Below are 57,671 nucleotides of genomic sequence, written 5' to 3' on the forward strand. Positions count from 1 at the left end.
GGTCGTGCCCGTTCGACGCATCAGTGGAAGGACACCACAGCCCAGGAGGAACCTGACATGACCGCCACGACCGTCACCGCCGCCACTGCTTCTACCGCGACCCGCAAGTTCGCCGTCGGCCGCTACGCCACGATCGTGACCCGCGTGCTCACCGGCCTGCTGTTCGCCACGACCGGCCTGAACGGGTTCCTGATGTTCATGCCCGCACCGGATCCGAGCACGATGGCGCCGGCCGGGGTGGCGTTCAGCGGAGCGCTCTACGCCACCGGCTACATGCTGCAACTCGCGTCCGGAGTGCAGCTGCTGTCCGGAATCCTGTTGCTGGCAGGGCGTTTCGTTCCGCTGGCGCTCGCGATGCTCGCCCCGATGGTCGTGAACATCTTCCTGTTCCACGTGTTCCTGGAGCCGTCCGGCCTCGGCATGGCGCTGTTCGTCGTCGCCGCCGAGCTCGGCCTGGCGTGGGCGTACCGCGACAAGTTCCGCGGCATGCTGCAGTACCGCTAAGTCCCCCAAGCGAAATCCCCCGCGGGCCACGTGCCCGCGGGGGATTTTTCTTTGCCCAGACTGGATTTCCTGCTCTGCGATGTCGAAACGCGGCGGTCTGGTTCGACGTATCTGTAGAGGCCGGAAACGTTGGAAGGGAACGGAAATGTCCACCACCCGCTGCGCCACCGTCATCACACGAGTGCTGGTTCGCAGCAGGTTCGCGCCCGCCGTTCTGACCCTGCTGAACGTCCTGCTGGACACCAGCCACGTCGTCACCGCGCTGCTGCTGGCGCTGGCCGAGATCGCCGTCTCGGTCGGCTACCGCGCCACGAACGCCGCCAGCAGCGCCTGCACCTCGTACACGTCGACTCCCTTGCCGAACTGCTTGGAGATCGGCACGTCGTGCGACGACACCCAGATCTTGAGCTCCGCGTCCAGGTCGAAGTGACCGGCGGTCTCCACGGAGAACTGCGTGATCGCCTTGTACGGCACCGAGTGGTACTCGACCTTCTTGCCCGTCATGCCCTGCTTGTCGACCAGGATCAGCCGCCGGTCGGTGAACAGGAACGAGTCGCGCACCAGCTGGTACGCCGCGTGCAGCTGTTCCCCCTGCGCCAGCAGCCTCCCGAACTCCTTCGCAGCCGCGCGAGGGTCGAGCTTCGACGCGTTCCCCATCATCCCGCTGAGAAGTCCCATGTCTCCACGTTTACCAGGCTTGCGGAAACTTTGGCCGCTCCTTGTCCGTCTCTTGTCCGGGCGCTTCCCCTCCTAACCCGAAAGTGGATGTCAACAGCCACTCGATCGGGGATGAGGATGACGATGCGCAAGCAGCTTGTTGGGGTCACCGCACTGGCCGCGACCGCCCTGCTGGTGACCGGATGTGCCAGCAACGCCGCTGAGGCGCCGAAGTCGGACGTCATGCCGACGACGGACCAGATCAAGGCGCTGTTCGCCGACTGGAACAACGCCCTCGCGACGGGTGACCCCCAGAAGGTGGCCGACCGCTACGCTCCGAACGCGGTCCTGCTGCCGACGGTGTCGAACCAGGTCCGGTCGACCAGGGCCGAGATCGTCGACTACTTCGAGCACTTCCTGCAGAACAAGCCGAGCGGCACGATCCTCGACTCGCACGTCGCCGTGCTCGACCCGAAGGACGCGATCGACGCCGGCACCTACCGGTTCGCGCTCACCAAGGACGGCAAAGCGACCACTGTGGACGCCCGCTACACGTTCGTCTACGAGAAGATCGACGGGAAGTGGCTCATCGTGAACCACCACTCGTCGGCGATGCCGGAGCAAGTCTGACCCGCACGCACAACCCGCCACCGGAAGCGGCTTCGAGGGTGACCGACCCGCCGTCGTCGGTGACGAGCTGCTTCACGATCGCGAGGCCGAGCCCGGACCCTCCCTTGCCGGTCAGCCCCTGACCGCGCCAGAACCGGTCGAACGCCCGCGCTCGATCCGCGTCCGCCAGTCCAGGCCCTGCGTCGATCACCTCGACCAGGCCCGGCCGGGTGGTGCGGACGAGGATCGTGCCGCCGTCCGGGGACACCTCCAGCGCGTTGGACAGCACGTTGTCCAGCACCTGCTCGAGGTGCCCCGGCGTGGCGAGCACGCGGATGTCGAACCCTTCGCTGACCAGCGAGATCGAGCGTTCGTCTGCCGCCGCGCGCCACGCCGTGAACCGTTCGGCGACGACGTCCAGCACCTGCACGGGTTCGGGGTGCGCGACGTTCGCCTCGGCCCGTGCCAGCGCGAGCAAACCGTTGACCAGCCTCGACATCCGCACGACCTCGGCCGTCGCCATCTCGACGTCTTCGCGCACGTGCGGGTCGTCGACGCCGTCCGCCACGTTGTCGAGCGACAGCCGCAGCGCGGTCAGGGGAGTCCTGAGCTGGTGCGAGGCGTCGCCGATGAACGCGCGCTGCGACCCGACGAGCGTGCCGATGGTTTCCGTGGCGGTGTTGAGCGTCCGGGCCAGCGTGCGGGTCTCGGGCGGCCCGGTCTCCTCGGCCCGTGCGGTCAGGTCGCCGTCACGGAGCTTCGCCGCCATGCCGTTGAGCTCCCGGAGCGGCCTCGTGACCCGGCGCGCCAGCCACAGTCCGAGGAACGCCGCCACGATCAGCACACCCACCGCGAGCAGGGCGCGGAAACCCCAGATCTGCCACAGCCTCTGCGTGATCGGATCGTCCGGATAGGACAGCCGGATCGCGCCCACGACCGTGCCGTCCGGTTTCTTGGCCTGAACGGTGAGCTTCAACCCCTCGGAATCCCAGTCCACGTTGTCGGGTTCCGGTCCGAGCACGTCGATGTTGCCGGGCGTCTGCCGCTCGTAGGCGTCGATCAGAGCGCTCAACGATCGCGAGTCGCCCGAGGCCAGCAGCAGCGCCGCGGTCTCGGCCTCCCGGCGCGCGGTGTTCTCCGCGTCCCCGTACAGCTGGTTGTTCAACGTGAACGCGACCGGCACGGTGAACGCCGCGATCGCCACCGCGACCAGCAGCACGTAGCTCCAGACGAGTTGGCGGATCACGTGAGCACCAACCGGAATCCCACACCGCGCACGGTCTCCAGCGACGCCGCGTCACCGAGCTTGCGCCGCAGCACCCCCACGTGCACGTCCAACGTCTTGGTGGGGCCGAACCAGTTCTCGTCCCACACCGCCTCCATGATCTGCTCGCGGGTGAACACCGCGCCCGGCTCCTCGGCGAGGAACACCAGCAGGTCGAACTCCTTCGGCGTGAGCTCCAGCTCCGCGCCGTCGAGGTGCACCCTGCGCCCGCGCCGGTCGATCCGCACCCGCCCGTGCTGCTCGGGCTCCTTCAACGCGGGCTGGGACCGCCGCAGCACCGCACGCATACGGGCCACGACCTCCCGCACCCCGAACGGTTTGGTCACGTAGTCGTCGGCGCCGATCTCCAGCCCGACCACCCGGTCGACCTCGTCGGACCGCGCGCTGATCACGATGATGGGCACGTCCCCGCGCGCCCGCAGCTCGCGGCACACGTCGAGGCCGTCCATGTCCGGCAGCCCCAGATCGACCAGGACGAGCGCGAACTCCTCGGCCGTCGCCAGCGCCTCGGCGCCGGTCAGCACCCACCGCACCTCGAAGCCGTAGCGGGACAGCCCGCGTGTGAGCGATTCCGCGATCGGCTCGTCGTCCTCCACCAGCAGCACCCGCATGGGCGCTGATCATTCCACTGAACGAGCCAGGGCGTTCCTCAACCGGATGCCGCTCCACCCGAGGGACGTCTCCGTCACCGCGTCCCAGAACGGCCAGAGGTTCGGCAGCACCCGCAGCGAGATTCCGGCTTCCTCGTGCAGCGCGAACAGATCACCCACGCGTTCCGGGGGACCGAGCGGGACCACCGGCTCGACCGCGACGTGCGCGTTGTCCCCCAACTGCCCGAACACGTCCGCGGGCAGCCGGTACGCGTACAACGAGACCGTCCGCATCCGTTCCAGCCACCCGTACTCGACCGCGTGCACCCGCCCACCGCAGCCGGGCCCGATGATCCGCTCGCGATCCTCGGCCGAGCTGTCGGAGGTCACCCACGCCATCGCCCGCGGGCACTGGCGCGGAAACCAGTAGTCGGGGGACCGGGCGAAGCCGACCGCCCACACGTACTTCTCCAGCGGCACGAACCGCGTGATCGACGGATCTTCGGAAAAGTGCAGTACCTGACCGGGTTCGGGCCGCATGTGGTCATACTGGCCCGCATGCGGAGGCTGACGCTCGCGGTTCTGCTGGTCCTCACCGGCTGTTCGCCGTCCACGAACGACGGCGCGGCGTTCACCGCCGTCGACCTCACGGCGACGCCGGAAGCCCTGGCCACGCACGGCGACAGGCTGATCATCGGCACCCGCCCGTCCGACCACCCGGAACTCGTCACCCGCACCAAAGACGGCACCCTGACCAACTCACGCCTCACCCCGGCGACCCCGTACGGCAAGGAAGCCCACTGGTACGGGATCGTCTCCGACGGCACCACGATCACAGGTGTCGGCGGCGAACGCGGCGGCGCGCACGGCAACGTCCGGTGGAGCGCGTGGACCGGCGACACCAGCCAGATCGTCGAGAAACCGCAGGCGTTCAGCACGTTCGGCGGCTACGGCGCCGGCGAGCTGATCGGTCCCGCCCGCACGGCCCAGGGCCCGCTGATCATCGGCACCTGGCAGAGCGACAAGGCCGGACTCGACCTCGCGATGTGGACCTACGCGGCCGACACGTGGAGCCGGCAACCGTCCGCCGGCACGGTCCTGGAGAGCTCGCAGGACCTCCTGCGGTTCCCGCTCGCCGTGACGCAGAACGGCGACAACGTCCTGGTCGTCGGCTGGCAGACCGGCAAGGGTCAGGTGAGCGCCGCGGTCTGGCAGTTCGACGGGAAGACCTGGACCACCGCGACCCTCCCGGACGGCGACGCCGCGCTGGCCGCCCGGTGCTGGGAAGGCACCTGCCACGTCGTCGGCCGCAGCAAGGGCAAGCTCGCCTGGTGGAGCGGCCCGGACTGGAAGAAGCTGACCACACCGGACATCCCGGTCGGCGACGACCAGATCCTCGCCGCACCCGTTCCCGTCAACGGCGTCCCGACGCTGTTCATCGACCACAACGGCGTGAAGCTCGTGTCCGAAAAGGACGAACGCCCCGCCGGCGGCCCGACAGGCGCCGTCACGGCCGCGGAACGAGTGGGCGACCAGGTGTTCGTGATCGCGGGCGGAAGGCTCTGGCGCCTCACCTAGACAGCAAGGCCCGCAACGTCTCCAGCCCGTCCAGCACGGCTTTCCGCTCGGCGGGCGAGGCCGCGTCCAAAGCGCGCGTCAGCCGTCCGTACGGACCCTCGGAGATCTCCCGCGTGTAGCCCTGCACCGGTTCGGTCACCTGCACCCGCGTGAACCGGCGGTCGTTCACGTCGACCTCCCGCGTCACGAGTCCGCGTGCCTGCAGCCGGTCCACGATCCCCGACGTCGTGGAGTGCGACAGGCTCAACCGCCGCGCCAGCTCGGTCACCGTCGCGGATCCCTCGGTCACCAGCGACCTGATCAGCTCGATCTGCGGCGCCGTCAGTCCGCTGCGCGCCTGGTCACCGGTCGGTTCGATCGACGTCGTCAGGAGCTCCTGCCGCAACGCGCGCAAGTGCGCCATGACGGCTTCCGCGTCCCGGAAAGCGGTGTTGTCGACCATGGCCGGAGTGTACGTTGGACACGACGCGTCGTATGCGACGGATCTAGGGGGACGTAAAGATGATCAAGAAAGTGACCACGCCGGCGGGCGACCCTGCCTGGCTGGTGACCGACTACGACCAGGTCAAGACGTTGCTCGCGGACCGCAGGCTCGGCCGCGGCCACCCGGACCCCGACAACGCCCCGAAGTTCACCGACTCCGTGCTGCTCGGCAAACCGCACCAGGCGACGGCGGAGGAGGAGAACGAGCGCCACACCTGGATGCGCAGGATGCTCGCGCCGTCGTTCTCCGCCAGGAACATGGAACTGCTGCGCCCGCGGGTCCGGCGCCTCGCCGACGACCTGCTCGACGACCTCGTGCGGCAGCCCCAGCCGGCCGACTTCCACGAAGCGGTGTCGTTCCAGCTGCCCGTACTCGTGATCTGCGAACTGCTCGGCGTCCCGTACGAGGACCGGGAAACGTTCCGCCGCTGGTCAGAGGCAATGAGCACGCTCGGCGACCGCCGGAAATCCGAAGAAGGTTTCACGAACCTCTGGACCTACATGGGTGAACTCGTCGAACGGAAGAAGAAGGAACCGGGCGACGACGTCATCACCCGTCTCATCGAAGGGACACCACCCGGACAGGAAGAAGTGATTGCGCAGCTCAGCGCGGGTTTGCTGTTCGCGGGACATGAGACAACGGTCGCGGTCATCGACCGCGGCGTGATGTTGCTGAGCATCAACCCCGACCAATGGGACGCACTCAGCAAAAACCCCAACGACATCCCGAACGCCGTAGAAGAAATCCTGAGGCACCGCTCGCCCGCGTCTCAACGTCCGGAAGACTCCGGCATGCCCCGCTACGCCATGGCCGACATCGAGATCGACGGCGTCCGCATCCCGTCCGGCGACCTGGTCCTGCTCGGCATCGACCAGGCCAACCACGACGAGATCCGGTTCCCGCAGCCGCACGCGTTCACGTCGCGCGAGGCCAACCCGCACCTCACGTTCGGTCACGGCCCGCGGTTCTGCATCGGCGCACCCCTCGCCAGGGTCGAGCTGACGGAGGTCTTCGGCGCCCTCGTAACGCGATTCGAGACGTTCGGCCTAGCGGTCGACGTGGCGCAGCTCACCCTCCGGACGGAGCAGCTCGTGGGCGGGGTGGCGCAGCTCCCGGTGCGCTGGACGGACGCCTGACCTGGTCCGCATCGGTAAAGTAACCGTGCACGTCTGAGGCGCTCCCCAGCGTGATGGCCCGTTTCTGATCACATTGCGCTGCTTGTCCCACATCTTCCGGTCATTGCATTCACCCGTATGCGGCATGTCCATCCGTGCCGAGACAGAACTTCACGGGGAATTACAGCGATCCGGACGCACAATGGTCACGCTTGGACACACAATCGCCGAGAGTCAACTGTTGATGGCGCAGATCGGCCGTCCATTCCGCCACGCATGGGTGACTATGGCCCGGTCAGTGGGCCCTCGCCTAATGGTGGGGGTGGGCGGCGGTCCGCCAGATCGGCGGTTAATCTCTTGCAACTCGTCCACTGCAATCCAGTGCGCCGACGTCGCAACCACCGGGGAGAGGACTGAACACGGGTGGCCGGATTTCTGTTGCGGCGGTTGGTCAACTACGTGGTGCTCGCCCTAGTGGCGACGTTCCTCGCGTTCACGTTGGCCTCCGCCACCTTTGACCCGATCGGGGTGCTGCAACAACGCAACCCGCCGCCACCGGCAGCGTCGATCGAGCAGAAGAAACGAGACCTGCACCTCGACCAGCCGATCCCGCAGCGGTTCGTGACCTGGATGAGCGGTGTGGTCCAGGGCGACTTCGGTCAGACGATCGTCGACCGCCCGATCACCGACGAGCTGGGCCGGCGCATCGGCGTGAGCCTGCGGCTGTTCCTGCTCGGCATCACGCTCGGCATCGCGTTCGGCGTGCTGATCGGCGTGATCAGCGCGATCAGGCAGTACAAGTTCAGCGACTACTTCGCGACCCTGTTCTCCTTCATATTGCTGTCGACGCCGGTGTTCGTGCTGGGCACGCTGCTCAAGATGGGTGCCCAGGGCATCAACGACTCGATCGGCTCCAACGTGCTGATCTTCGTCGGCGAGGAGACCCCCGGCTTCCAGGGCAACTGGTTCGAGCACCTCGGCGACCGGCTGCAGCACCTGATCGTGCCGACGCTCGCGATCGCGCTCGGCCAGATCGCCTACTACAGCCGCTACCAGCGCTCGTCGATGCTCGACGTGCTCGGCAGCGACTTCCTGCGCACCGCCCAGGCCAAGGGTCTGACCCGGCGCAAGGCGTTGATGAAGCACGGCCTGCGCACCGCGCTGATCCCGATGGCGACGCTGTTCGCGTTCGGTTTCGGCCTGCTGGTCGTCGGCGGCACGTTCACCGAGCGGATCTTCGGCTGGTTCGGCATGGGTGACTGGCTGGTCACCGGCATCTCGGCGCAGGACACGAACATCACGGCCACGGTGACGCTGTTCGTCGCGGTGTGCGTGCTGTTCTCCGGCTGGCTCGCCGACGTGCTGTACGCCGCGCTCGACCCCCGAATCCGTGTGAACTAGGCAAGGTGACGACGACGTGACCGTGATCCTCAACGAGGGCGACTCCGCGGGAACCGCCGGCGCCGCCTCGGGCAGCCCCGTCGACGCGGCGCCCGAACCGGGCAAGGCGATGACGCGCGGCCGGTTGGTGTTCATCCGCTTCATGCGCAACAAGCTGGCGCTGGTCGGCCTGGGCATCATCGTGGCGATGTACCTGCTGGCGTTCCTCGGCCCGCTGCTGACGAGCTGGTCCTACGAGGACCGCGACTACGCGGCGTTCCTGCAGCCGCCCTACGCCGACCACATCTTCGGCACCGACAAGATCGGCACGGACATGTTCGCGCTCACCATGCGCGGACTGCAGAAGTCGCTGATCATCGGTCTGCTCGTGGCGCTGATCTCGACCACCGTGGCCGCGATCGTGGGTGCGACCGCCGGCTACTTCCTCGGTGTCGCCGACAAGGCGCTCATGTGGGTGGTCGACCTGCTGCTCGTGTTGCCGTCCTTCCTGATCATCGCCATCCTCAGCCCGTGGTTCCGGGGCAAGTCGTGGTGGCTGCTGGTGCTGATGCTGGCGGCGTTCCAGTGGATGATCACCGCGCGCATCGTGCGCGGTATGACGCTGACGCTGAAAGAACGCGAGTTCGTGAAGGCGGCCAAGTTCATGGGCCAGCCGGCGCGGACGATCATCGCCAAGCACATCGTGCCCAACATGGCGTCGCTGCTGATCATCGACGCCACCATCAACGTCGGTTCCGCCGTGCTCGCCGAGACGGGCCTGAGCTACTTCGGGTTCGGCGTCCAGTCGCCCGACGTCTCGCTCGGCACGCTGATCGGTGGCAACGCCGAGTCCGCGACCACCTTCCCGTGGCTGTTCCTGTTCCCGGCGGGCTTCCTCGTCGTGTTCGTGCTGGCGGTGAACTGGGTCGGCGACGGTCTGCGTGACGCGCTCGACCCCACCTCCACGCGCGTGCGCCGCAAGGAGAAGAAGGACACCAAGGAGAAGGCCGCCTGATGACCACCTCGGAGCTCCAGTTCGACACGCCGACCGATCGTGTCGTCGAGGGACCGGTTCTGCAGGTCGAAGACCTCCACGTGTCCTTCCCCAGCGAGGCCGGCCGCGTGCAGGCCGTGCGCGGGCTGACCTACGAGGTCTCGCCCGGCGAGGTGCTCGGCATCGTCGGCGAGTCCGGCTCTGGCAAGTCCGTGTCGTCGCTCGCGGTCATGGGCCTGCTGCCCGACTCGGCGCGCATCACCGGTTCCATCAAGTTCCAGGGCCGCGAGCTCATCGGCCGCACCGACACGGACCTGTCGAAGATCCGCGGCCGGCGCATCTCGATGGTGTTCCAGGACCCGCTGTCCGCGTTGACGCCCGTCTACACCGTCGGCGACCAGATCGCCGAGGCGATCCTGGTGCACCGCGGCGGCGCGGTGTCCAAGTCGGCGGCGAACAAGCGCGCGGTCGAGCTGCTCGACCTCGTCGGCATCCCGAACGCCGCCGAGCGCGCCAAGGCGTTCCCGCACGAGTTCTCCGGCGGCATGCGGCAGCGCGCGGTGATCGCGATGGCGATCGCCAACGACCCGGACCTGATCATCGCCGACGAGCCGACCACCGCGCTCGACGTGACGGTGCAGGCCCAGGTGCTGCAGCTGCTCGAGACCGCGCAGGAGGTCACCGGCGCGGGCATCGTGATCATCACCCACGACCTCGGCGTCGTCGCCGGGTTCGCGGACCGGCTGATGGTCATGTACGCGGGCAGGGCCGTCGAGACCGGCAAGGTCGACGAGATCTACCAGCAGCCGCGCATGCCGTACACGCTCGGCCTGCTCGGCTCGATCCCGCGGCTCGACGTCAGCGAGAAGCAGGCGCTCGTGCCGATCAAGGGCAACCCGCCGTCGCTCACGGACCTTCCCCCGGGATGTCCGTTCGCGCCGCGCTGCCCGATGGTCGTCGACGCCTGCCACACCGCAGAGCCGCCGCTGATCGAGGTGGACGGTTCCGCCGAGCACCACGCGGCGTGCATCCGCACCGGTGAGATCGCCGCGTCCGACGCCGAGGGTGCCGAGGCCGCTGTCGAGATCTTCGGCGCCGAGGTCGCCGAGGACGCGGAGATCGCGAAGATCCCGCGCGAGCAGCGCGAGACCGTGCTGGAGCTCGACAAGCTGGTCAAGGAGTACGCGGTCAACAAGGGCGTGGTGTTCAAGCGCCGCGTCGGCACCGTGCACGCCGTGGACGGCATCTCGTTCGACATCCGCGAGGGCGAGACCTTGGGTCTCGTCGGCGAGTCGGGCTGCGGCAAGACCACGACGCTGATGGAGATCCTCGGTCTCGAGAAGCCCATGGGCGGCGAGATCTCCGTGCTCGGCACCAACGTGTCGTCGCTGAACAACAAGCGCCGCTTCGAGATCCGCCGTGACATGTCGGTCGTGTTCCAGGACCCGATGGCGTCGCTGGACCCGCGCCTGACGATCAACGACGTGATCGCCGAGCCGATGCAGGTGCACGGCTACAGCAAGGACGAGATCAACCGGCGGGTGCCGGAGCTGATCCGTCTCGTCGGCCTGCGTCCCGAGCAGCTGTCGCGCTACCCCGGTGAGTTCTCCGGCGGTCAGCGGCAGCGCATCGGCATCGCCCGCGCGTTGGCGTTGGAACCGAAGCTCGTCGTGCTCGACGAGCCGGTGTCCGCTTTGGACGTCTCCATCCAGGCGGGTGTCATCAACCTGCTGGAGGAGCTGAAGTCCAAGCTCGGACTGGCCTACCTGTTCGTGGCCCACGACCTGTCCGTCGTGCGGCACATCGCGGACCGGGTGGCCGTCATGTACCTCGGGAAGATCATCGAGATCGGCGAGGTGGACGCGGTGTTCGAGGCACCTCGCCACCCGTACACGCAGGCACTGCTGTCGGCGATCCCGATTCCCGACCCCGTCAAGGAACGCCAGCGGGAGAGGATCATCCTCACCGGCGACCTGCCGAGCCCGGCGAACCCGCCGTCCGGCTGCCGTTTCCGCACGCGGTGCTTCCTGCACGCGCAGCTGCCTCCCGAGAAGCAGCGGCAGTGCATCGAAGTCGAACCGCTCCGCGAAGTCCAGGCCGACGACCACGAGGCCGCCTGCCACTTCGCTCAGATCCGTCAGGTCCTCTGATGCATCCGTCGCCTCAGACGACCTGCGAGCACGAAGGAACAGTGTCCCCGGCAACTGGTGTCCGGGCACGAGGGAGGTTCACGACAGTGAGTCGACGTACCAAGGTGGGAGTGACCGCGCTGGTCGCGGTCGCCCTCACGCTTACCGCGTGTGGGGGGCCCAGCAAGACCGACTCCGGGCTCAAGGGGTCGGAAGGCACGGTCGGTCAGGCGGACATCAACCCGCAGGACGCGTCCAAGGTCAAGGACGGCGGCGAGTTCCGCTGGCCGGTCGACCAGCTGCCGGACAACTGGAACTACTACCAGCTCGACGGCACCAACGCCGACGGCCGCAAGATGATCGACGCCATTCTGCCGAACCTGTACACGCAGAAGGCCGACTCGACCATCGAGGTCAACAAGGACTACCTGGAGGACGCGAAGCTCGCGTCCACCGACCCGCAGGTCCTCGAGTTCAAGATCAACCCGAAGGCCAAGTGGTCTGACGGTGCCGCGCTGTCGTGGGAAGACTTCGACGGCATGTTCAAGGCGCTCAACGGCACCAACAAGGACTTCTCGGTCGCCGGCACCACGGGCTACGAGGACATCGAGAAGGTCGAGAAGGGCGCGACCGCCCAGGACGTCAAGGTGACGTTCAAGAAGAAGTTCGCCGAGTGGAAGGGCCTGTTCTCGCCCCTCTACCCGAAGGTCGCCTACGCCTCCGCCGAGGAGTTCAACAAGGGCTGGGCCGACAAGCCGAAGGTGACCGCCGGTCCGTTCAAGATCGGCACGATCGACCTCACCGGCAAGCTCGTCACCGTCGTCCGCGACGACGCGTGGTGGGGCCAGAAGCCGAAGCTCGAGAAGATCACGTTCCGTCAGGTCGACCGCCCCGCGCTCGCGGACGCGCTCGCCAACGGCCAGATCGACTACTTCGACATCGGCTCCAGCATCGACAACTTCACCCGCGCGAAGTCGATGCAGGGCGTCACGATCCGTCAGGCGATCACGCCGGACTACTCGCACATCACCTTCAACGGTGCGGACTCCTCGATCCTCAAGGACCCGAAGCTCCGCGTCGCGCTGATCCGCGGCATCGACACCAAGGTCATCACGCGGGCGCTGCTCGGCCAGATGCTCAAGGGCGACGCGCAGATCACCGGTAACCACTTCTTCCTGCTCGGCACGAAGGAGTACAAGGACAACTCGTCCGTCGCGTCGTTCGACAAGGAAGCCGCGAAGAAGGCGCTCGACGACCTGGGCTGGAAGCTCGAGGGTGAGACGCGCAAGAAGGACGGCAAGGAGCTCGTCGTCCGCTACGTCATCCCGACGCCGAACCCCGTGTCCGACCAGATCGCGAAGCTCGTGCAGTCGCAGCTGAAGGACATCGGCGCCAAGGTCGACATCCAGGCCGTCCCGTCGACGGACTTCTTCAAGCAGTACGTCAACGTCGGCAACTTCGACATGACCGGCTTCCGCTGGCTGGCCTCGGCCACGCCGATCTCGGACGGCAAGGGCATCTACTACCTCGACCCGGCCAGCACCAACCAGAACTACGGCCGCATCGGCTCGGACGAGGTCAACAAGCTGCTCGACCAGGCGAACGGCGAGCTCGACGACACGAAGCGCGCCGAGCTCACCAACGAGGCCGACAAGAAGATCTGGGAGCTCGGCCACCAGCTGCCGCTCTACCAGCTCCCCGGCGCGGTCGCGATCAAGAGCAACGTCGCCAACATGGGTGCCGTCGCGTACGCGAACCGTCCGTACGACTACATCCACATGGGCTTCACCGAGTGATGTAGGTAGTTTTGCGAACGGCCCGGCGGGTCTCCTGCCGGGCCGTTCTTTTTCTGTTTGGAGCTTGCTGTGCTGCGTTCCCGGGTTCGTGCGCTGCGCCATGGTGTTCTCGCCACGGCGATCGTGCTGGTCGTCTGCTTCGTGGTCGCGCTGTTGTCGTGGCTGTCGTATTCCTCTGACCGCGATCTGTTGTCCTCCATGACCTCGCGGTCGCTCGGCGACGTCGTGTCCTATTCGGACGGTGCGGTCGAGGTGCGGTGGCCATCGGGGTCGGCGCGTGTCCCGTACGAGAACGGCGACCGGGTCGTGGGGAAGCAGGCGCAGGTGGCCTTCGATCCCGCTGACCCGTCGCGTGCGGTGATTCCGGGCGCGGATCTGTTGCTGGAGACCGATCGTGCGCTGGGTGGCGTGACGTTCGCCGCCGCGGTGGCGTTGCTGGTCGTTTTCGCTGGTGCCGTGCGGTTGTTGCTGGCTGTCCGGTCGTCTCGGGCCGCCGCCGAGACGGTGTCGGTGCGGCGGATCCGGTTGCAGTCCGGGCTGATGGTGCGGTCGTGGCTGGAGATCGACGGGCCGGTCGAGCGGTGGCTGCCGGTCTACTACGATCCCGCGCTCGTGACCTTGCCGTCGCCTGTCGACGTTTCCTTGCGCGGTGGACGTGTTGCCGTGGTCGACGGCGTGACCCTGTATCCGTCGGGTCGTGCTGTCGTGAAGCATCCGCGTGGTCGCCGGGTCGACAACCCCGCTCGGCCTGATCCGGAGACGCGGGCGCCACGGGGGTTGCTGGTCCAGTTGAGGGTGGACGCGGTGTTCCTGGTGCCCGCGCCGATCGTCGGCCTGTTCTGGGCTTACGTGGACGGCAGCGGGTTCACGGGCTGGATCACGGCGACGGTGGTCGCGGGTGCTCTGGGGCTGTGGTGGGGAGCGTTCCGGGGGTCCGACCCGTCGTGACCGGCGTGTTCCTCGCCTACTTCTCGCGTTCGCGTTGATTCTTGCGGCGTTTGCCCTCGTGCATCGCGACGACGCGGGCGACCGGGATGGTGTGACCCTCGGCGATCAGGTCTTCCGGTAGCTGCTGAGGTGCCGGCATCAGTTCGGTCCACGGGTCGCCGTCGAACCTGGTCCTGACGGTGAAGTCGGCCGGGGTGATGTTCTTCAGCTCGGTCCACGGCACGGGGAACGAGATCGGCAGGCCTTCGCGCAGACGGGGGCTGTAGGCGGCGACGACCGTGGCGCCCCACGCGCGGGTCGAGTCCAGGAACACCTTTCCGCCGCGTTCGGCGCGGATGTAAGCGGTGGTGGCGATCTCGGGGCCCAGCTTCTCGGCTCGCGCCGCCACGGCTCGCGTGGCCGCGGCGACGTCGTCGGGGTCGTGGTGGGTGAGTGGCACGAAGATGTGCACGCCCTTGGCGCCGCTGGTCTTGATCGCGCCTTCCAGTCCTGCTTGAGACAGCGCTTCCTGGATGAGGAACGCCGACTCGACCACGACGTCGAAACCGGAGCCCTCCGGCGGGTCGATGTCGAGCACCATGTGGGTCTGGTGGTCACCGAGGAAGAGCGGGACGTGGTACTCGACCGCGCGCTGGTTCGCGAACCACATCAGCGTCAGCTTGTCGTCGCACAACGCGTACTTGATCTGCCGGTGCGACGTCTCCGCCCACATCTCGACGGTCTTCACGAAGCTCGGCGTGTACTTGGGGACGTTCTTCTGCATGAACGGGTCCTGGCCGCGCAGGATCCGCCACACCGACAGCGGCCTGCCTCGGAGGACCGGGACGAACCTGTCGGCAACGAAGTCCAGGTACTCCACCAGGTCGCCCTTGACCGTGCCGCCGAACAGCGGCTGGTCGAGGCTCGAGAACTTGATCTCACTGCTCATCGGGAACCTCGAGCTCGTCTCTGGCGGCCCACTCCAGCAGCGGTTCGATCGACCAGACCGCGTCGTCGATGCCGGCGTGCAGGTCACCCAGTTCGGCGTAGCGCTTCGGCACGGTGGCGATGGTGAACTCGCGCGGCTCGACGTCCGGGATCTCGTCCCAGCGGATCGGCGTCGACACGGTGGCCTCGGGGAAACCGCGCACCGAGTAGGCGCTCGCGATCGTCCGGTCGCGCGTGTTCTGGTTGTAGTCCACGAAAACCAGCGACGGGTCGCGGTCCTTGCGCCACCACGTGGTCTCGACGTCGTCCGGTGCCCGGCGTTCGACCTCGTGCGCGAACGCCAGCGCGGCCTTGCGGACGTCCTGGAAGCCGTAATCGGGCTTGATCCGCACGTAGATGTGCAGGCCCTTGCTGCCGGACGTCTTCGGAAACCCCGTGGCGCCCAGTTCCGCGAGCACTTCCTGCACCACGAGCGCCACGCGACGGACCCGGTCGAACGTGCAGGTCTCGCCGGGGTCGAGGTCGATGCGCCACTCGTCCGGCTTCTCCGTGTCCGCCGCGCGCGAGTTCCACGGGTGGAACTCCACAGTGGACATCTGCACGGCCCAGATCACGTCGGCGATGTGCGTGACGCAGAGTTCGTCCGCATGGCGGTTGTAGCGCGGAAAATGCACGCGGACGGTCCGCAGCCACGGCGGTGCGCCGTGCGGAACCCTTTTCTGGTGCACTTTCTCGCCCGCGACGCCTTCGGGAAAGCGGTGCAGCATGCACGGCCGTTCCCGCAACGCCCTGACGATTCCGTCGCCGACGGACAGGTAGTAGTTCGCGAGATCCAGTTTGGTCTCGCCGCGCGCGGGAAAGTAGACGCGGTCGGGGTTGGAGATCCGCACGACGCGGTCCTCCACCTCGAGCTCCACAGCCGGAGACTTGCCCATGCCCGTCACGCTAGCCGTTTCCAGGCGTTTCCTCAGCCCGAACGGTGTTTCGCTGGCGGGCGTGGCTGTGGACACCGATCTCTGGTTCCGGCGTTTCGCCGAGGCTCCTCCCGGCGCTCCCCGGCTCGTGTGCTTCCCGCACGCGGGCGGCGCGGCGAGCTGGTACCAGCCGTTCGCTCAGTACTTCTCCGGTCGCTGTGAGCTGGTCGCCGTCCAGTACCCCGGCCGACAAGACCGCAGGTCAGAGGCGCTGATCGATGATGTTCGGACGTTGGCCGACCAGATTTCGGGGCTGCTGACGTGCGACCGGCCGCTGCACCTGTTCGGGCACAGCATGGGCGCGATGATCGCGTTCGAGGTGGCTCTGCGGGTCGCTCCCGACCACCTGTTCGTCTCCGGGCGGCGCGCTCCGCAGATCGTTCGGGACGATCGTGTTCATCAGCGCGACGACGCCGGTCTGATCGCGGAGGTACGGCGGCTGGCGGGCACGAACGCGCGCGTGTTCGACGACGAGGAGCTCGCGCGGATGGTGCTGCCGGCGATCCGCGCCGACTACCGGGCCGCCGAGACCTACCGCTACCGTCCGGGCCCGTTGTTGTCGTGCCCGCTGACCGCGCTGACCGGTGACGCGGACCCGAAGGCCGCTGTGGACGAAGTCGCGTTGTGGCGAGAGCGCACTGCCGGGCCGTTCTCGTTGAACGTGTTCTCCGGTGGCCATTTCTTTCTGTCCGACAACAGAAGTGCTGTTGCCGCTCTTGTTTCCGGCGATTCACCTAGTGCCTGAACCCCTAATTTGGCAAGGGATTCAGGTCCGTCCCGTGTCGGACCTTGGTAGAAGGTGATGAGAGGAAACGGGATGACCAAGCGGGCACTGATCACCGGGATCACCGGTCAGGACGGGTCGTACCTCGCCGAGCATCTGCTCAAACAGGGCTACCAGGTCTGGGGATTGATGAGGGGCCAGGCGAACCCGCGCAAGATGCGGGTGTCCAGGCTGATGTCCGAACTGTCCTTCGTGGACGGTGACCTGATGGACCAGGCGTCGCTGGTGTCCGCTGTGGACCTGGTGCAGCCCGACGAGGTCTACAACCTCGGCGCCATCTCGTTCGTGCCGATGTCCTGGCAGCAGGCCGAGCTCGTCACCGAGGTCAACGCCATGGGCGTGCTGCGCGTGCTGGAGGCGATCCGCATCGTCTCCGGTCTGTCCAGCAGCCGCAACAACGGCAAGGCCGGCCGCGACATCCGCTTCTACCAGGCGTCGTCGTCGGAGATGTACGGCAAGGCCGCCGAGACGCCGCAGCGCGAGACCACGATCTTCCACCCCCGCAGCCCCTACGGCGTGGCGAAGGCGTACGGGCACTTCATCACCCGCAACTACCGCGAGTCGTTCGGCATGTACGCGGTCGGCGGCATCCTGTTCAACCACGAGTCGCCGCGCCGCGGCTCGGAGTTCGTGACCCGCAAGATCTCGCTCGGCGTCGCGAAGATCGCCCAGGGCCTGCAGGACAAGCTGGCATTGGGCAACCTGGACGCGTTGCGCGACTGGGGTTTCGCCGGCGACTACGTGCGCGCGATGCACCTGATGCTGCAGCAGGACGAGCCGGAGGACTACGTCGTCGGCACCGGCGAGATGCACTCGGTGCGCGACGCCGTGCGCCTGGCGTTCGAGCACGTCGGCCTCAACTGGGAGGACTACGTCTACATCGACCCGGTGCTGGTCCGCCCGGCCGAGGTCGAGATCCTGTGCGCCGACACCACCCGTGTGCGCGGCGAGCTCGGCTGGAAGCCCGAGGTCGACTTCTCGTCGCTGATGAAGATGATGGTGGAGGCCGACCTGAAGCACGTCGCCACCGAGCACGAGTACGGCGACCTGCTGGCCGCCGCCAGCTGGTAACTGTTCTGCCCCGGATCCACAGCCGCTGTAGCTTGGCGGCTGTGGATCTTTTTTCGCATGCGCTGGGGGCGCTGCTGCGAGCGGTCTCCGAGCTGTCCGACGACGATTTCGCGAAGCCGTCCGGGTGCGAGGGCTGGCTGGTGCGCGATCTGGTGTGCCACTTCGTGATCGACGCGCAGGACGTGCTGATCACGCTGGTGACACCGACCGCGGACCCCGTCACGCACGATTCCGTTTCCTACTGGAAGGTGTCGTCCTCGGTTGCTGACGATCCGCTGGCCGCTCTGACCGTGCGGCTCGCGGCGGCTTACGGCGAGCCTTGGATGCTGAAGCACCACGTCGACGACGTCGGCCAGGCGGCTCTGCGTGCTGCGCAGCTGGCCGATCCGACGTTGAAGGTCAGCACCCAGGACATGGTGCTGTGCACGTCCGGCTACCTGGGCGCGTACGTCTGGGAGTGGACGCTGCACCACCTCGACCTGGTGATGCATGTCGACGTGGCCGGCCCGCCTGCGTCGTCATTGGCTCGGTGCCGGGAGATGCTGGAGCAGATCGCCGGGGCGTTCCCCGCGACGTGGACTGACACCGACGTGCTGCTGGTGGGAACGGGACGGCGCGCCCCGACCGAAGCGGAGCGCGCCGAGCTGGGAGATCTGGCGATCCCGTTCGTTCTAGGCTGAGTACAGCCGGGCGTAGAAGCCGTTGGCCGTCATCAGCTCCTCGTGCGTGCCGCGCTCCACCACCGCTCCCTGATCCATCACGACGATCAGGTCGGCGTTGCGGATCGTGGAGAGCCGGTGCGCGATCACGAAGCTCGTCCTGCCTGCCCGCAGTGACGTCATCGCCTGCTGGATCAGCACTTCCGTGCGCGTGTCGATCGACGACGTGGCCTCGTCCAGCAGCAGGATCGCGGGCTGGGCGAGGAACGCCCGGGCGAGCGTGATCAGCTGCCGTTCGCCTGCGGACAGCCCGCCGTGCTCCTCGTCGAGCACGGTGTCGTAGCCGTCGGGCAGTGACCGCACGAACCGGTCGACGCACATGGCTTTCGCGGCCTCGATCACCTCGTCGCGGGTCGCTCCCGGCCGTCCGTAGGCGATGTTCTCGGCGATCGTGCCCTCGAACAGCCACGTGTCCTGCGAGACGAGTCCGATGGCGGAGCGGAGGTCCTCGCGGGTCATCGACGTGATGTCCGTGCCGTCCAACAGGATCCGGCCGCCGTCGAGGTCGTAGAACCGCAGCAGCAGGTTGCCCAGCGTCGTCTTGCCCGCACCGGTCGGTCCGACGATCGCGACGAGCTGGCCGGGTTTCGCCGTCAGCGAGAGGTCGTCGATCAGCGGCTTTTCCGGCGCATACCGGAAGGAGACGCGCGAGAACTCGACGTGGCCGCGGACGGGGGAGACGGTCGCGGGTGTCGCCGGCGCTGGCGACTGCTCCGGTTCGTCGAGCAGCTCGAACACTCGCTGGGCGGACGCGAGGCCGGACTGCAGCTGGCCGGAGAAGTTCGCGACGTCGATGATCGGCCGGGAGAACATGCCGGAGTACTGGATGAACGCCTGCACGTCACCGATCGACACGCTGCCACTGGCCACTCTCAGCGCACCGACCACCGCGACGAGCACGTAGTTGAGGTCCGTGATGAACCGCGTCGCGGGCCCGATCAGGCCGGAGATGGCCTGAGCGCTGAAACTCGACTTGTACATGGTCTCGTTGCGCTCGGCGAATTCCTTGGCGGCTTGTTCCTGCCGTCCGAACGCGGTGATCAGCGCGTGCCCGCTGTACATCTCCTCGACGTGCGCGTTCAGCGCGCCCGTCGACTGCCACTGCTGGGCGAACTTCGGCATGGCGCGCCTGGAGATCCACGCGGCCAGCACGAGTGCGATGGGCACGCAGATCAGCACCAGCACGGCCAGTTCGACGGAGATCACCAGCATGATCGCCAGCACGCCGACCACGCTCACGACACTCGTCAGCATCTGTCCGATCGACAGCTGGACGGTGCGCTGCAGGTTGTCGACGTCGTTGGAGACGCGGGAGAGCACCTCGCCGCGCGGGTTGCGGTCGAAGTAGGCCAACGGAAGCCGGGTGAGCTTCGCGTCGATCTCCTCGCGCAGCCTGTAGACGGCGTGCTGGACGATGTCGTTGACGACCCAGCCCTGCACCAGCATCGACAGCGACCCGATCACGTACATGCCGAGGATGATCAGCAGCAGCTGGCCGAGCAGCGGGAAGTCCACGCCCTGGCCGGGGACGATGTGCACGGTGCTGATGACGTTGGCGAGGGTGTCCTTGCCCTGTTCCCGCAGCTGGGCCAGGACTTCTTCCTGCGTGGCACCGGCGGTCAGGCCGCGGCTGACGAGGCCGGTGAAGATGAGGTCGGTGGCGCGGCCGAGCAGGATCGGGCCGAGCAGGTTGAGCCCGATCGTCACGACCGCGAGCGAGCCGATCACGACGATCTTGCCCTTGTACGGCAGCAGCAACCCGAAGAGTCGTTTGGTGGTGCTGGGTTTGCGCGGTTCTTCGACTTCGGTGGCGAGTTCGGGATCGGCGAGCAGTGTCATCGGACGGCCCCTCCAACCGGCTGGGAGCCGGCGATCTCCCGGTAGGTCTGGTTGGTCGCGATCAGCTCGGCGTGCGTGCCGGAGCCGACGACCTGGCCGTCCTCCAGCACGACGACCCTCGACGCCTGCTCAACCGTGCTGATCCGCTGGGTGACCAGGAGGATCGTGGCGTGGCCGAGCTCTTGTGCGAGGGCCCTGCGCAGACGGGCTTCGGTGCCGAGGTCGAGTGCGGAGAAGCAGTCGTCGAGCAGGTAGATCTCTGGCCTGCGCACCAGGGTTCGCGCGATCGCGAGCCGTTGCCTCTGTCCACCCGAGACGTTCGAGCCGCCCTGGGTGATCGGCGCGTCGAGACCGAGCGGCCGGACGAACTCGGCGGCCTGCGCGATCTCCAGCGCGTGCCACAGCTCGTCGTCGGTCGCGTCTTCCTTGCCGTAGCGGAGGTTCGACGCGATCGTGCCGCTGAACAGGTGTGCCTTCTGCGGCACGTACCCGATGACCTTGTGCAGTGCCAACGGATCGAGGTCGCGGATGTCCACGCCGTTGATCAGCACCTGGCCGCCCGTGACGTCGTAGAGCCTCAACGCCAACGAGAGCAGCGTCGACTTGCCGCTGCCCGTGCTGCCGAGGATCGCGACGGTTTCTCCTGGCCTGGCCACGAGGTCGACGTCCCGCAGCACCGGTTTCTCGGCGCCGGGATAGCCGAACGTGGCCGCGCGCAGCTCCAGGTGCCCGCGCGTCTTCATCTCGCGGACGGGTTTCGCCGGCTGCTTGATGCTGGACTCCGCTTGCAGCACCTCGTTCACCCGCCCGGCCGACACCCCGGCACGCGGAGCTTCGGTGAAGACCAGCATCGCCATGATGATCGCGACGATGATCAGCGTGATGTACGACAGCAGGGCGAGGAGTGCGCCGAGCTGCATGCTGCCGTCGTTGATGCGGTGGCCGGAGAACCAGATGATCGCGACGGTCAGCACGTTCATGACGGTCATGACCATCACCGGCATCGCCGCCATGATCCGGCCGACCCTGCGCGAGGTGCCGTAGAGGTCGCGGTTCGTGGCGTCGAAGCGGCCGCGTTCGTGCGGGTCGCGGACGAACGCCCTGATCACCCGCACACCGGTGATCTGCTCGCGCAGCAGGTGGTTGATGCGGTCGAGGAAGCGCTGCATGGCCTCGTAGAACGGCGAGAGCCTGCTCAGCATCAGAACCAGGCCGATGATCACGATCACGACCAGCCCGATCAGGATCGTGGACACCGGCACGTCCTGCACCAGCGCCAGCGCGACACCGCCGACGCACATGATGATCGCCGACACCGCCACGTCCGCCGTGGTCAGGACGATGCTCTGGACCTGCCCGACGTCGTTGACGGTCCTGGTGATCAGCGAGGGCGCGCCGATCTGGTCGACCTCGCGCGCACTGAGGTTCATGACCTTGCGGAACACCTTCTGCCGCAGGTCCCGGCCGAGACCGGACGACATGCGGGAGCTGAGGAACATGGCGCCGCTCGCGGTGAGGATCTGCACCGCCGCGACGCCGAGCATGGTGAGCCCGGTGCTCCAGATGTAGCCGGCGTCGCCGAGGAGCACCCCGTTGTCGATGATCTGCGCGTTGAGCGTGGGCAGCAGCAGGGTAGCGGCGGTCTGGACCAGCTGCAGCACCACCAGGAGCACGAGTGTTCCCCGGTACGGCCGGAGGTGGTGGTTCAGGAATCTGACGAGCACACGGACCAGCAGACCGCAGTTTCTCAACGAGATTCCCTAGCGTTCGCTCTCCTACCGTCTAGTGCATGAGCGAGATCCTCAGCGCGATCGAATCGGACGACGCGGTGGCGCGGGACTTCGAGGCGCTACCGGTGCCGGACAGCTACCGCGCGGTCGTGGTCGAGGAGGGCGACGCGGACATGTTCGCGGGCCTGGCCTCGCGCGACAAGGATCCGCGGCGGTCGCTGAAGGTGCGCGAGGTGGCCACCCCGGAGCTCGCGCCCGGTGAGGCGTTGATCGCCGTGATGGCCTCCGCGATCAACTACAACACCGTGTGGACGTCGATCTTCGAGCCGGTGTCGACGTTCGGGTTCCTGCGCCGGTTGGGCGGGCGTCACGACCTGCCGTACCACGTGGTGGGCTCCGATCTCGCCGGTGTCGTGCTGCGCGTCGGGCCTGGTGTTTCCGCGTGGCAGCCGGGCGATCGCGTGGTCGCGCACTGCCTGGACGTGCCGCTGGAGCACCCGGACGGCCACAACGACACGATGCTGGACCCCGCGCAGCGGATCTGGGGCTTCGAGACGAACTTCGGCGGTCTGGCCGATCTGGCGCTGGTGAAGGCGAACCAGCTGATGCCGAAGCCCGAGCACCTGACGTGGGAAGAAGCCGCTTCTCCCGGTCTGGTCAACTCCACCGCCTACCGGCAGCTCGTGTCGGTCAACGGCGGCAACATGAAGCAGGGCGACACGGTCCTGATCTGGGGTGCTTCCGGCGGACTCGGTTCCTACGCCACGCAGTTCGCGCTGAACGGCGGCGCGACTCCTGTCTGCGTCGTGTCGTCGCCGGAGAAGGCCGCGCTGTGCCGTGCGATGGGTGCCTCGCTGATCATCGACCGATCTGCCGAGGACTACCGGTTCTGGAAGGACGAGCACACGCAGGATCCTTCTGAGTGGAAGCGGTTCGGTGCGCGCATCCGTGAGCTGACCGGCGGCGAGGACCCGGACATCGTTTTCGAGCACCCCGGCCGTGAGACGTTCGGTGCTTCGGTGTTCGTCGCGCGCAAGGGCGGCAAGATCGTCACCTGTGCTTCCACTTCCGGTTATCTGCACCAGTACGACAACCGGTACCTGTGGATGAACCTGAAGTCGATCGTGTCCTCGCACTTCGCGAACTACCGCGAGGCGTGGGAGGCGAACCGCCTGGTGGCCAAGGGAAAGATTCATCCGACGCTGTCTCGCGTCTACTCGCTCGACGCCACCGGCCAGGCCGCTTTCGACGTCCACCGCAACGCCCACCAGGGCAAGGTCGGCGTGCTGTGCCTGGCGCCGTCGGAAGGTCTCGGCGTGCTGGACCACGAGCTGCGCGACAGAAATCTCGCCGCGATCAACCGATTCCGCACCTCCTGAGCGAAGGTTTCCCGCGATGACGGAAGAAGTAATCGCGCCTGCCTCGGCGTGCCCGTTCCCGTTCGCCCGCGACCCGCACCGCCCGCTGGACCTGCCACCGGAGTACGGCAGGCTGCGCGCCGACCGCCCGGTGCAGAAGGTCGTCACCCCGGCCGGCGACACGGCGTGGCTGGTCGCCCGCTACCACGACGTGCGGGCGCTTCTGGCTGACACAGAACGCTTCTCGGCCGAGGTGATGAACCCCGGCTACCCGCGCTACCTGTTCCCGGTCGACCCGCAGCCGGGCGCGTTCGTGACGGTCGACCCGCCGGACCACACCCGCTACCGACGCATGATCATGTCGATGTTCACCAAGAAGAAGGCCGAGGAGGTCCGTCCGTCGGCCCAGAAGCTGGTGGACGAGCGGATCGACGCGATCCTGAAGCTGCCGCAGCCGGTCGACCTGGTCACGCACTTCGCGCGTCCGATCCCGTTGACCGTGGTGTGCGAGCTCCTCGGCGTCCCCTACAAGGACCGTCTCGCGTTCGGACGTTGGATCAACACCCTGGTCGAGACCACGTCGTCGCAGGCTCACCGCAACGCCGCTGCTGGTGCGCTTTTTGGTTATCTGACTAAGCTGGTGGCTCAGAAGGAAAAAGAGCCCACCGACGACGTGCTCGGCCGTCTCGTGTCTGTTCAGATGGCTGCAGGCGAGCTGAAACGCGAGGAAGCCGTCGTCATCGGCATGATGCTGCTTTCGGCCGGCTACGACACCACAGCGTCGTCGATCGCCCTGAGCATCCTGACGTTGCTCGAACACCCCGAGCAGCTGACCAAGCTGCGCGAGAACCCGGACCTCATCGTCGGTGCCGTCGAAGAACTGTTGCGGCACCAGAACGTGATGCAGTGCGGTGTCGGCCGGGTGGCTCGCGTCGACGTCGAGATCGCGGGCCAGCAGATCAAGGCGGGGGAGGGCATCATCGCCCTGCTGTCGTCGGCCGACCGCGACGAGTCGGTGTATTCGGATGCCGACTCACTGGACATCACGCGCAAGGACTCGACTCCTCTGGCGTTCGGACACGGAATCCATTCGTGCATCGCGAAGTTCCTGTCCCGTGTGGAGCTTCAGGTAGCTCTGCTGACGTTGATCACCCGGATTCCGACTCTGGCGTTGGCGAAACCGGCCGACGAGCTCCGCTTCCGCGACGGCGCGATCGTCTACTCGCTGCGGGAGCTCCCGGTCGTCTGGTGATCGGTTTTTCTGTTGGGGCGCCTCTCTTGTAGGGGCGCCCCTGTTCGTTTCTAGGGGTATGCCAGGCGCCGCGACGCGAGGATTCCTGACAGGTCGCGTCTCGAGATGGGTTGAGGGATGGACAACGAACAGAAGCTCCGGGACTACCTCCGCCGGGCCAGTACGGACCTTCAGCGCACGAAGAGGCGCCTGCAGGACCTCGAATCGGCCGCGTCGGAACCGATCGCCGTGGTCGGCATCGGCTGCCGCTTCCCCGGCGGCGTGCGCAGTCCCGAAGATCTGTGGCAGATGGTCGTTTCCGGGGAACACGGCATCCGCGCGTTCCCCACCGACCGCGGCTGGGACCCCGAGATGCTCGCTCTCTCGTCGAGCGACCAGGGCGGCTTCCTGGAAGGCGCGGGCGAGTTCGACGCCGACTTCTTCGGCATCTCCCCGCGCGAAGCCCTGGGCATGAACCCGCAGCAGCGCGTGCTCCTGGAAGTCACCTGGGAGGCCCTGGAGCGAGCGGGCATCGACCCGCACGCCCTGAAGGGTTCCGCCACCGCTGTCTTCGCCGGCGCGATGAACCAGGACTACCAGCTCGGCCCCGGCGAGGGCGGAGAGGGCATGGTCCTGCTCGGCTCCTCGAACTCGGTGATCTCGGGCCGAATCTCCTACACCCTCGGCTTCGTGGGCCCGTCGGTCACCTTGGACACGGCCTGCTCTTCTTCTCTAGTGGCAATGCACCTCGCCATGCAGTCACTGCGCGCGGGGGAGTCGTCCCTGGCTCTGGCCGGCGGCGTAACGGTGATGGCGCACCCGGCCACCTTCGTGGAGTTCTCCCGCCAGGGCGGTCTCTCGTCCGACGGCCGCTGCCGCTCCTTCTCCGACTCGGCAGACGGCACGGGCTGGTCCGAGGGCGTCGGCATGCTGGTCCTGGAACGGTTGTCGGACGCGCGCCGCAACGGTCACTCAGTGCTGGCGGTGTTGCGCGGCTCGGCGGTCAACCAGGACGGCGCCTCCAACGGCCTGACCGCCCCGAACGGCCCCTCCCAGCAACGCGTCATCCAGGCAGCCCTGGTCAACGCCCGCCTGTCCAGCGACCAGATCGACGTCGTGGAAGCCCACGGCACCGGCACCGTCCTGGGCGACCCGGTGGAAGCCCAGGCCCTGCTGGCCACCTACGGCCGCAGCCGCCCTCTTGATCAGCCTCTTCTGCTTGGCTCCGTCAAGTCCAACATCAGCCACACCCAGGCCGCGGCAGGCGTGGCAGGGGTGATCAAGATGATCATGGCCATCCGCGCGGGCATCGTCCCCCAGACCCTCGGCGTCGACACTCCCTCCACCCACGTCGACTGGGACGCGGGCGCAGTCCAGCTGGTCACCTCGAACACCCCGTGGCCTGCCACCGGCCAGCCCCGCCGCGCCGCCGTGTCTTCCTTCGGCCTCTCGGGCACCAACGCCCACACGATCATCGAAGAGGCGCCCGCCCCGGAATTGTCAGACCAGCCTGAGACGATTGGGATGGGGGGTGACTCCCCCCAGGGGGCCCGCGAATCCGTATCGATTCCGAACGCCGGGGTCGCGTCGATCGAGCCTGGTGCGGTGCCGGTCCTGATCTCTGGCCGCTCGCGCGAAGCGTTGCGCGCCCAAGCCGAACGACTCCTCGACGTCGACGCCCCCGCCCTCGACCTCGCCTACTCTCTCGCGACCACCCGCGCGTCGTTCGACCACCGCGCGGCCATCGTCGGCGACCTCCGCACCGGCCTCGAAGCCCTCGCGAACGGCACCCCGGCCCCCGGCCTCGTCCAGGGCACCGCCGCCCGCACAAAGCAGGCCTTCCTGTTCACCGGCCAAGGCGCCCAACGCCTCAGCATGGGCAAGGCCCTGTACGACCGCTTCGAAACCTTCGCGGAAGCGTTCGACAACGTCCTCCACCACCTCGCCCCAGACCTCAAAGCCATCATCTGGGGCGACGACGAGGAAGCCCTCAACGAAACAGCAAACACCCAGCCCGCGCTGTTCGCCATCGAGGTAGCCCTCTACCGCCTCACCGAAAGTTGGGGCCTGAAGCCGGACTTCGTAGCCGGCCACTCGATCGGCGAGATTGCCGCCGCCCACATCGCCGGCGTGTTCAGCCTCGAAGACGCCGCGAAACTCGTCCGTGCACGCGCCACCCTGATGCAGAACCTCCCGCCCGGCGGCGTGATGATCGCGCTCCAGGCCACCGAGGACGAAGTCCGCCCGCACCTCACCGAAAACGTCGACATCGCCGCCATCAACGGCCCCACCAGCATCGTCATCGCCGGCGCCGAAGCAGAAGCGCGCGAAGTCGCCAAGCACTTCGAAAAGACCAAGCAGCTCAAGGTCTCCCACGCGTTCCACTCGCCGCTGATGGAACCGATGCTCGACGAGTTCCGAACGAAAATCGCCAACATCACCTTCGAAGCACCGATCATCCCGCTCGTCTCGAACCTCACCGGCGAACAGGCCCGCGTCGACCACATCACCACCGCCGACTACTGGGTCGACCACGTCCGCCAGGCAGTCAGGTTCGCCGACGGCATCAACTGGCTGACGACCCACGGCGTCACGCACTTCCTCGAAATCGGCCCCGACGGCATCCTCTCCGCACTGGTCGAGCAAGGAATCCCGCTCCTCCGCAAGGACCGCGACGAGCAAGAAGCCATCACCCAAGCGCTGGCGGCACTTCACGTTCGCGGCACGAAGATCGACTGGCAGCAGTACTTCGCGCACACCAACGCGAAGCGCGTCGACCTGCCCACGTACGCGTTCCAGACCAAGCGCTACTGGCCCAAGGGCGGCGGCGGTTTCCACGACCCGCGCGCCGCCGGTCTCGGCGCGGCACACCACCCGCTGCTCACCGCGACCGTGAGCTTCGCCGACCAGGACGGCGCCCTGCTCACCGGCCGCCTCACCCGCCAGACCCACCCGTGGCTCGTCGACCACGCGGTGCGCGGCGCGGTTCTGTTGCCCGGCACGGCTTATCTGGAGCTCGCGATCCGCGCGGGCGACGAAGTCGGCTGCGATCGCGTCGAAGAGCTCACCCTGACCGCTCCCCTGATCGTCCCCGAACGCGGCGGCGTCCAGGTGCAGCTGTGGATCGGCAACGCGGACGCCAACGGCCGCCGCACCGTCAAGATCTACTCGCGCGCCGAAGGCTCCGACGACGAGCCGTGGACGCAGCACGCGATCGGCATCCTGGGCGCTCCCGCACGCGAAACCTCCTTCGACACCACGGTGTGGCCGCCCGCGGGCACAGCCCTGGACGTCGACTACGAGAACTTCGCCGCGATGGGCTTCGAGTACGGGCCCGTCTTCCAGGGACTGAAGAAGGTCTGGCGCGCAGAAGACGGCGTCACCTACGCCGAGGTCGAACTGCCAGAAGGCGTCGACCCGGCCGGATTCGGCCTGCACCCGGCACTTCTCGACGCGGCCCTGCACGCCGCGATCGTCTCCGGCGAGGGCGAGGCCGGGCTGCCGTTCTCGTGGGAAGGCGTCTCGCTGCATGCGACCGGCGCCTCCAGCCTGCGCGTCCGCCTGACCCGCACGAACGACAACGCCTACGCCATCGCGGCGGTCGACGGCGCCGGAAAGCCGGTCGTCTCCGTCGACTCGTTGGTCGTACGTGCGGTCGCCACGGAGTCCACAGTGGACCGCGACTCGCTGTTCCAGGTCGACTGGGTGCCCGTCACGGTTCCCGAAGCCGACAGTTCCGAAGCCATCGTCCTCCACCTGCAGGGAACCGAAGACGTCGTCGCCTCCGTCCACGAACTGACCGAGCGAGTTCTCAGCCTGCTGCAAGAAGAACACGACGAGCGCGTCGTCTTCGTCACGAGCAGCACCGACCTCGCGTCGGCCGCGGTGTGGGGCATGGTGCGTTCGGCGCAGTCCGAGTCGCCGGGCCGTTTCTCGCTGATCGAGCTCGACGGCACCGACGCCTCCACCGCCGCACTCGCCGCCGCGGCCGCCTCCGACGAACCGCAACTGGCGCTGCGCAACGGTGAGATCTACGCGCCGCGCCTGGCCCGCGCCGCCATAGAGGAAGCCCCGATCGAGTGGGGTGCCAAGGTTCTGATCACCGGCGGTACCGGCGGCCTCGGCAAGATCGTCGCGAAACACCTGGTCACCGACCACGGCGTGCAGAACCTGGTGCTGGTCAGCCGCCGCGGCACAGGTGACGTGTCAGAACTGGAAGCGTTGGGCGCCAACGTCTCTGTCGTCGCCTGCGATGTCGCGGACGCTCAAGCGCTCGCAAACCTCCTGGCAGAGCACGAGATCACCTCCGTCGTGCACAGCGCCGGTGTCCTGGACGACGGCGTCATCTCGTCGCTGACCCCGGAACGCCTGCACCCGGTACTGGCACCGAAGGTCGACGCCGCCTGGAACCTCCACGTCGCGCTGCCCGGCGTCCCGCTCGTGCTGTTCTCGTCGCTGGCCGGCACGTGGGGAACGGCCGGCCAGGCCAACTACGCCGCCGGCAACCACTTCCTGGACGCGCTCGCCGAGTTCCGCCGCTCCACCGGCGCTCCCGCGGTGTCACTGGCGTGGGGCGCGTGGGCCGGCGACGGCATGCTCACCGAGGCCGACGCCGAACGCATGGCCCGCACGGGCATGCCCCCGCTGACCGTCGAGCAGGGCCTCGGCCTGTTCGACCGCGCGGTGGCGTCCACCGCCGCGGCTCTCGTGCCCGCGCGCCTCGACCTTGCGACGTTGCGGCAGCGCGGCGAGGTGCCGCCGTTGCTGCGCGGCCTGATCCGGGTCCGCACGCGCCGCGCGGCATCGGGTTCGGAGACCGCCGACACGTTGATCCGCAGGCTGTCCGGGCTGGGCGCCGAAGAGCGTTCCGACGCGGTGCTGGAGCTGGTCCGCGCCCAGGTCGCGGCCGTCCTCGGTCACGCGTCCGGCGACGAGATCGAACCCACGCGCCAGTTCCAGGACCTGGGCTTCGACTCGCTGACCGCCGTCGAACTGCGCAACCAGCTGACCGCCGTCACCGGCCTGCGCCTGCCCGCGACGATGGTGTTCGACTACCCGACGCCCGTCGCACTGGCCGCACACCTGCTGGACGAGCTGTTCGACGCCGATGTCGTGCTGCCGCAGGAGGTTCGGGCCGCGGTCTCGGACGACCCGATCGTGATCGTCGGCATGGGCTGCCGCTACCCGGACGGCATCGGCTCCGCGGACGACCTCTGGCGCCTGGTGTCCGAAGGCGGCGACGCCGTCTCCGGTCTGCCGTCGAACCGCGGCTGGGACCTCGAGAACCTCTACCACCCCGACCCCGACCACCCCGGCACGACGTACTCGCGCTCCGGCGGCTTCCTGCACGACGCGGGCGAGTTCGACGCCGGCTTCTTCGGCATGTCCCCCCGCGAGGCCCTCGGCACCGACTCGCAGCAGCGCATCCTGCTGGAGGTCGTCTGGGAGGCGGTCGAACACGCCGGCATCGACCCGGTCTCGTTGCGCGGTACGCAAACCGGCGTCTTCGCGGGCGTCATGTACAACGACTACGGCGCCCGGCTCGGCGGCGGCGACTTCGAGGGCTTCCAGGGTTCCGGCACCTCACCGTCCATTGTGTCCGGACGTGTCTCCTACACGCTGGGCCTCGAAGGTCCGGCGGTCACGGTCGACACCGCCTGCTCTTCTTCTTTGGTAGCAATGCACTGGGCCATGCAGGCTCTGCGGGCGGGGGAGTGCTCGCTCGCGCTCGCCGGTGGTGTCACGGTCATGTCGACGCCGACCGCGCTCATCGAGTTCTCCCGGCAGCGCGGTCTGTCGCCGGACGGCCGCTGCAAGGCGTTCTCCGACTCCGCCGACGGTGTCGGCTGGTCCGAAGGCGCCGGTGTGGTCGTGCTGGAACGCCTGTCCGACGCCCAGCGCAACGGACACCCGATCCTCGCCGTGATCCGCGGCTCGGCGGTGAATCAGGACGGCGCCTCGAACGGCCTGATGGCCCCCAACGGACCTGCCCAGCAGCGGGTGATCCGTGCCGCGCTGGCCAATGCCGGGCTGGCTTCGTCCGACGTGGACGTCGTCGAGGCGCACGGCACCGGCACGACGCTGGGCGACCCGATCGAGGCCCAGGCGCTGCTCGCCACCTACGGCCAGAACCGCACCGAACCGCTGCTCCTCGGCTCGGTGAAGTCGAACATGGGCCACACGCAGGCCGCCGCCGGTGTCGCCGGTGTGATCAAGATGGTGCAGGCGATGCGGCACGGCGTTGTGCCGGAGACCCTGCACGTCACGACCGCCTCGTCGCACGTCGACTGGACCGAGGGCGCTGTCGAGCTGCTGACGTCGTCGCGCTCCTGGCCCTCCGTGGACAGGCCGCGCCGCGCGGGTGTGTCGTCGTTCGGCATTTCTGGCACCAACGCGCACATCATCATCGAGCAGCCGCCGGCCGCCGACGTTCCGGGTTCCGCGCCTTCGGACGTCGTCGTGCCGGTGGTGTTGTCCGGACGCACCCGCCGCGCCGTGCGGGGACAGGCCGCGCGCCTGCGCTCGTTCGTCGAGGCGTCTGACGTCTCACTGCGCGACCTGGCCTTCTCACTCGCGACGACCCGGTCGGCGTTCGAGCAGCGAGCTGCGATAGTGGCTCACGATCGTGAGACCCTCTTGCGATCGCTAGGGGCTCTCGCAACCGAGAACGCTGACGCCGCCGTGGTCGAGGGCGAGGTCGCGCCGGGCAAGGTGGCGTTCCTGTTCTCCGGCCAGGGCTCGCAGCGCCTCGGCATGGGCCGTGAGCTCTACGCCCGCTACCCGGTGTTCGCCGCTGCGCTCGACGAGGTGCTCGAACGGCTGCCCGTCCGCGACGTCATGTGGGGCTCCTCCGAGGAAGACCTCCAGCAGACCGGCAACGCCCAGCTCGCCCTCTTCGCCTTCGAAGTCGCGCTGTTCCGCCTCGTGCGGTCGTGGGGCGTCAAGGTCAACGCCCTCGTCGGCCACTCGATCGGCGAAATCGCTGCCGCGCACGTGGCAGGCGTGTTCTCTCTCGACGACGCCTGCACCCTCGTGTCGGCCCGCGCGCGCCTGATGCAGGCGTTGCCGACAGGCGGCGCGATGGTCGCCATCCAGGCAACGGAAGCCGAGATCGCCCCGCTGCTGACGTCCGGCGTCTCGATCGCAGCGATCAACGGCCCGTCCTCGGTGACGATCGCGGGCGTCGAGCAAGAGGTTCTAGCGATTGCTAGAAGCTGTAACGATCGCAAGACCAAGCAACTTGCGGTCTCGCACGCGTTCCACTCGCCGCTGATGGAGCCGATGCTCGACGAGTTCCAGCAGATCGTCGACGGTATTTCGTTCAACAATCCGTCGATCCCGCTGCACACGTCCGGTGACGTGACCGCGCCCGGTTACTGGGTCTCACATGTGCGAGAGGCTGTCCGGTTCCACGACAACGTCGAGTCGGCACGCACTGCCGGCGTGACGACGTTCGTGGAGATCGGCCCGGAAGGCGCGCTCTCGGCGTTGGTCGAAGGCGCGATCCCGGTGTTGCGGAAGGACCGTTCGGAAGAGGCATCCGTCGCGCTCGCGCTGGCACGCCTGTTCGCCGCCGGTGTCTCCGTCGACTGGAGGACCTACTTCGGTCCCGCGCACCGTGTGGCGCTGCCGACCTACGCGTTCCAGCACGAGTACTACTGGCCGCTCGGCTCGACCGCCCCGGTCGTGACGGACGCGGACCCGGCCGACGCCAAGCTGTGGGCGGCCATCGAACGCGGCGACGCCCGTGAGCTTGCCGCCCTGTTGCGGCTGGGGGAGGAGCAGAGCGCGTCGCTGGACTCGCTGATCCCAGCGCTGTCGTCGTGGAGGGCGGGCAACCAGGAGAAGTCGCTCCTCGACGGGTGGCGTTATCGGGTGCTGTGGGCGCCGGTCCGCATCACGGGCACCCCGGTCCTGTCCGGTCACATCGCCGTGCTGACGACTCCGGCCGTCGACGCCGAGCCTTACCGCGCAACGCTTGCCGCGTACGGCGCCGAGGTCACGGTCATCACCTCGGTCGCTGACGTGCCCGAGTGTGATCTCGTGGTGTCGTTGGTCGCGCTGGACGAGTCGCCGGCCCAGGCGCTGACGACCGGCCTGGAGCAGTCGATTCTGCTGGTCAAGTCCGTCGAGACGCCGATCTGGGCCGTCACGTCCGGCGCGGTCGCCGCCGAGACCTCCGACTCGGTGCGGTCCGCCGCGCAGGCCGCGGTCTGGGGCTTCGGCCGGGCGGCGGCGTTGGAGTACCCGCAGCGCTGGGCCGGTCTGATCGACATGCCCGAGGTGCTGGACGAGAACGCGTTGCGCCGCTTCGTGTCCTGCGTCGCGGGCCTCAGTGGCGAGGACCAGCTGGCGGTGCGGTCGTCCGGTGTGATGGGACGTCGTCTGGCGCACCGGCCGGTCGACGCGCTGCCGTCCGACTACACCGCCCACGGCACGGTGCTGATCACCGGCGGCACCGGCGGACTTGGTGCCACGACGGCGAAGTGGCTTGCTGAGCGCGGGGTCTCCGGCCTGGTGCTGACTTCTCGCCGGGGCATGGACGCGCCGGGCGCCGCGGAGCTGAAGGCGTCGCTGGAGGAGCTCGGCCCGCGGGTGTCGATCGTCGCTTGCGACGTTGCCGATCGTTCAGCGCTTTCCGCTGTCGTCGAAGGCATCTCCAACCTGTCCGGCGTCGTGCACACCGCTGGTGCCGCGCAACACGCTCCGCTTGAGCTGACGTCGCTGGACGACTTCGCGGGGGTGTTGTCCGCCAAGGTGATCGGCGCCGCGAACCTCGACGCGCTGGTCGGCGAGGTCGACTTCTTCGTGCTGTTCGGCTCGATCGCGGGCGTGTGGGGCAGTGGTGGCCAGGCGGCTTACGGCGCCGCGAACGCCTACTGCGACGCCCTGGCCGAGGCCCGTCGCGCGCGCGGCCTGCGGGCGACGTCGATCGCGTGGGGCCCGTGGGCCGAGGTCGGCATGGCGACGCACGAGGCCATGTCCCACAACCTCGCGCGCCGCGGGTTGACGTTCCTGCAGCCGGACCAGGCCGTCGTCGAGCTGAACCGTGCCGTGATGCACGACGACACGTGCGTCACCGTCGTCGACATCAACTGGGACACCTACTTCCCGCTGTTCACCTCGGTCCGCCCGTCGGCTCTTCTGTCGGATCTGCCCGAGGTTCGCGCGCTGACCGTCGTCGAGGAGGTGAAGCGCGACGACTCGGAGTTCGCGAAGAAGCTGCGGTCACTGTCCGAAGAGGACCAGAAGCGGCGGCTGGTCGAGCTCGTCCGCGCCGAGGCCGCCGCGACCCTCGGCCACAGCTCGGTCGAGGAGGTGGGGGAGAACCGCGCGTTCCGCGACATCGGGTTCGACTCGCTGACCGCCGTCGAGCTGCGCAAGAAGCTGTCCGACGCCACCGGCCTGCCGTTGCCCGCCACGCTGGTCTTCGACTACCCGACGCCCGTGGTCCTGGCTGATCACCTCTTGGCCGAGCTGCTGGGGTCCGCCGAGGAAGCGCTGAGCTACTCGGCGCAGATCGACTCGGACGAGCCGATCGCGATCGTCGGCATGAGCTGCCGCTTCCCCGGCGACGCCGACACCCCGGAAGCCTTCTGGGACATGGTGCTCGCCGGCACCGACGCGATCACGGAGTTCCCGGCCGACCGCGGCTTCGACATGGCGCAGATGTACGACCCGGACCCCGACCGCCCCGGCACCACCTACACCACGGCCGGCGGCTACCTGCCGGACGCGGGCGACTTCGACCCGGCGTTCTTCGGCATCTCGCCGCGCGAAGCCACGGGCATGGACCCGCAGCAGCGCCTGCTCCTGGAAACCACCTGGGAGGCCGTCGAACGCGCGGGCATCGACCCGGCCGCGTTGCGCGGCAAGAAGGTCGGCGCGTTCATCGGCTCCTCCTACATCGAGTACGGCGGCGGTGACGGCGGTTCCGAGGGCTACCAGGTCACCGGCACCTCGCCTTCTGTTCTGTCCGGCCGCGTCGCCTACGTCTTCGGCTTCGAAGGCCCGGCCGTCACCGTCGACACCGCCTGCTCTTCCTCTTTGGTGGCAATGCACCTGGCGTGCCAGTCGCTGCGCACCGGCGAGTCCGCGTTCGCCGTGGCCGGTGGCGCGACGATCATGCCGAACCCGAAGCCGCTGATCGCCTTCTCCCGCCAGCGCGCGCTCGCTCGTGACGGCCGCTGCAAGTCGTTCTCCGACTCCGCCGACGGCATGATCCTCTCCGAAGGCATCGGCATGCTCCTGCTGATGCGCCAGTCCGACGCTCTCGCGGCGGGCCATCGTGTGCTGGCCGTCATCCGCGGCTCGGCCGTCAACCAGGACGGTGCCTCCAACGGCCTCTCCGCCCCGAACGGCCCGTCGCAGCAGCGCGTGATCATGCAGGCCCTCGCCAACTCCGGCGTCGTTCCGGGCGACATCGACGCCCTCGACGCCCACGGCACCGGCACCTCTCTCGGCGACCCGATCGAAGCCCAAGCCCTCTTCAACACCTACGGCCGCGACCGCGACGCCGACCGCCCGCTCCTCCTCGGCTCGGTGAAGTCGAACATCGGCCACACCCAGTCCGCGGCGGGCGTCGCCTCCGTCATCAAGATGGTCATGGCCCTGCGCGCCGGCGTCCTGCCCCGCACCCTCCACGCCGGCGAGCCCTCCACGCACGTCGACTGGACCCCGGGCACCATCTCGCTCCTGCAGGACACGACTCAATGGCCCGACACCGGCCGCGCCCGCCGCTGCGCCGTCTCGTCGTTCGGCATCAGCGGCACGAACGCCCACGTGATCTTGGAGCAGGCGACCGCGCCAGAACTGTCGGTGCCGTCTGAGACGATTGGGATGGGGGGTGGCTCCCCCCAGGGGGCCGGCGAATCGGTATCGATTCCGAGCACCACGAGCGTGCCGTGGCTCGTGTCGGCCAAATCCGACGCCGCCCTCCGCGCCCAGATCGCCGGGCTCGCCGACATCAACGCAAGCCGGGAAGACATCGCCTACAGCCTCACCCTGCGCCCGACCTTCGACCACCGCGCGGTCATCCTCGACGGCGCGGAAACCCGCGGCACGGCGGACCTGGAGCGCAAGGTCGCGTTCATCTTCCCCGGCCAGGGCTCGCAGTGGGTCGGCATGGGCGCGCAGCTCCTCGACGAGGAACCGATCTTCGCCGCCCGCATGGCCGAGTGCGCCGCCGCCCTCCAACCCCACATCGAGTGGAACCTGCTCGACGTCATCCGCAACCACGAAAGCCTGGACCGCGTCGACGTCGTCCAGCCCGCGAGCTGGGCCATGATGGTCAGCCTCGCCGAGGTCTGGAAGCACCACGGCGTCACCCCCGACGCCGTCATCGGCCACTCCCAGGGCGAAATCGCCGCCGCGGCCGTCTCAGGGGCGTTGAGCATCGAAGACGCCGCCAAGGTCGTCGCCCTGCGCAGCCAGGCCATCGGCCGCGTCATGTCGGGCCGCGGCAGCATCGTGTCCATCGGCCTGTCCGCCAACGAAGTCCAGCCACACCTCGAAGAATGGGGCGACAGGCTCAGCCTCGCCGCCACCAACGGCCCCCGCAGCGTCGCCGTCTCCGGTGACCTGGAGGCGCTGGACGCGTTGTGCGGCAAGCTGGTCGAGCAGGGAACCAGGGTCCGCCGCATCGAGGTCGACTACGCCTCGCACTCGGCCCAGGTCGAGGACATCCGCGACGACGTCCTCACCGACCTCGCGAGCATCACCCCTCTGACCCCGCACACGAAGTTCCTCTCCACCGTCACCGGCGAGCTGAACGAGAACACCGACGCGCTGTACTGGTTCACGAACCTCCGCCAGACCGTGCACCTCAACGAGGCCGTCGAGCAGCTCATCGCCGAAGGACACCAGGTCTTCGTCGAGGTCAGCTCCCACCCGGTGCTCACGCCAGGCGTGCAGGACGCCCTCGAAGGCAAGCGCGGCGTCGTCACCGGCACGCTGCGCCGAGACATCGGCGGCCTGAACCGCGTCCTCACGAGTCTCGCCGAGGTCTGGGTCCGCGGCCTGCCGGTCCAGTGGCACCTCGAAGGCACCCGCGTCGACCTGCCCACCTACCCGTTCCAGCACGAGCGCTTCTGGATCGGCCCGCCGCAGCACCCGGTCGCCGCGCAGGACCCCGTCGACGACGCCTTCTGGCAGGCCGTCGAACAGTCCGACCTCGCCACCCTCACCCAGAGCCTGCACCTCGACGAGGCCACGCTCGCCGCCGTCCTGCCCGCGCTCACCACGTTCCGGCAGACCAGCCGCGACCAGTCCACAACGGACTCCTGGCGCTACCGCACGACGTGGAAGCCGTTGCGCGGACTGGACAACGACAAGCTCGCCGGAACCTGGGCCGTCGTCACCACGGACGCGATCAACGACACCGACGTCGTCAACGCGCTCGGCGACGTGCAGCGAATCGTCCTGGACGCCGACGACGACCGCGCCTCCATCGCGGCCAAACTGACCCGAGCAGACGGCATCGTCTCGCTGCTGCCCACTGACGAACGTCCCGGAGCCCTGGGCCTGCCAACAGGTCTGCTGCTCACCGTGAACCTGATCAACGCGGTCGCGGACACCGGCCTCACCACCAAGATCTGGAACATCTCCCGCAACGCCCTCTCCACCGGCCGCGCGGACACCGTCGACCACCCGGCACAGGTGCAGGCGGTCGGCATCGGCTGGACCGCCGCGCTGGAGCACCCGCAACGCTGGGGCGGCTCCATCGACCTGCCGGAGGAGCTCGACCAGCGCGCCGCGCAACGGTTCCTGGCAGCCCTCGTCAACGCCGGCGACGAGGACCAGCTCGCGATCCGCGCGTCCGGCACCCTCGCCCGCCGCGTCGTCCGCGCACCCGCGAAGCCGGAAACCCGGGACTGGACCCCGCGCGGCACCACGATCATCACCGGTGGCACCGGAACGCTCGGCCCGCACGTCGCCCGCTTCCTCGCTCACAAGGGCGCGGAGCACCTGGTGCTCACCAGCCGCCGCGGCATCGACGCGCCCGGCGCCCGCGAACTCGTCGCGGAGCTGGAAGAACTCGGCGCGCCCACCACGGTCGTGGCCTGCGACATCGCGCGCAGGGACGACGTCGAACGCATGCTGAACGACCTGCGCGCGGAAGGCCGCGAGATCCGCTCGGTCATCCACACCGCCGCGGTGATCGGCCTGCACTCGATCGACGGGTCCACTGTAGAGGGTCTGAGCGAGATCCTCGCCGCGAAGGTCGACGGCGCCGCCCACCTGGACGCGTTGCTGACCGAGGACCTCGACGCGTTCGTGCTGTTCTCGTCGATCTCCGGCATGTGGGGCTCCGGCAACCACGCGTCCTATGTGGCCGGTAACGCCTACCTGAACTCGTTGGCCGCCAACCGTCGCGCGCGGGATCTCAGGTGCACCTCGGTCTCGTGGGGCATCTGGTCCGACGACATCGGTCTCGGCCGCGTCGACACCGACCAGATCCGCCGCAGCGGCCTGGAGTTCATGAAGGCACGGCTGGCCCTGGCCGGTCTGCAGCGCGCGATCGAGGACGACGAGACCGAGATCGCCATCGCGAACGTCGCCTGGGACCGCTACTACCCGGTCTTCACCGCGATGCGCCCGACGACGCTCTTCGAAGAGCTGCCGGAGGTTCGCGCTCTCACCGTCGCCGCGGAGCAGACCACGACCTCCGATGGCTCCTTCGCGGCCGGGCTGCGCGCCCTTCCGCCCGCCGAACGCGAACAGCAGCTGCTCGACCTCGTCCGCGCCGAAGCCGCCTCGGTGCTGGGCATGTCCTCGACCGACGCGCTGACCGAGCACAGGGCGTTCCGCGAGGTCGGCTTCGACTCGATCACCGCGGTCGACCTCCGCAACAAGCTCGCCGCCGCAACGGGTCTGACGTTGCCGACCACGATGGTGTTCGACCACCCGAGCCCGCTCGCCCTGACGGAGTTCCTGCTCGGCGAGCTCCTCGGAGCGGACGTTCCCACGGGCCCGGTCATCGCCTCGGTCGCGTCCGACGAGCCCATCGCGATCATCGGCATGGCCTGCCGCTACCCCGGCGGCGTCGCTACTCCGGAAGACCTGTGGAACGTCGTGATGAACGGCGTCGACGCGATCTCCGGCTTCCCCGCCGACCGCGGCTGGGACGGCGACTCCCTCTACAACCCCGACCCGGACGCCCCCGGCGGCGCCTACTCGGTGCAGGGCGGCTTCCTGCACGACGTCGCCAACTTCGACCCCGGCTTCTTCGGCATCTCGCCGCGCGAAGCCCTGTCGATGGACCCGCAGCAACGTCTCCTGCTCGAAACCGCCTGGGAGTCCATCGAACGCGCCGGCATCGACCCGCAGTCGCTGAAGGGAACGCTGACGGGCGCGTTCATCGGCGCCTCCTACCAGGACTACTCGGCGGGCGGCTCCGACCAGCCCGGCGACGAGGGCCACATGATCACCGGCACGCTCTCGAGCGTGCTGTCGGGCCGCGTCTCCTACCTGTTCGGCCTCGAAGGCCCGGCCGTCACCCTCGACACCGCGTGCTCTTCTTCGTTGGTGGCACTGCACCTCGCGTGCCAGTCGTTGCGCGACGGGGAAAGCTCACTGGCATTGGCCGGCGGCGTCTCGGTCATGGCGACGCCCGGCGCGTTCGTCGGCTTCTCCCGCCAGCGCGCTCTCGCGAAGGACGGCCGCTGCAAGGCCTACTCCGACGCGGCCGACGGCATGACGCTCGCCGAGGGCGTCGGCCTGGTCCTGCTGGAACGAGTGTCCGACGCGGTGCGCAACGGCCACCGCATCCTCGCCGTCGTGCGCGGTTCCGCGGTCAACCAGGACGGTGCCTCGAACGGCCTCACCGCCCCGAACGGCCCGTCGCAGCAACGAGTCATCCGCCAGGCCCTGGCCAACGCGCGACTGGAACCGTCCGAAGTGGACGCCGTCGACGGCCACGGCACCGGCACGGCCCTGGGCGACCCGATCGAGGCCCAGGCCCTGCTCGCCACCTACGGCCAGAACCGCACGCAACCGCTGCTGCTCGGCTCCATGAAGTCGAACATCGGCCACACCCAGATGGCCTCCGGCGTCGCCTCGATCATCAAAATGGTCCTGGCGCTCCGTGCCGGCGTGCTGCCCCGCACCCTCCACGTCGACCAGCCTTCGACGAAGGTCGACTGGTCCTCGGGCTCGATCAAACTCCTCGCCACCGAGGAAGCCTGGCCGGTCACCGACCACCCGCGCCGCGCCGGTGTCTCCTCCTTCGGCCTCTCCGGCACGAACGCCCACGTGGTGCTGGAAGCGGCCCCGCCAGTTCCCGAGAGCCAGGAATTGTCGGACCCCTCTGAGATGATTGGGATGGGGGGTGGCTCCCCCCAGGGGGCCGGCCAATCGGGATCGATTCCGCAGGTCGGCGCGGTGCCAGTGCTGATTTCGGCGCGCGCGGACGACGCTCTGAAGCAGGTCGCGGGCAACCTGATCGACGTCGACGCGGACCTCACCGAGCTGGCCGCGAGCCTCGCCACCAAGCGGTCGACGTTCGAGAAGCGCGCGGTCGTCGTCGCGAGCACCCGCGACGAGCTGACCCGCGGCCTCACCGCACTCCGCGACGACCAGCCGGACGCGAGCGTCACCCGCGGCCAGACGACGCGCGGCCGCACCGCGTTCCTGTTCACCGGCCAGGGTTCGCAGCGCCTCGGCATGGGCCACCAGCTCTACCAGCGCTACCCGGTATTCGCCGACGCCCTCGACGCTGCCTGCGCCTACCTCGACGCGGACCTCGCCCGCCCGCTCCGTGACGTCATGTGGGGCGACGACGAAGCTGAACTCAACCAGACCGGCTACGCCCAGCCCGCGATCTTCGTGGTCGAAACAGCGCTCTACCGGCTCGTCGAGTCGTGGGGCGTCACGCCGGACTACCTGGCGGGCCACTCCATCGGCGAGATCGCCGCGGCACACGTCGCGGGAGTCCTGAGCCTCGACGACGCCTGCACGTTGATCTCGGCCCGCGCCCGCCTCATGCAGGCGCTGCCGACCGGTGGCGCGATGATCGCGATCCAGGCCACCGAAGCCGACATCACCCCGCTCCTCACCGGCAACGTCTCGATCGCGGCGATCAACGGGCCAAGCAGCATCGTCATCGCAGGCGACGAAACCGAAACGACCGCCATCGCCGCCAGGTTCGAGAAGACCAAGCGCCTCACCGTCAGCCACGCGTTCCACTCGCCGCTGATGGACCCGATGCTCGACGACTTCCGCGAGGCGATCAGCGGCATCCAGTTCGGCAAGCCGTCGATCCCGCTCATCGCGGAAGACGTCACGAACCCGGAGCACTGGGTGCGGCACGTGCGCGACGCGGTCCGGTTCGCCGACAAGGTCACGCAGCTCGAGAGCAAGGGCGTCCGGGCGTTCCTCGAGATCGGCCCCGACGGCGTGCTCACCGGCATGGCTCAGGAACTCGTCGAGGACGCTGTTCTGGTCCCGGTTTCACGCCGCGACCGCGACGAGGTCGTCACGCTGCTGACCGCGCTGGCCGGCCTGCACGTCCGCGGCACGGCCGTCGACTGGGCCGCCTACTTCGCCGGCACCGCGGCCGAGGTCGAGCTGCCGACGTATCCGTTCCAGCACCAGCGTTTCTGGCCGGAGCCCGTCACCGCGACGAGCAAGGACGGAGACTTCGTCGACGACGACTTCTGGGCCGCCGTCGAACGCGAGGACTTCGCCGCACTGGCGCAGTGGCGCTCGCGCAAGCAGCAGTCCACTGTGGACTCATGGCGCTACGCCGTCACCTGGAAGCCCATCACGGCCCAGGCAACGCTCACCGGCCCGTGGCTGATCATCTCCGACCACGACGCCTCCGAACTGATCGACGCGCTCGGCGTCGAAACCGTCGTCGTCAACGCCGCGGAACTCGCTGAGCAGGCCCACGGCGACTACGCGGGCGTGCTGTCGTTGCTGGCGCTGAACACCGATGCCGAGGACGCGCTGGTCCGCACCGCGACCGTGGTGCGGGCATTGGGTGAAGCCGGCCAGGACGCCCCGCTGTGGGTGGCGACGCAGGGCGCGGTGTCGGTCGGCGGCGGCGAGCAGATCGCCCACCCCGACCTCGCCACCGTTCACGGTCTCGGTCGCGTGATCGCGCTGGAGCACCCGCAGCGCTGGGGCGGCCTGATCGACCTCCCCGACACGCTCGACTGGAACACCGCGCGCCGCATCCCCGGCGTGCTCGCGGGAACCGAGGACCAGGTCGCGGTGCGGCCGTCCGGCGTCTACGGCCGCCGCCTCATCCACAGCACCCCGAGCGCGCTGCACCGCGACTACCGGCCGGGCCGCGTGCTCGTCACCGGTGGCACGGGCGCGATCGGCAGGCAGGTCGCGCGGTGGCTGCTCGACAACGACGCCGAGCAGGTCATCCTCGTCAGCCGCACCGGAACCGCGGACTTCGACGACCCGCGCGTGCTCGTGAAGTCCTGCGACGTAGCCGACCGCGACGCCCTGGCCGCGCTGCTCGCCGAACACCCGGTGACGTCGGTCTTCCACGCGGCAGGCGTCGTCGAGGACGGCCTCGTCGAGTCGATGGACGCCACGTCGTTCACGAACCTGTTGCGCGCCAAGGTCCACGCCACCCGCAACCTGCACGAGCTCACGTCGGACCTCGACGCGTTCGTGCTGTTCGCCTCGACCGCCGGCGTCATCGGCGGCGCGGGCCAGGGCAACTACGCGGCCGCCAACGCCTTCCTCGACGCCTTCGCCGAACACCGCCGCCTGCAAGGACTTCCGGCCACCTCGGTGGCGTGGGGCCCGTGGGGTTCGGATGGCATGGCAACGGCGGGCGGCGTCGCGGAACGCCTGAAGCGCGGCGGTTTCACGCCGATGGAGCCCACGCTTGCCTTGCAGGCCTTGAAGCAGGCCATCGAACACGGCGACGCGGCCGTGCTGGTCGCGGAAATCGACTGGGAACGGTTCCTGCCCGCACTCGCCGGTCTGCGTCCGGCACCGCTCGTCGGCGACCTGCCCGAGGTCAAACGCTTCCACACCACCGAAAAGGTCGTCGAAGCGGAGCAGCCGCAGTTCCGCAAGGCACTCGCAGGCCTCTCGAAAGCCGAACGCAACCGCGCCGTCCTGGACCTGGTACGCGGCCAGATCGCCGCGGTCCTCGGCCACGGCAACGCCTCCGACGTCGACCCGGACCGCGCGTTCCTCGACCTCGGCTTCGACTCGCTCACCACGCTGGAGCTCCGCAACCGCCTGCAGGCCGCGACCGAACTGACGCTGCCCGCATCGTTGCTCTACGACTACCCGACGCCCTACGACCTGGCGGACTTCCTGCTGGGCGAGGTCGGTGACGTCCCGGCAGAAGTCGTGGTGCGGCGGGTCGACGACGACCCGATCGCGATCGTCGGCATCGGCTGCCGCTTCCCCGGCGGCGTCACGTCCCCGGAAGCGTTCTGGGAGCTCGTGTCCACGGGCGGCGACGGCATCAGCTCGTTCCCGTCCGACCGCGGCTGGGACCTGGCGGCGTTGGGCGCCGGCGCGTCGGCGTCGCTGGAGGCCGGTTTCCTGAGCGGTGTCGCGGACTTCGACGCGCACTTCTTCGGCATCTCGCCACGGGAAGCGCTCGCGATGGACCCGCAGCAACGCCTGGTGCTCGAAACGGCCTGGGAGGCGATCGAACGCACCGGCATCGACCCGCTGTCGTTGAAGGGCAGCGCGACCGGCGTGTTCGTCGGCACCAACGGCCAGGACTACGAGAACGTCCTGCGCCGCTCCCTCGACCCCGACATCCAGGGCTACCTCGCCACCGGCAACACCGCGTCGGTGATGTCCGGCCGCCTCTCCTACGTCCTCGGGCTGGAAGGCCCGGCCGTCACCATCGACACGGCCTGCTCGTCGTCGTTGGTCGCCATGCACTGGGCGATGCGCGCGTTGAGGTCCGGTGAGTGCAACCTGGCTTTGGCGGGCGGCGTCTCCGTGATGTCGAGCCCGGACTCGTTCGTCGAGTTCACCACCCAGGGCGGCCTCGCTCCCGACGGCCGCTGCAAGGCCTTCGCGGACGCCGCCGACGGCACCGCGTGGTCCGAAGGCGCGGGCATCCTGGTGCTGGAACGCCTCTCGGACGCCGTTGCTCATGGCCACGAGGTCTTGGCACTGGTGCGCGGCTCGGCCGTCAACTCCGACGGCGCCTCCAACGGCCTGACCGCCCCGAACGGCCCCTCGCAGCAGCGCGTGATCCGCCGCGCTCTCGCGGACGCCTCTCTGTCCGTGGGCGACATCGACGCCATCGAGGCACACGGCACCGGCACGACGCTGGGCGACCCGATCGAAGCCCAAGCCCTGCTCTCCACCTTCGCGGACCGCACGACGCCTCTGTTCTTGGGCTCGGTGAAGTCGAACATCGGCCACGCCCAAGCCGCCGCGGGTGTGGCGGGCGTGATCAAGATGGTCGAGGCGATGCGCCACGGCGTGCTGCCCCGCACCCTCCACGTCGACGCCCCGAGCACCCACGTCGACTGGACCTCGGGCCCGGTCGCTCTCCTCACCGAGAACACCACCTGGCCTTCGTCGAGCCGCCCGCGCCGAGCAGGTATCTCCGCGTTCGGCCTCTCCGGCACCAACGCCCACGTGATCTTGGAAGCGCCAGGCTCGGGGATCCCCCCGATTTCCAGCGTACCGGGCGAAAATGCTGGTCAGGGCGGCGCGCCTGAATCTGTGGACAACTCGGCGCCTGTGGACAACTCGGCAGTTGTCGATCTTGCGAGCCCGGAATCGTCGGCCTCCCGTGCGACGATCGGAGTGGGGACCTCGCGTCCCCCCAAGGGGGCTCCCGTCGTTGTTTCGGCGAAGTCCTCCGATGCTCTGCGCGCTCAGATCGATCAGATCCGCGCTGTCGAGGCAGACCAGTTGGATCTGGCGTTCTCGGCGGCGACGACGCGCGCGCAGTTCGCACACCGTGCGTTGCTGATCGACGGAGCAGAGGTCGCGAACGGTGTGGCGCGCAAGGCGGGCACGACGGCGTTCCTGTTCACCGGCCAGGGTTCGCAGCGCCTCGGCATGGGCCGCGACCTCTACGAGCGGTTCGAAACGTTCAAAGCGGCTCTCGACGAAGTCCTCGCGCACCTCGACCCGCAGCTGAAGGACGTCATCTGGGGCGAGGACGAGGAGAAGCTCAACCAGACCGGCACCACCCAGCCCGCGCTGTTCGCCATCGAGGTCGCGCTCGCCAGGCTCGTCCAGAGCCTCGGCGTCCTGCCCGACCACGTCGCCGGCCACTCCATCGGCGAGATCGCGGCCGCCCACATCGCGGGCGTGCTGACCCTCGAAGACGCGGCCAAGCTCGTCACCGCCAGGGCCAGCCTCATGCAGGCGCTGCCCCAGGGCGGCGCGATGGTCTCCGTCCTCGCCACCGAAGCCGAGGTCAGGAAACAGCTCGGCAAGTCCAGGAAGGTGTCGATCGCGGCGGTCAACGGACCCAAGTCGGTCGTCATCGCCGGCGACAAGACCGCGGTCGACAAGATCGCCAAGAAGTTCGAGAAGACCAAGCAGCTCACCGTCAGCCACGCGTTCCACTCGCCGCTGATGGACCCGATGCTCGACGACTTCCGCGCGGCGATCGCCGGCATCACCTTGACCGCGCCGCGCATCCCGATCTCCACCGCCGGCGATGTCACGACCGTCGACTACTGGGTGAACCACGTCCGCGACACGGTCCGCTTCCACGACAACGTCCAGAGCCTGAGCGACGTCGACACGTTCGTCGAGATCGGCCCGGACGGTGTGCTCGCGGCGATGGTCGACGGAGCCGTTGCGACGCAACGCAAGGACCGCGACGAGGTCAGCGCGTTCGGACTCGCGCTCGGCACCTTACACGTCCGCGGTGCCGACGTCGACTGGCACCGGTACTTCGCCGGCACCGGAGCGAAGCGCATCCCGTTGCCCACCTACGCGTTCCAGCGCGAACGCTACTGGCCGACGACCACGCCGAAGTCCACAACGGACGATTGGCTGTACGAAGTGGTGTGGGAGAAGCACAACGTCCCCACCACGAGCGAAGGCACGTGGCTCGTCCTCGGCGACGCAAAGGGATTCACCGGCGACACCGTCACGGAGCTCAAGAACGGTGACTACGCCGGCGTCCTCTCGACCACGGACGCCAGCCCGTTCGAGATCCTGGGCATCCTGGAAGCCAACGACATCACGGCGCCGTTGTGGTGTGTCAGCAGCGAACCCGCTGTCTGGGGCGAAGGACGAGTCGCCGCGCTGGAGCAGCCGGAACGCTGGGGCGGCCTGATCCGCGTCGAAACCGACACGTGGGCCGCTCCGACGCAGGACCAGGAAGTCACCTTCCACGCCGACGGCGCGTTCGTGCCACGGCTGCGCCGCATCGAGGCCACCACGCCGTGGACGCCGACCGGGCAGATCTTGCTTGTGGGCGCCGAGGGTTCGATGGGCGAGCAGCTCAAGTCGTTGCCCAACACGACCGACACGCTGACCGACGACGTCACCGCGGTGATCCATCTCGGCAGCATCGAGTCGTTGCGCCAGCTCGACGAGCAGCTGGGCGACCGCGAGCTGGAAGCGTTCGTGATCTTCGGCTCGGTCGCCGGCACGTGGGGCTTCCGCGGCCAGGCACAGCAGGCCGCGCACAGTGTGATCGTGGAAGAGTTCGCCAGGCAACGAAAAGCGCGTGGCCTCAAGGCGACCTCCCTCGCGTATGCGCCGTGGGAGGGCACGACCGACCAGAGCATGGCCGCGCACCTGAGGAACAGCGGCATCCCGGTCCTCGACGCTCCGAACGCGCTGGCGGCACTGCACCAGGCTGTCGCGAGTGGACGGACGAACGTCGTCGTCGCGAACGTCGACTGGAACACCTTCCAGCAGAACAACAAGCTCTTCAGCGCGTTCCAGAGGCCGGTCACCGAACCAGTGCTCAAGCGGACGCTGGCCAAGCTGCCCGAGTACGAACGTCACGGCGCGCTGCTCACTCTCGTCCGCGAGAAGGCCGCGCTCGTCCTCGGCCACAACGGAACCGGCGCGATCGAGCCGGACGTCCCGTTCCGCGACCTCGGTTTCGACTCGCTCACCGCCGTCGACCTGCGCAACCAGCTCCAGACCGAGTCGGGTCTGCAGCTCAGCGCGACGCTGGTGTTCGACTACCCGACGCCCGATGAGCTCGCGACGCACCTGCTCACCGAGCTCCTCGGCGGCGCGGAGGAGATCGAGTACACGGTCCGCGCGACCACCGACGAACCGATCGCGATCGTCGGCATGGCCTGCCGCTACCCAGGTGACGTGCGGTCGCCGGAAGACCTGTGGCAGCTGCTGCTCGACGGCCGCGACGCGATCGGCGACTTCCCGGCGGACCGCGGCTGGGACCTCACCTCCCTCTACAGTGGACAGAGCGTCACTCGCAGCGGCGGTTTCCTCTACGACGTCCCGAACTTCGACCCGGACTTCTTCTCGATCTCGCCGCGCGAAGCGATGGTCATGGACCCGCAGCAGCGCATCGTGCTCGAGACGGCCTGGGAGGCTCTGGAACGGGCGGGCGTCGACCCGGCGTCGATCCGCGGCTCCGTCACCGGTGTGTTCGTCGGTGGTGGCAGCGGCGAATACCGGCCGTCGGCGGAGGAAACCGGCCTGGAGTGGCAGACCGCGCAGTCCGCGTCGCTGCTGTCCGGCCGCCTCGCCTACACGTTCGGCCTGCAGGGTCCGACGGTCTCGGTCGACACCGCGTGCTCGTCGTCGCTGGTGTCGCTGCACCTCGCGGCCCAGGCGCTGCGCACGGGTGAGTGCTCGATGGCGCTCGCCGGCGGTGTGTGCGTGATGTCGACGCCGGTCGGGTTCATCGAGTTCAGCGCTCAGGGCGCGTTGTCGGAGGACGGGCGCTGCAAGGCGTTCTCGGATTCCGCTGACGGCACCGGCTGGGCCGAGGGTGTCGGCATGCTGGTCCTGGAACGGCTTTCGGACGCGGTGCGCAACGGACACGAGGTGCTGGCCGTCGTGCGCGGTTCGGCGATCAACTCCGACGGCGCGTCGAACGGCCTGACCGCTCCTTCTGGCCCGGCTCAGCAGCGGGTGATCCGGCAGGCGCTGGCGGCCTCCGGGCTGGTTCCGTCCGATGTGGACGCTGTCGAGGCGCACGGCACCGGCACCAAGCTCGGCGACCCGATCGAGGCGCAGGCGCTGCTCAACGTCTACGGGCAGGACCGTGTCGCCCCGCTGCTGCTGGGCGCGGTCAAGTCGAACATCGGCCACACGCAGGCCGCGTCGGGTGTGGCGGGCGTGATCAAGATGGTGATGGCGATGCGGGCGGGCGAACTGCCGCGCACCCTGCACGCTTCGACGCCGTCCTCGCACGTCGACTGGAGCTCCGGCGCGGTGCAGCTGCTGCAGGAACGCACCTCGTGGCCTACCGTCGACCGGGCACGCCGCGCCGCCGTGTCGTCGTTCGGCGCCAGCGGCACCAACGCCCACGTGATCTTGGAAGCCCCGGCGTCGGGGATCCCCCCAATTTCCAGCGTACCGGACGAAAGTGCTGGTCAAGGGGCCGCTCAGCGATCTGTGGATAACTATCGGGTGGTTCCGGTTCTGGTGTCCGGGCGGACGCCTGCCGCGGTGCGTGACCAGGCCGCGCGCCTGCTCGACGTCGACGCGGATCTCCTGGACATCGCTCGCTCGGCGGCCACCACGCGGGCCTCGTTCGACCAGCGCGCGGTGGTGCTGGCGGCGAGCCGCGAGGAGTTGACCGACGCGCTCGCGGCGATCGCGGCCGACGTCCGCAACCCGCTGGTGGTCAGGGACGAGGTGGCGCGCTCCGGCAAGCTCGCGTTCCTGTTCGCCGGCCAGGGATCGCAGCGACTCGGCATGGGACGCGACCTGTATGCGCGGTTCCCGGTGTTCAAGAGCGCCTTCGACGAGGTGCTGAGCCACCTCGATCCGAAGCTCGGGGACATCGTCTGGGGCGACGACCAGGAGACGTTGAACGAAACCGGCACCACGCAGCCCGCGCTGTTCGCCGTCGAGGTCGCGCTGTTCCGCCTGGTCGAGTCGTGGGGCCTCAAACCGGACTTCCTGGCCGGCCACTCGATCGGCGAGATCGCGGCTGCGCACGTCGCAGGCGTGCTCAGCCTGGAAGACGCCGCGAAGCTCGTCACCGTGCGCGCCCAGCTCATGCAGGCACTGCCCGAGGGCGGCGCGATGGTCGCGGTGCAGGCCAGCGAGGACGTCGTGCTGCCGCATCTCACCGACGGTGTGGCGATCGCGGCGGTCAACGGTCCCGACTCGGTGGTCATCGCCGGGCCGGAGGAAGCCGTGGTCGCGATCGCGGAACGCTGGAAGTCCAAGCGCTTGCGCGTCTCGCACGCGTTCCACTCGCCGCTGATGGACCCGATGCTCGACGAGTTCCGGTCCACCGTGGAGTCACTGACCTTCCACCAGCCGCGGATTCCAGTGGTGGCGGAAGGCGATGTGACGAGCCCCGAGTACTGGGTCCGGCACGTGCGGGAGGCGGTGCGGTTCGCGGACAACGTGCGGACGCTCACCGAACGCGGCGTCACGACGTTCGTCGAGCTCGGCCCGGACGCGACGTTGTCCGGTCTGGTCGAAGGCATTCCGCTGCTGCGCAAGGACCGCGACGAGGAGCAGTCGATCGTCTCGGCGCTCGCCCGCCTGCACGCTCGCGGGGTGAAGGTCGACTGGGCAGCGTTCTTCGGCGCTGGAAAGACCATCACGCTGCCGACCTACGCGTTCCAGCACCAGCGGTTCTGGCCGTCGACGATGGTGTCGAGCGCCAGGCCCGCTGCCCCGGCCAACGACGACGCGGCGTTCTGGGCGGCGGTGGAGGGCGAGGACTTCGGGTCGCTGCACAACGTCCTCAGCGTCGACACCGGAGCGTTGGAGCAGGTGCTGCCCGCGTTGCTCGACTGGCGCAAGCAACGCACCGACCTCGCACTGGTCGACAGCTGGCGGCACCGCATCACGTGGAAGCCGTTGGACGCCACCAGGTCCGGCGAGCTGACCGGCACGTGGCTCGTCGTCACGGCCGGGGCCGACGAGTGGAGCGACGCGGTCATCGACTCGCTCGGCACCAGCGTGGTGCGGGTCGACGTCACGGCGCCGGATCGCGAGGCCATCGCGGACGAGTTGCGGTCGCTCGGCACCTCGTTCGCCGGTGTGCTGTCGCTGCTCGGACGTGCCGGCGCGGGTTCGGGCAGTGCGCCGCAGGGTGTGCTGCTGACCGCCGCGCTGATCCAGGCATTCGGCGACGCGGGCATCACCGCACCGCTGTGGTGCGCGACCCGAGACGGTGTCGCCGTCAACGGCACCGCGTTCGAAGACCTGACGCAGGCCGCGATCCACGGCCTCGGACGCGTCGTGACGCTGGAACACCCGGAACGCTGGGGTGGCCTGATCGACCTGCCCGCGGTGATCGACGACCGCGTGGCGAACGGGGTCACGTCCGTCCTTTCCGGACTCGACGACGAGGATCAGGTCGCGGTGCGTTCCACCGGACTGTTCGGTCGCCGCTTGGTCGCCGCGCCGACAGCTGTTCCGGCGCAGGAATGGCAGCCACGGGGCACCGTCCTGATCACCGGTGGTACCGGCGCGCTCGGTGGCCACGTCGCCCGGATGCTCGCGCGGAACGGTGCCGAGCACCTGGTTCTGGTGAGTCGCAGCGGCTTGAAGGCAGAGGGTGCGGCGGAGTTGCGTGCGGAGCTGATCGGTTTGGGCGTCGACGTCACGATCGCCGCGTGCGATGTGGCGGACCGGAAGTCGTTGAAGGCAGTGCTTTCCGCGATTCCCGGGCCGTTGACCGGCATCGTCCACACGGCGGGTGTGATCGACGACGGCGTGCTCGACAAGATGACGCCGGAGCGGTTCGAGGCGGTGTTCCGCAGCAAGGTCACGTCGGCGCTGCTGCTGGACGAGCTGACTTCCGACCTGGACGCGTTCGTGCTGTTCTCGTCCGCGTCGTCGTCGGTCGGCAGTCCAGGCCAGTCGAACTACGCGGCGGCGAACGCGATGCTCGACGCGCTGGCCGATCGCCGGCGTGGTCAAGGCCTCGCGGCGACGTCGATCGCGTGGGGTGCGTGGGGTGGCGGCGGTATGGCCGACACCGAGGACGCGCTGGCCAACGCCAAACGTGCCGGTATCGCGTCGATGGACCCGGTCCTGGCGTGCGTCGCGCTGCGGCAGCTCGTCGGTGAGGGTTTGCCGACGGCGGTGGTGGCGGCGGTGGACAAGGGCCGGTTCTCCGGTGGTTTCCGGCCGAACCCGTTGCTGCGCGAGCTCGCAACGGAGTCCACTGTGGAGGCTCCGGTCGCCGAGGGCGCGTTCCGCGACAAGCTGCTGGCGTTGCCCGCGGCGAAGCGGCTGGACGAGGTGCTGGACCTGGTGCGGACGAGGGCGGCCGAGGTGCTCGGTCAGGCCGACGTCGACGTCGTGCGCCCGGACCGGCCGTTCCGCGACCTCGGGTTCGACTCGCTCGCGGTGGTCGAGCTGCGCAACCAGCTCAACGCCGCCACGGGCCTGGCTCTGGCGTCAACCCTCGTGTTCGACCACCCGTCACCGGAAGAGCTCGCGACGCACGTGCTGACTGAGCTCATCCCGGATGCGGTGTCTGTCGAATCCGAGGAGACGGAAATCCGTGACCTGCTGGCGCGGGTGCCGCTCGCCCAGTTGCGGGAGATCGGCGTGCTGGAGCCGTTGATGCAGCTCATCGGCAAGGGGGCGGCGGCTCAGGACGACGAGGACATCGACGAGATGAGCGTCGACGACCTGATCCAGGCCGCGCTCGACGGCCAGGCTGACTGAGCAAGCTCCTTCTGACGGCCGGCTGCCCTTCACGGGCAGCCGGCCGTTTTTCTGAGGAATTCGCTACCGCTTCGGCTGCTGGAATTGCTGGCGGGAAGACCGTGTCCGGCTGGACTGACGGAGCTGATGAATGAGTACCTCCAGCGAGAAGGTTGTCGAGGCTCTCCGCGCCGCGATGAAGGAGGCGGAGCGGCTGCGCAAGCAGAACAGGCAGCTCGTCGCGGCCGCCACCGAACCGATCGCGATCATCGGGATGGCGTGCCGCTTCCCCGGCGGCATCAGCTCGCCGGAGGAACTGTGGGAGCTGGTGTCGTCCGGGCGTGACGCGATCACCGGCTTCCCGGCCGACCGCGGCTGGGACGTCGACGCGTTGCTCGGCAGCGGCGTCGACGAACGCGGCCACAGCGTCTCGGTGCAGGGCGGCTTCCTGCACGGCATCGCGGACTTCGACCCGGCGTTCTTCGGCATCTCGCCGCGCGAGGCCGTCACGATGGACCCGCAGCAACGCCTGCTGCTCGAAACCTCGTGGGAGGCGCTGGAACGTTCCGGCATCGACCCGACGTCGTTGCGCGGCTCCCGCACCGGTGTGTTTGTGGGCACCAACGGCCAAGACTACGAGCATCTGCTGATCCGCGGCCTCGACGACGCGACAGGTGACGTCGGCACGGGCATCGCCGCCTCTGCTGAGTCCGGCCGCATCTCCTATGCGCTGGGTCTGGAAGGGCCGACGCTCACGGTCGACACCGCGTGCTCCTCTTCTTTGGTGGCTCTGCACCTCGCCGTGCACGCCTTGCGCGCGGGGGAGTGCTCTTTGGCGTTGGCCGGCGGTGTGAACGTCATGTGCACACCCGGCTCGTTGGTGGAGTTCTCGCGCCAGGGCGGACTCGCGCGCAACGGCCGATGCAAGGCCTTCTCCGACGACGCCGACGGCACGGGCTGGTCCGAAGGCGTCGGCGTGCTCGCTCTCGCCCGTCTGTCCGACGCTGTTGCTTCGGGTTACCCGGTGCTCGCCGTCGTGCGCGGCTCTGCCGTCAACTCCGATGGCGCCTCCAACGGCTTCACCGCCCCCAACGGCCGCGCGCAGCAACGCGTCATCCGCGCCGCCCTCGACCGCGCCGGCCTGTCCGCTTCCGATGTCGACGTCGTCGAAGCGCACGGCACCGGCACGCCTCTCGGTGACCCGATCGAGGCCCGCAGCCTGCTCGCGACTTACGGCGCTGCCCGCGCGGTTCCGCTGCTGCTGGGTTCGGTGAAGTCGAACATCGGCCACACCCAGGCCGCCGCCGGTGTCGCGGGCATCATCAAGATGGTCGCCGCGATGCAGCACGGCGTCGTCCCCGCGACCCTGCACGTCTCGCGCCCGTCGACCCACGTCGACTGGACCACTGGCTCCGTCTCACTGGCCACCACCGCCGTCGCATGGCCCTCCTCCGACCGCGCCCCACGCGCCGCCGTCTCGTCGTTCGGCGTCTCGGGCACGAACGCCCATGTGATCTTGGAAGGCGCAACCCCTGTTCCGCCTTCTGTGGACAACTCGGCCCCTGTGGACAACTCGCCCGTTGTCGATCTTGCCGAGCCGGAATCGTCAGACCGCCGTGGGACGCTTAGAGTGGGGACCTCGTTCTCCCCCCGGGGCCCCCAGTCGGGATCGATTCCGTGGCTGGTGTCGGCCAAGTCGGAGGCCTCGCTCGCGGCGCTGGTCGAGCGGGTGCGCGCGCTCGACGGTGATGCGGTGGACATCGGGTTCTCGTTGGCGACCACGCGCGCGTTGTTCGAGCACCGCGCGGTGGTGCTCGACGGGGCTGAGATCGCAACCGGTCTGGCGCGGCGTACTGAGCTCGCGTTGTTGTTCTCCGGGCAAGGTGCGCAACGCGTTGGTATGGGCAAGGAGCTATACGAGGCGTTCGAACCGTTCCGTGTGGCGCTGGACGCGGTGTTCGAGCACCTGGACGTACGCGATGTCATGTGGGGCGATGAGGAAGCGCTGAACCAGACGGGCAACACGCAGCCCGCGCTGTTCGCGTTCGAGGTCGCCCTCTACCGGCTGCTGGAGTCGTTCGGGGTGAGTCCGGCGCACGTCACCGGCCACTCGATCGGCGAGATCGCCGCCGCGCACGTCGCGGGCGTGTTCAGCCTCGAAGACGCCTGCACCCTGGTCGAAGCGCGCGCTCGACTCATGCAGGCGTTGCCGGAGGGCGGCGTGATGATCGCGCTGCAGGCCACCGAGGACGAGGTCACCCCGCACCTGACGCCGGGCATCTCGATCGCGGCGATCAACGGGCCGGACTCGCTCGTCGTCGCGGGTGTGGAGAAGGAAGCTTGCGCACTCGTCCAGAACTTCGAAGGCCGCAAGACGAAGCAACTCCAGGTCAGCCACGCGTTCCACTCGCCGCTGATGGACCCGATGCTCAGCGACTTCCGCGCGGCCATCAGCGGCATCACCTTCCACAGCCCGGCGATCCCGATGGTCGGTGACGTCGCGAACCCGGAGTACTGGGTCCGCCACGTCCGCGACGCCGTCCGGTTCCACGACGCGGTGAAAACCCTGGGCGACAAGACGTTCCTGGAGATCGGCCCGGACGGTGTGCTCGCGGCGCTGGTCGAAGGCGCCATCCCAACGCAGCGCAAGGACCGTGACGAACGCACCGCGTTCATCACCGCGCTCGCCCGGCTGCACGTCGCGGGCGTCAACGTCGACTGGAAACCGTTCTACCCCAACGGGAAGTGTACGGATGTTCCGACCTACGCGTTCCAGCACGACCGCTACTGGCCGTCGGTGTCGGTGAGCGCGGGTGACGCGGTGAGCCTCGGTCTCACTCCGGCCGAGCACCCGTTGCTGGGTGCGGCGATGACGGTCGCGGGCTCCGGCGAGCTGATCCTCACCGGCACGCTCAGCAAGACCTCGTGGCTCGCTGACCACGTCGTGTTCCCGACGGCGGGCGTGCTGGAGCTGGCGTTCCGGGCGGGTGACCTCGCAGGCCATGAGCGTGTCGAGCAGTTCACTCAGGTCGCGCCGCTGGTGCTGCCGGACAGCGGTTCCGTGCAGGTGCAGTTCCAGGTCGGGCGCGACGGTGCGTTCCGCTTCCACGCGCGGCACGGCGACCACGACTGGGTCGAGCACGCGAACGGCTGGCTGGGACAGGGCGTTCCCGCCCCGGCCAAGGACTCCGAGTGGCCGCCGAAGGGCGCGACCGTCGTCGATCTCGACGGCTTCTACGACGAAACGCCTTACGGGGAAGCGTTCCAGGGACTGCGCGCGGCCTGGCGGCGTGGCCGGGAGGTGTTCGCCGAGGTCGCGCTGCCCGTCGACGCCCAGGGCTTCGGTGTCCATCCGGCACTGCTCGACGCGGCCACGCACGCTGCGACGTTCCTCGGGCTGGAAGGCGTTCCCGCCGACTGGCGGGGTGTGTCGCTGCACGCGAACGGTGCGGAGGTCGTCCGGGTCCGGCTGTCCGCTGTGGACGGTGGCATCGCGCTGAACGCGGTCGACGTCGCCGGTGAGCCGGTGCTGACCGCTGAGTCCGTGAGCATCGAGCCACTGGGCGAGCTGTCCGCTCAGGGCGGTGTCGACTCGCTGTTCCGCCTCGACTGGGTTCCCGTCACCTACACGCCCGGCACCGCGACGGTCGTGCACGTGACGGGTGAGCAGTCACCGGCGTCCGCACACGTGTTGGCAGCGGAAACCCTTGCCAAGCTTCAGGAAACCGACGAGCGACTGATCTTCGTCACGCGCGGCGCGGTCACGGGCGACGACGTCGCCGCGGCCGCTGTGTGGGGTTTGGTGCGATCCGCGCAGACGGAGAACCCCGGCCGGTTCCTGCTCGTCGACCTCGACGACGCCCCCGAGTCCGAGGCGCTGCTGCCCGACCTCGGCGGACTGATCGACGCGGGGGAGACCCAGGTTGTCGTGCGCGCGGGCGAGGTCTTCGCGGGCAGGCTCGCCCGCGTGACCGAAAGCGTTGCGCGCGAATGGGATTCGTCAGGAACCGTGCTGATCACCGGTGGCACGGGCGGTCTCGGCGCTGTCCTCGCCCGCCACCTCGTGACCCGCGGCCAACGCGAGCTGCTGTTGGTCAGCCGTCGGGGACTCGACGCGCCCGGCGCGGTTGAGCTGCGTGATGAGCTGGTCGCGTTGGGCGCTGAGGTCGAGGTGAAGTCCTGCGACGTCACCGACCGCGCCGCCGTCGCTGATCTGCTCGATGGCGTGCAGCTCACCGCCGTCATCCACACGGCGGGTGTGCTGGACGACGGCGTGATCGGATCCCTGACGCCCGAACGGCTTTCCGCTGTCATGCGCCCTAAGGTCGACGCCGCGTGGAACCTTCACGAGCTCGCCGGGGACGCGCACCTCATCCTGTACTCATCGGTGTCCGGCGTGATGGGTGCCGCCGGTCAGGGCAACTACGCCGCCGCCAACGCTTTCCTGGACGCCCTCGCCGCGCACCGCCGCGGACTCGGCCTGCCCGCGCTGTCGTTGGCCTGGGGCGCCTGGGACACCGGCATGACGTCCACTTTGGACGACGGCGATCTGCGCCGCATGCCGATGCTGTCGGTGGAGCAGGGCCTCGCGCTCTTCGACGCGGCCGTCTCGTCGGACGAGGCGCTGCTCGTGCCACTCGCATCAGGTGGTGCCGCACAGGGCGATGTTCCCGCGATCATGCGCGGCCTCGTGCGGGTGGGTCGGCGCACCGCCGCCCGCGAGGTCGTCGTCGGTGGCCTGCTCGCCAAGCTCGGCGGCCTGCCCGACGCCAAGCGCGTGCGGATCATCGTCGATGTCGTGCGCGCCGAGGCCGCGAAGGTCATCGGCTACCCGAACGCCGACGCGGTGGGCGCGGAGAAGGAGTTCCGCGCGCTCGGGTTCGACTCGCTGACCGCGATCGAGCTCCGCAACGCGCTGACCGCGACCACGGGCCTGACGCTGCCCGCCACGTTGATCTTCGACTACCCGACGCCGCTGGTCCTGGCCGAGCACCTGCTGACTTCGTTGACCGGTGAAGGCACCGATCTCGACGTGTCGGCGCAGGGCATCGCGGACGCCGACGACCCGATCGTGATCGTCGGCATGGCCTGCCGCTTCCCCGGCGGCGTCTCGACTCCCGAAGACCTGTGGCGGCTGCTCGCCGACGGCACCGACGCGATCGCGACCTTCCCGACCGACCGCGGCTGGGAACAGGACGCGCTCGCGGCCGGCGGCACGGTCGAGGGAGGTTTCCTCTACGGCGCGACGGAGTTCGACCCGGCGTTCTTCGGCATCTCGCCGCGGGAAGCACTCGCGATGGACCCGCAGCAACGTCAGCTGCTCGAGGTCGCCTGGGAAGCCGTCGAACACGCGGGCATCAACGCCGCCACTTTGCGCGGCTCCAAGACCGGTGTGTTCGTCGGCACTAACGGGCAGGACTACACGAACCTCGTGCTGCGAGCGCGCGGCGACATCGAGGGCCACGCGTCCACCGGCCTCGCCGCCGCGGTGATCTCCGGCCGTCTCTCCTACACGTTCGGCTTCGAGGGTCCCGCGCTCACGATCGACACCGCTTGCTCGTCGTCCTTGGTGGCCTTGCACTTGGCCGCGCAGTCGCTGCGTTCGGGCGAGTCGACGATGGCGCTGGTCGGCGGCGTGACCGTCATGTCGACGCCGATGAACTTCGCCGGCTTCAACGCGCAGGGCGGCCTCGCGGTCGACGCCCGCTGCCGCGCCTTCTCCGACAACGCCGAGGGGACTGGCTGGGCTGAGGGTGCCGGTGTGCTCGTCGTCGAACGCCAGTCTGACGCCCTCCGGCTCGGGCACAAGGTCCTGGCTGTCGTGCGCGGTTCGGCCGTGAACCAGGACGGCGCCTCGAACGGTTTGACCGCCCCGAACGGACCCGCTCAGCAACGCGTGATCCGTCAGGCCCTGGCCAACGCCGGACTGTCCACTTCGGACGTCGACGCCGTCGAGGCGCACGGCACCGGCACGCGCCTCGGCGACCCGATCGAGGCTCAAGCTCTGCTCGCCACCTATGGCCGGGACCGTGTCGGCGCCCCGCTCTACCTGGGTGCGATCAAGTCGAACCTCGGCCACACGCAGGCGGCTGCGGGTGTCGCCGGCGTGATCAAGATGGTGCTCGCGTTCCAGCACGGCCTGTTGCCGCAGACCCTGCACGTGACGTCGCCTTCTTCGCACGTCGACTGGTCCGCGGGCGCTGTCTCGCTGCTCACCT

Annotated in this window: 25 protein-coding genes (1 of these 25 running past the window's edge); 16 read left to right on the forward strand and 9 right to left on the reverse strand. The window is 68.7% G+C overall.

All coding sequences use genetic code 11. From position 1 onward, the window contains the following. Positions 1-57 precede the first annotated feature (57 nt). Positions 58-504, forward strand: coding sequence for a hypothetical protein (locus AB0M24_RS10015; RefSeq protein ID WP_363763634.1), 447 nt, complete (start codon positions 58-60; stop codon positions 502-504). A 300-nt stretch (positions 505-804) separates the two neighbouring features. On the opposite strand, the gene AB0M24_RS10020 is transcribed toward AB0M24_RS10015, so the two are convergent. Next, positions 805-1,182, reverse strand: coding sequence for a PH domain-containing protein (locus AB0M24_RS10020; RefSeq protein WP_045314655.1), 378 nt, complete (start codon positions 1,180-1,182; stop codon positions 805-807). A gap of 123 nt (positions 1,183-1,305) precedes the next feature. Between AB0M24_RS10020 and AB0M24_RS10025 the strand changes: the two genes are divergently transcribed. Then, a complete protein-coding gene (locus AB0M24_RS10025; protein WP_363763638.1) occupies positions 1,306-1,791 on the forward strand; it encodes an SgcJ/EcaC family oxidoreductase in 486 nt (161 codons plus the stop codon). Here the strand turns inward: AB0M24_RS10025 and AB0M24_RS10030 are convergent. The 3 genes from AB0M24_RS10030 to AB0M24_RS10040 are packed head-to-tail and all read right to left on the reverse strand — an operon-like array spanning position 1,748 to position 4,185. Continuing rightward, positions 1,748-3,016: a HAMP domain-containing sensor histidine kinase gene (locus AB0M24_RS10030; RefSeq protein WP_363763641.1), complete on the reverse strand. Its 1,269-nt coding sequence runs from the start codon at positions 3,014-3,016 to the stop codon at positions 1,748-1,750. The genes AB0M24_RS10025 and AB0M24_RS10030 overlap by 44 nt on opposite strands. Next, entirely contained in the window at positions 3,013-3,666 is a 654-nt protein-coding gene (locus AB0M24_RS10035) for a response regulator transcription factor (protein ID WP_363763644.1), read from the reverse strand. The genes AB0M24_RS10030 and AB0M24_RS10035 overlap by 4 nt, the downstream gene beginning before the upstream one ends. A gap of 9 nt (positions 3,667-3,675) precedes the next feature. Then, positions 3,676-4,185: a DUF6886 family protein gene (locus AB0M24_RS10040; RefSeq protein ID WP_363763647.1), complete on the reverse strand. Its 510-nt coding sequence runs from the start codon at positions 4,183-4,185 to the stop codon at positions 3,676-3,678. A gap of 18 nt (positions 4,186-4,203) precedes the next feature. Between AB0M24_RS10040 and AB0M24_RS10045 the strand changes: the two genes are divergently transcribed. Beyond that, on the forward strand, positions 4,204-5,223 hold the full coding sequence (locus tag AB0M24_RS10045) for a hypothetical protein (RefSeq protein WP_363763650.1): 1,020 nt from the start codon (positions 4,204-4,206) through the stop codon (positions 5,221-5,223). Here the strand turns inward: AB0M24_RS10045 and AB0M24_RS10050 are convergent. Continuing rightward, the gene (locus AB0M24_RS10050) at positions 5,216-5,665 is read right to left on the reverse strand and encodes a MarR family transcriptional regulator (RefSeq protein ID WP_363763653.1); all 450 of its coding nucleotides are present in this window, start codon (positions 5,663-5,665) and stop codon (positions 5,216-5,218) included. The two genes, AB0M24_RS10045 and AB0M24_RS10050, sit on opposite strands and share 8 nt — an antisense overlap. A gap of 59 nt (positions 5,666-5,724) precedes the next feature. On the opposite strand from AB0M24_RS10050, the gene AB0M24_RS10055 reads away from it, so the two are divergent. The 6 genes from AB0M24_RS10055 to AB0M24_RS10080 all read left to right on the forward strand — a co-directional run bounded on the left by AB0M24_RS10055 (position 5,725) and on the right by AB0M24_RS10080 (position 14,069). Then, on the forward strand, positions 5,725-6,843 hold the full coding sequence (locus AB0M24_RS10055; protein ID WP_363763656.1) for a cytochrome P450: 1,119 nt from the start codon (positions 5,725-5,727) through the stop codon (positions 6,841-6,843). Positions 6,844-7,245: 402 nt separating this feature from the next. After that, positions 7,246-8,223 carry an ABC transporter permease gene (locus AB0M24_RS10060; protein WP_363763659.1) on the forward strand — a complete coding sequence of 326 codons (978 nt, stop codon included), beginning with the start codon at positions 7,246-7,248 and terminating at the stop codon, positions 8,221-8,223. Positions 8,224-8,239: 16 nt separating this feature from the next. Continuing rightward, complete coding sequence (locus AB0M24_RS10065) at positions 8,240-9,217, forward strand: ABC transporter permease (protein ID WP_363763662.1); 978 nt, start codon at positions 8,240-8,242, stop codon at positions 9,215-9,217. After that, the gene (locus AB0M24_RS10070) at positions 9,217-11,346 is read left to right on the forward strand and encodes an ABC transporter ATP-binding protein (RefSeq protein ID WP_363763665.1); all 2,130 of its coding nucleotides are present in this window, start codon (positions 9,217-9,219) and stop codon (positions 11,344-11,346) included. The genes AB0M24_RS10065 and AB0M24_RS10070 overlap by 1 nt, the downstream gene beginning before the upstream one ends. 86 nt (positions 11,347-11,432) lie before the next feature. Continuing rightward, positions 11,433-13,121 carry an ABC transporter family substrate-binding protein gene (locus tag AB0M24_RS10075; protein WP_363763668.1) on the forward strand — a complete coding sequence of 563 codons (1,689 nt, stop codon included), beginning with the start codon at positions 11,433-11,435 and terminating at the stop codon, positions 13,119-13,121. Between the two features lie 69 nt (positions 13,122-13,190). Continuing rightward, positions 13,191-14,069 (forward strand): hypothetical protein, encoded by an 879-nt coding sequence (locus tag AB0M24_RS10080; protein ID WP_363763671.1) that lies wholly within the window; start codon positions 13,191-13,193, stop codon positions 14,067-14,069. Positions 14,070-14,085: 16 nt separating this feature from the next. On the opposite strand, the gene AB0M24_RS10085 is transcribed toward AB0M24_RS10080, so the two are convergent. Then, a complete protein-coding gene (locus tag AB0M24_RS10085; RefSeq protein ID WP_363763674.1) occupies positions 14,086-14,997 on the reverse strand; it encodes an ATP-dependent DNA ligase in 912 nt (303 codons plus the stop codon). Then, positions 14,987-15,931 (reverse strand): non-homologous end-joining DNA ligase, encoded by a 945-nt coding sequence (gene ligD, locus AB0M24_RS10090; protein ID WP_363763677.1) that lies wholly within the window; start codon positions 15,929-15,931, stop codon positions 14,987-14,989. The genes AB0M24_RS10085 and ligD overlap by 11 nt, the downstream gene beginning before the upstream one ends. Here ligD and AB0M24_RS10095 point away from each other — a divergent pair. From AB0M24_RS10095 to AB0M24_RS10105, 3 genes are all read left to right on the forward strand, one after another. Continuing rightward, complete coding sequence (locus tag AB0M24_RS10095) at positions 15,930-16,715, forward strand: alpha/beta fold hydrolase (protein WP_363763680.1); 786 nt, start codon at positions 15,930-15,932, stop codon at positions 16,713-16,715. The genes ligD and AB0M24_RS10095 overlap by 2 nt on opposite strands. 72 nt (positions 16,716-16,787) lie before the next feature. Next, positions 16,788-17,825, forward strand: a complete 1,038-nt coding sequence (locus AB0M24_RS10100; protein ID WP_363763683.1) for a GDP-mannose 4,6-dehydratase — start codon at positions 16,788-16,790, stop codon at positions 17,823-17,825. A 41-nt stretch (positions 17,826-17,866) separates the two neighbouring features. Beyond that, positions 17,867-18,505 carry a maleylpyruvate isomerase N-terminal domain-containing protein gene (locus tag AB0M24_RS10105; RefSeq protein ID WP_363763686.1) on the forward strand — a complete coding sequence of 213 codons (639 nt, stop codon included), beginning with the start codon at positions 17,867-17,869 and terminating at the stop codon, positions 18,503-18,505. On the opposite strand, the gene AB0M24_RS10110 is transcribed toward AB0M24_RS10105, so the two are convergent. Together AB0M24_RS10110 and AB0M24_RS10115 are read right to left on the reverse strand one after the other, a co-directional pair. Further along, positions 18,497-20,383 (reverse strand): ABC transporter ATP-binding protein, encoded by a 1,887-nt coding sequence (locus AB0M24_RS10110; RefSeq protein WP_363763689.1) that lies wholly within the window; start codon positions 20,381-20,383, stop codon positions 18,497-18,499. The two genes, AB0M24_RS10105 and AB0M24_RS10110, sit on opposite strands and share 9 nt — an antisense overlap. Then, the gene (locus tag AB0M24_RS10115; protein WP_363763692.1) at positions 20,380-22,107 is read right to left on the reverse strand and encodes an ABC transporter ATP-binding protein; all 1,728 of its coding nucleotides are present in this window, start codon (positions 22,105-22,107) and stop codon (positions 20,380-20,382) included. The genes AB0M24_RS10110 and AB0M24_RS10115 overlap by 4 nt, the downstream gene beginning before the upstream one ends. A 65-nt stretch (positions 22,108-22,172) precedes the next feature. Here AB0M24_RS10115 and ccrA point away from each other — a divergent pair, with 65 nt between their 5' ends. From ccrA to AB0M24_RS10135, 4 genes are all read left to right on the forward strand, one after another. Continuing rightward, positions 22,173-23,492, forward strand: a complete 1,320-nt coding sequence (ccrA, locus tag AB0M24_RS10120; protein ID WP_363763695.1) for a crotonyl-CoA carboxylase/reductase — start codon at positions 22,173-22,175, stop codon at positions 23,490-23,492. Positions 23,493-23,508: 16 nt separating this feature from the next. Beyond that, positions 23,509-24,723 carry a cytochrome P450 gene (locus tag AB0M24_RS10125; RefSeq protein ID WP_363763698.1) on the forward strand — a complete coding sequence of 405 codons (1,215 nt, stop codon included), beginning with the start codon at positions 23,509-23,511 and terminating at the stop codon, positions 24,721-24,723. 117 nt (positions 24,724-24,840) lie between these two features. Beyond that, positions 24,841-51,474: a type I polyketide synthase gene (locus AB0M24_RS10130; RefSeq protein ID WP_363763701.1), complete on the forward strand. Its 26,634-nt coding sequence runs from the start codon at positions 24,841-24,843 to the stop codon at positions 51,472-51,474. 130 nt (positions 51,475-51,604) lie between these two features. Further along, positions 51,605-57,671, forward strand: the beginning of a protein-coding gene (locus AB0M24_RS10135; RefSeq protein ID WP_363763704.1) for an SDR family NAD(P)-dependent oxidoreductase. 14,021 nt of this gene lie beyond the right edge of the window; the window shows 6,067 of its 20,088 coding nt (coding positions 1-6,067); its start codon is at positions 51,605-51,607; its stop codon lies off the right edge, out of view.

Source organism: Lentzea sp. NPDC051838 (assembly GCF_040681245.1).
Classification (GTDB): Bacteria; Actinomycetota; Actinomycetes; order Mycobacteriales; family Pseudonocardiaceae; genus Lentzea.

Bases quoted from the DNA above. Each gene is read 5' to 3' on its own strand.
- AB0M24_RS10015 (WP_363763634.1), top strand. From the start codon at position 58: ATGACCGCCACGACCGTCACCGCCGCCACTGCTTCTACCGCGACCCGC.
- AB0M24_RS10020 (WP_045314655.1), bottom strand. From the start codon at position 1,182: ATGGGACTTCTCAGCGGGATGATGGGGAACGCGTCGAAGCTCGACCCT.
- AB0M24_RS10025 (WP_363763638.1), top strand. From the start codon at position 1,306: ATGCGCAAGCAGCTTGTTGGGGTCACCGCACTGGCCGCGACCGCCCTG.
- AB0M24_RS10035 (WP_363763644.1), bottom strand. From the start codon at position 3,666: ATGCGGGTGCTGCTGGTGGAGGACGACGAGCCGATCGCGGAATCGCTC.
- AB0M24_RS10040 (WP_363763647.1), bottom strand. From the start codon at position 4,185: ATGCGGCCCGAACCCGGTCAGGTACTGCACTTTTCCGAAGATCCGTCG.
- AB0M24_RS10045 (WP_363763650.1), top strand. From the start codon at position 4,204: ATGCGGAGGCTGACGCTCGCGGTTCTGCTGGTCCTCACCGGCTGTTCG.
- AB0M24_RS10050 (WP_363763653.1), bottom strand. From the start codon at position 5,665: ATGGTCGACAACACCGCTTTCCGGGACGCGGAAGCCGTCATGGCGCAC.
- AB0M24_RS10055 (WP_363763656.1), top strand. From the start codon at position 5,725: ATGATCAAGAAAGTGACCACGCCGGCGGGCGACCCTGCCTGGCTGGTG.
- AB0M24_RS10070 (WP_363763665.1), top strand. From the start codon at position 9,217: ATGACCACCTCGGAGCTCCAGTTCGACACGCCGACCGATCGTGTCGTC.
- AB0M24_RS10085 (WP_363763674.1), bottom strand. From the start codon at position 14,997: ATGAGCAGTGAGATCAAGTTCTCGAGCCTCGACCAGCCGCTGTTCGGC.
- AB0M24_RS10095 (WP_363763680.1), top strand. From the start codon at position 15,930: ATGCCCGTCACGCTAGCCGTTTCCAGGCGTTTCCTCAGCCCGAACGGT.
- ligD (WP_363763677.1), bottom strand. From the start codon at position 15,931: ATGGGCAAGTCTCCGGCTGTGGAGCTCGAGGTGGAGGACCGCGTCGTG.
- AB0M24_RS10100 (WP_363763683.1), top strand. From the start codon at position 16,788: ATGACCAAGCGGGCACTGATCACCGGGATCACCGGTCAGGACGGGTCG.
- AB0M24_RS10110 (WP_363763689.1), bottom strand. From the start codon at position 20,383: ATGACACTGCTCGCCGATCCCGAACTCGCCACCGAAGTCGAAGAACCG.
- ccrA (WP_363763695.1), top strand. From the start codon at position 22,173: ATGAGCGAGATCCTCAGCGCGATCGAATCGGACGACGCGGTGGCGCGG.
- AB0M24_RS10125 (WP_363763698.1), top strand. From the start codon at position 23,509: ATGACGGAAGAAGTAATCGCGCCTGCCTCGGCGTGCCCGTTCCCGTTC.
- AB0M24_RS10130 (WP_363763701.1), top strand. From the start codon at position 24,841: ATGGACAACGAACAGAAGCTCCGGGACTACCTCCGCCGGGCCAGTACG.